We start from the raw sequence: 57671 nt of genomic DNA on the forward strand, positions 1-57671 counted from the left end.
TTCACCGTAATTAAATCTGATGATGAACTGGTTACCTTGCTCATAGGCGATCAACGACAACGGATAATCCACTTTTTCCACCACACGGCGGAATGTCAGCGACTGTTCGATGCCGATTGGGTTTTCGTCTGCTACCGGCGCAGGGTAGTTTTCAAACACCAGCAAGCTCTGGAATAACCGCTCTCCATCAGATTGCAAGCCAGAGAGAGAAACGGCACTGTAACTGTTGAGGTCTGCGATATCTTTTTGGATGTTTTGTAAAATGGTAGCTATGTTATCTGATTCTCCCCATTGCACAGCCAACGGCAACGTATTGATATACAGACCGACACTGGATTCGATCCCTGCAACGGGAATATCACGACCGGAGACAGTAGTGCCGACAATCGTCTGCTCATCCCCGGTGTAAGTGTGCAACAATTTATGCCAGGCAAATTGCAGGGCGACATTCAGCGTTGTCCCTTGTGCCCGGCAGGTGTTTTTCAACTGCTCATACGCGTTACCCTGCACAGTGAGTTGCTGTTCTGCCGGTTTTTCCACTGTTTTTATCTGGGTTAAGTCAACCCGATGGCTTAGCAACGCCGATAAATCATTCGCACCCTGCCATTGTGCTTTGCGTTCAGACCAATAAAGGTCAGTATCGGCCTGATGATCCCGGTAATATTGCTGGGTCGCCAGATAAGCGTTATCCACGACGATTTCAGGCGTGTATCCTTGTGCGAGTGCGTTGTAGTAGTTATGAACAGTTTGCAATAAAATCGGGTAGCTCCAGCCATCAATAATGCTGTGATGCAGTGTGATAAGCACCGTAACCAGCTGCTGATGTTGTTTAATCAGGGTAAAGCGCGCTAATCCAGACTGGCTTAAGTCAAACGGCAAAGTGCGATCAGATTGCTGAAGCGTATCAATCGCCTCGTTCCACATTTCCTCGGGTAACTGACTGATATCTTTCGTATCAAAGCTTGCCGCTCCAATACTGGCTCTCGCAGTCACGATTTGTAAGACGTCTTCAGACCAGTTAAAGGCGGTTCTGAGGATCGGGAAACGTAGAGAAGCCAGCGTCCAGGCTTTTTGATAGGCCGCAACATCAATGGCGGTGTGATAATCCAATAGTAGTTGCACACGATAGGCATCATCCTGTGGCTGAGCCAGATGATGGTAAACAAATCCTTGTTGTAAGCTGGTGGCGGGGTATAGTGCTTCAAGCTGATAGTGCTGCTGAAGCTGGCGCAGGTGTGTGACGGAAAGTCCCTTGATACCGTAGTCACTGGCGGTTTTGATCCCCCCCGCCTGCGCCTGTTTTTGTGCCACAGAGATAACGTCATGGAGTGCCTGTCCGAATGCCCGGATAAACAGGGCTGTCTTAGGCTGAGGCAGGCGGGAATCAACATAAAACCGTAGTCTTCCGGTTTGAACGGCACCATTAATGCCCAGCAACACATGACTGTCGTTTTCGCTGGCTATCATCGTTCCGCAATCATCGTCAGTGATTGACCAGTCCTGATGGCTGGCACAGCCTAACTGCCCCAGATAGTTGAAACTGATAGACGGTAAATCACCGTCCAGATAGCCCGCCTGCTGTAATGCGCCGTAACCCATGCCTTTGTTCGGCACCGTGCGAAGCATCTCTTTGGTATGGATTAGGGTATCGACTATATCTGTCTGGTTTTCGAGACGAACCGGATAAAGTGTTGTAAACCAACCGACGGTTTCCGAGACATCGATGGTGTTATCAATCGATTCCCGTCCATGGCTTTCCAGAATGATGTGATTGGCGGATTGGTCGAATGTTTCCTGTAAGGCTACGGTCAGCGCACTCAACAGCAAGTCATTAATTTCCGTGTGATAACCCTTATTCGCTTCATGCAGCAGAATATCGGTCATTTCCGCCGACAGACCTAGCTGATGGTGTGTGAGGCTGTCCAGCGCCAGTTGGTTATGATGGCCTGCCAGCACCTGTTGCCAGTAAGGCACTTCATGTTGATGCTGTTGGGCATACTCCTGAACAGCGGCTACCCATTGGCGATAACTGCTGGTTTTTGCCGGTAAGGTCATACCCTGCAAGAGCAAACGCATATCTTCGGCAATAATCCGCCAGGATACGGCATCAATAATCAGATGGTGGCAGGCAAAAAATAACCGGGCGCTATCATCGGCGTAGCCGGTCAGATAAGCGGCCTGCCAGAGTGGCCCGTTGTGGTAATCAAACCCACTTTGCCACTGAGTGAGTTGTTGACGCAGTGCCTCCGGCTCACACTGACGGACATCCGCGTGTTTTAACCGAGGCAGCGAAGCTGAAACCTCCGCAGAATAACACTGGCGATATCCCTGCTCGGTGGCAACAAAGCGGGTGCGTAACATGTCGTGCCGCTCCGTTAAGGCGATCAGAGCGTGTTCAAGCTGTGCCGCTTGGAGATGGCCGGGGATCTGAACCATAAAGGCCTGATTCCAGTGATGTGGCTGCGCTAACTGCCAGTCAAAGAAGGTTTGCTGAATCGGCAATAACGCAAACTCCCCATTTAATAATCCCTGCTCGGCAATGATTTCAGATTTGCTGGTGGAAGTGGTCTGCATAAGCAATTGAGCCAATTGTGCCACTGTCGGGGACTCAAAAAAGGTTTTCACCTGAATCGAAAAACCGGCCTGACGCAGTTTAGATACTAACTGGATGCTGACAATCGAATCTCCACCAATGCGGAAGAAATTATCGTGGATACTCACCTGTTCCAATCCTAAAACCGCCTGCCAAATCTCACAAAGCTGGGTTTCTAAGGCATTACGGGGCGCAGCATAATTCTCTATGTCACCGAAAACCGGTTCTGATAAGGCTCTGCGATCCACTTTGCCGTTCAGCGTCAGGGGAATAGCCTCGATAAAAGTGAAGCTGGCGGGCAACATATAGTCCGGCAGACGATCAGATAAGTGCATTAGTAACATCTCATCGGATACAGCATCTTCGGCAACCAGATAGGCGACCAAAACTTTATGACCCTGATGTTCACGATCAATCACCACGGCCTGTTTTATCTGGGGATACGCCGTCAGGGTACTTTCAATTTCCCCCAGTTCAATCCGGAAGCCGCGGATTTTGACCTGAAAATCATTGCGCCCCAGATATTCGATACTGCCGTCCGGTAAGTAGCGTCCCAGATCCCCCGTTTTATACATTTTTTCTTCCGGCACTGAGGAAAATGGATCGGTGAGGAAACGTTCGGCGGTCATTTCGGGCTGGTTCAGATAACCTCGCGCCACGCCATCGCCACCGATATAAATTTCCCCCAGAGCGCCCATTGGTACAGGCTGTTGATCGGCGTCAAGCAGGTAAATCCGGGTATTAGCGATAGGGCGGCCGATCGGGATAGACTGAGTGACATCAACCGGAGCCATGATTTCATAGGTCATTGCAAACGTAGTGGATTCCGTTGGGCCATAGCCGTTAAGCAGGTGCACAGGCGGATGGTCTGCCGACAGCACCTGTTTTATCTTCTGCGGATTAAGGACATCCCCCCCGACCAACAGGTAGCGGAGCTGCCCGAACACCGCTTGCAACGTATCAAGATATTCATTAAACAACCCGACGGTTAAGCATAACGCGGTCACTTTCCCCTTGCGCAGCGCCTCACGGAAACTGGTGGGTTCGAGTAATACCGCCTGAGGCACAATATGCAGACAACTGCCATTCAGTAGGGCCGACCAGATTTCCCAAGTGGCAGCATCGAATGTGGGATTGGCACAATGGGCAACGCAGTCATCCGGGCCGATATCCGCAAAACCATTGTTGATGATCAGGCGCAGGACATTGCGGTGTTCAACCATCACCCCTTTGGGTTGTCCGGTGGAGCCAGAAGTATAGATGACGTAGGCCAGATGACGAGAAGTCAGCCCCCGTGCCTGTGTCTCCGGATTGGTGTCCGGCTGCGTACCAAAATCCAGCGGCGGGTTATCCAGCCACACTGTAGGGACTGAAGTCGTCAGTTTATCTGCCAGTGTGGTTTGCGTCAGTAAGACTACCGGTGCCGCATCTTCCAGCATATAGGTCAATCGTTCCACCGGATAAGCCGGATCGAGTGACAGATAAGCCCCACCTGCCTTAAGAATGGCCAGTATCCCGACCACCATATCCGGGCTGCGCTCAAGGCAAATGGCAACCCGATCATCCGGCCTGACGCCTAGTGCAATCAGATGATGGGCTAGCTGGTTGGCTCGCCGATTGAGTTCACCATAACTGATGCTTTGGTCTTCAAAGATGATCGCAGTTGCATCCGGGCGTTGAACTGCCTGCGCTTCAAACAACTGTGGCAGGGTTTTATCCTGCGGATAAGGGGTATCGGTCTGATTCCAGATATTTAATAAGGTATCGCGTTCCTGCTCTAATAAGATAGGTAATTCACTGACTAAAACAGCAGGATTATCAATAATAACCGTTAGCAGGTTATTTAACCGCTCAAGGATATTATTGATATCTGAATCACTAAAATAAGCGTGTAAATATTGGACAGTGATTTTTAATTCCTGATCATAGCCATGATCTTTCAGTCGAAATACGATGGGATTAATATTTAAAATATCTACATGAAAATGCTGAATTTGGTTAGTTGCAGTAGCTGATGCTGAAAAACGGTCATATAAAATAAGGATATTGGGTAAAGAAAACCCATATTGCTTCGCAAGCCGGGTGAAATGTGAACTGGGGAACTTCCCATGGCGATGACTGCGTTTAAGCGCTGATTCGACCTTCTTAACTTGTTCAACAATAAGAGAATCTTGTGAAATAAGGCAATGTATCGGATACATATTTGCCTGCATCCCGACAATATATTTCTCAGATTTTGTTGTTCTTCCGTGTGTTGTTGTATTGAAAACCAGCTCTTGTTGCCCTGTTAATTTAGCCATGATAATAGAGATAAGGCTATAAAAAACGCCAGATATGCTTATGTTATTTTCATGACAAAAAGCGCGTAATTCATTTTTAACTGAGAGGGGAAATGTTAGTGTTTTATGATCAGTGCCTGTTTTCTGGTAATAAGGTTTTAATTGGTATATTTCATTTTTCTTTAAAAAATCCAGCCAATAATTTTTGTCAGATTCATAATTAAAATTACTCAAATACTCTCTTGTTTTTTTTACTGTCGTAAGATATTTCGGAATTTCAGATAACCACGTTGTAGATGTTCCATTCTTAAGGCATCTATACAACTTATAAACATATTCGTGAAATCGGTATAATCCGACACCATCAATAAAAATATGGTGGAATATTGTGAAAAAGTAATTTTTTTCATTGTTCAGGCGGATTAATGTGAATTGGTAGGGTATTTCATTTAAGTAATCTATAGGGGTATTGGTTTGTTGCTTCATCCACTGAAGCGCGCTATTTTCAGGATCAGGCAGCCTTGAAACATCGTATTCATTGATTAACACAGGCGTGCTTTGTTCCTGAATGTATTGAACCGCTTCATTGTCAATATTAATAAATATACGTAAACGTAAAGTATCGATATGCTGATATAGCAAATTCCATGTTTTTTGTAACAGGGTGATATCAACATTTTCCTCTATTAATGTATACCAATTTAGGGTATGTATCGCGCTATTTTCATAAAGAATTTGTTCGTAAAACACATTTTCCTGAGCAGGATGGAGGGGATAAAAATCTGGACTAACATGATCTGCCGCTTTTCTCATCATTAATTATATGAGTGTATTCCGATTACAAGTTAATCATAGTTGATAGTACAAAATGAATAAGGCTGGTGATTTTCCTAGCCTTAACCTCCACGTTAGAACGCAGCATAATTTCTCATGATGCCCTTACAAATAATCTTGCAACCTTTCAACACTCATCCTCATGAAAGATAGTTATTGTTTAATTGTTAGTTTTTGTCTTCAAAAAACTATACTCACTTAACTTGAAGATGCAGGTTTTAAAATATTAAATTTATCAGTTAGTTATTCTGGCGGTCAGTGCTTTCGCTTTTTCTGGCAAGGTAATATGCAAAAAACGGCGAGTGTTTCACGAATCGTTTTTGCATCCGGGAAATAGACATAGTTTCGTACCTGTTCATTGGCATACTTCCATAATCGTTCTATGGGATTGATATTCGGGCTGTAAGGCAGCAAATAATGCAATTCAATGTTGAAAACTCTAGCGATATCTTTTTCTTATAGCTGAAACTCTGACGATGAAGCCATTTTGTCATGCCAGCCACAGTGCCAACGTGACCAGACATAAGCCACAAAACCACCTTATTTGGCGATTTTGACTCATAGCAACTTAACGTCGTTATACCGGTTTTTCAATGGATATTGAAGCTTGGGCTGCAAATGACTTTCGACAAAATGTATACACGCAGTCCGCGAATTGTTCTGAAATATACTCATACTTGATTACTGAATATGTAACTCGTTGTTATAGGAGGTTTTAGCCTGTGGTGAGGAAAGCGACACAAAAGGTAATACGTTTGCTTCTGGCACAAAGCCGCCTGTCTGGTTAGATCTCACTCATCATCAATAGTGTCAGATTAAGTCTTATTTGGTAATCACATTGGTACAACTAACTCTCTTTTGTCGGTCATGCGGTTATTCCAAATCCGAAGAGATGCATGACAAAGTGGTCGGTACGTTCATTGAGTGTGAATACTCTATTTCATAAGAGATCTAACTATTGGGAGCATGACCCGGCTCTACCGCAAAGAAGATGTTTGCCAGTGTAGCCCCCTCTTCAACCATGACGGTGTGACGAAAAAAACAAATGGGATTTATATTCAATTAGATTAAAAAATCTTCCCGAATAGAACATTAGAGACACCGTAGTCCGATAAGTTTCCTATTGAAACCAAATCGCAACTACGTGTCTCTGAGTTAGCTATTCTTAAACAATTCGAAGGGTTTTCCTACTTCGTAATTGCCTTAACTTGCAATCGATATGTAATCAATGATGCAAGTTCAGTCAGCGGCTTATCACTTAACAACAATTCCAGCGGAATATCCAAACGTAATTGATTGTTGATTTTTTGTACCAACATTAAACCATTCAATGAATCAATACCGTTGTTAGTCAAAGGCAGATCGGGATGGAATACTTCTGTTGACGTTCCAACAATCTCACCACAAAAGGTTTGTAGCAAGCTAACGACATCGTCCAGATCACTCACTGCAAGCGCCGCTTCTATGGGTAAAGTCGGAACTACATTTTCTTGCTGAACATCACGCAATAGCGGTAGGTGACGCATCTGGCTGGACAGTAAATTTGACCAATTCGTCAAGAATGGCACCAGTTGCGGCTCAATCCGAGCAAACAAGCGCTCTAAAACAGCTAATCCCTCCTCTGAACCAAATGGCTGTAAGCCACTATTTTCCAATATTGGCAGCGTTCGACTATCCCGCAAAGCGATCCCCGCTTCCCATGGCCCCCAATTAAGGCTTAACGCAGGTAAACCTTGCTGACGCCGTAAACAGGCCAGACTATCCAACATAGCGTTAGCCGCTGCATAAGATGCCATACCCGGTAAAGCCAATAATGCCCCCAACGAGGAAAACATAACAAAATGCTCTAAAGGTGCATCAGCCAACGCCTGATGTAATGTCCAGGCAGCTAATGCTTTAGTGGCAAATACTCTATCAAACGCCTCTGGGCTGAGTTCACGATATCCCTGATCTTCAACATGCGCAGCACAATGAATCACCCCACGCAGCGGCCTGCTGGCTTGTTGTCGATACTCAGCCAAACAAATGCGGGTCCTTTCCACATCACCGAGATCAACCGACAGATAATTAGCCTCTATCCCTTGTTGATGTAGCATTTCCAATAACTTTTGTTCAGCCGTATCAAGGGCAAGGCGACGCCCAATCAATAACAAATGTTGAGCACCATGTTGTACCATCCAGGGAATCAATTGGCGCCCAATATCACCAAAAGCACCAGTCAGCAGATAGCAGCCATCTGGACGAAAACGCACTGGTGGTAACGCGGGTATTTCAGGTAATGGCACAAGGCGTAGCACATAACGCTGGTCATGGCGCAGAGCTAATTGATCCTCGCCATCACCTATCAATAGTGCGTCCCACCATTTGGCTGGGGCCGTGATACTGTCAATATCCAGTAATCCACCCCATAATGCGGTTGCTTCTTGTTGACCAATAACGCGCATCATTCCCCATAATGCAGCGGCAAATGGATCGGGCTGATCCTGCTCAGTAATTTGATGAGCACATTGAGTCACTATCCACAAACGTGGTTTTATCGACCGTTCGGCCAGCGCTGCACACAAATGTATCAACGAATGATAAGCCATCTGCGGGGTCTGCAACGGCCAGAGGATTAGGATCCTTTCGGTTTCAACAGGAAGAGTATCAACTAATTCTTGAATTTTCTGATAACTGTCAGGCAGACCAGAATATAACGAGGCACATCCACCACGGCGTTGCAACTCATCAACTAACTCTTCTGCCAGAGCGTTTTCACCCCCAAGGATAGCCCATTGCGTCACAGACTCTGTTGATGGCTGAGCTGGCAGTTTACGCCACTGTGGTTGGCCGACAACCAGATTGTGCAGTTTGGCAGACAAGCTGTTTTTTCTATTACCAACAAGCTGAACGCAAAACCCGCTAATCTGACAAAGCAACATACCGCTATCAGTATAGACGTCAATATCACCAATCCATTGTTGTTGCGTCTGCTTAGTATTTCGGGCATGGGCATGAACCCGACCTGACAATTTACCATTGATACGCAAATGCTGAATACTGACCGGGATACGGAACTCGTTGGCAGGAATTGGCGCGTGAACATCAGCAGACTGAATCGCCAACAATGATTGGAAGATGCCATCCAAAGCCGCTGGGTGAAAATTCATTCCCTCCGGTGCAGATGGTAATTCAATCTCACAGATTGTTTCTTCTTTACCAACAAACGCATGGCGCAGAGTACAAAAAACACCACTATAACTGAAATGTAGATGTTGAAATGCCTGATACAACATCTCTTGGTTCCACATGCAAGGATAGCGATCATTTACCGCTAATGGAGGAATAGCACAAGCAGTAGCACCCGGTACAACGATGTTCACCTGTGCACTGGCTGCAAGTTGGTAATGTACACTCTCATCCAGATTACGGGTAATGTGCACTTGCACTTCCATTCGCTGGCGATCTAGCTGTGTCTTTAACCTGAATTGTATGCCAGGCTCTAGCAGTAAAGCCGATTGCAACACAATATTATCAAGCGCTAATCCAACGTCAGGAAAACAGATACGAGCCGCCGCCAACATGATTTCAATATAGCCCGCAGCCGGAAACATTGCATTTCCCATGACAACATGATCGAGTAACCAAGGTACTTGTTCTACAGCTAACTCAGCTTGCCAACTCTCGCTGCCCGGCTGAGCTTCGCCCAATAATACACCGCTCAATATACGTAATCGGCGGCGACGGCTAATCTCTGGTTCATGCCAATAAGATTGCTGATGCCAGGAGTAAGTGGGTAGATCAATTGGGCAAGCGGTAGGCATCAGAGTCCGCCAGTCCGGTTCAACCCCAGCTTCAAACAGCTGTCCTAACAGTTGTGGCCAATTCTGCCCTGAGCGACAAGCAAACACCTGTCCTCGATAAGGCTGGCTCCAATCCTTTAATCCTGCACTCAGTAGGGATTTAGGTGAAACTTCCAGAAAATGGTGGAAACCCGCTTTGAGCATGTTTTCTACCGCATCGTCAAAACGGAGTGACGAGACGACATTGTCAGCCCAATGCTCGGGACTCAACTTTCCATTAATCAACTCCCCGGTGACTGATGAAAATACTGGCAACAAAGGTTCTGCCACGGGAACGGTTGCCGCATCCGCAGTCAACCCAGCCCTGATTGACTCTATATAATGGGAATGAGAAGCAATTCTATAATTAAGCCAACTACTGGCGATACGCTGCTGCTTTAAGCGCTCAGCAACAGCGGTTAATTCACTTATCGGCCCAGACAGTAAGCAACGATTGATACTATTACGCCCTGCTATCACCACGGCAGGCTCGGCACCGGGGGCAGACAAATGAGGCAATATCTGCTCAACTGTCGCCGCCACGATTAATAAGCCGCCTCCTTTATTCAACACACGTTCCAGATAATGATAACGCTGATGTAACAGTGTCAGTGCCTGCGTCAGATCATAAATTCCCGCCAGATAACAAGCCGACATTTCACCGGAACTATGACCAAGTAACGCCGCTGGTTTGAACCCCCACTTCTGCAACTGCGCAGCCATTGAGATTTGTACAGCAAACTGCATTGGCGGCTCTATCAGTTCATCGGCAGAGATCAATGCCGCATATAAAGAAGGTGCAGAAAATCCCGTCCAAATTGCCTCACAACGCTCGAATTGTGCTGTAAATTCGGGAAATTGCTGAAACCAAGCGATAGAGTCTTGCCAATCTTCACTGCCAATACCCGCAAATATCCAAGCCAGACGATCAACTTTTTTATTGTTATGCTCCGACGACACATTCAGATTAGTCAACCGCTGTCGCAACTGTTCTCGGTTACTGAATGCGATCCCCTTACGTAACGGAAAGCGGTGACGAGTCGTCGCCAAGCTATAGCACAAATCATCAAGGGCAATATCTGGCTGTTGTTGCAACAAATCAGCAATGCTCTGAGCTTGTTGCTTCAGAGAAAACTCAGACTGCGCAGACAATGGCAGCATGAAAGCTTTCCCTTGCGTCGTCCGAAGTTGTACGGAAGATTCTGCATTATTACTTAACACCACATGGACATTCGTTCCGCCAAAACCAAAGGAATTCACTCCTGCTATTACTTTTCCTTCAGACAATGGAGTTAACTGCTGTGGAACTTGCAATCCCAACTCAGTAAAACGAATGTGGCGGTTAGGCGGCTCGGCATGTAAATTGCCCGGTACCTGTCCTCGTTGTAAACACAATACCGCTTTAATTAATCCAGCAATGCCTGCCGCAGCTTCCGTATGACCAATTACGGATTTACACGCACCAATCAACAATGGGCGGTCTGTCGGTTCGGGCCGACAGACCAGCCCCAGTGCTTCTGCTTCTATCGGATCACCCACCCCAGTCCCAGTACCATGGGCCTCAATATAATCAATCTCTTCCGGGGAAATTCCCGCCTGAGCACAGGCCATCCGAATCACTCGTTGTTGTGCGGTGCTACTTGGCTGAGTAATCGTGGGAGTGCGACCATCTTGATTGGCAGCTGAACCGTGGATCACCGCCAAAACGGGATCGCCATCCTGTAAAGCTGCATTCAAAGGTTTCAGCAAAACAGCACCGACTCCTTCACTACGCACATAACCATCAGCGTTAGCTGAAAAGCTATGACAGCGGTTGGTTAATGATAGAAAACCAGTACGGCTTTCTACTATCGAAAAATCAGGCATCAACATTAACTGGCTGCCACCCGCTAGCGCCAGTTGTGATTCTCCGCGCCGCAAACTTTCACAAGCCAAATGGACCGCTAACAGGGACGATGAACAGGCGCTATCAATAGTCAAGGATGGTCCTTGAAAATCAAACGCATGGGATATCCGGTTTGATAACATGGTTCCCATTGCACCGGTTGAGGTATAACCGGTAGCCTGACGCAAATCAGTAAATTGCAGGTGCATATAATCATGAGTGAAAGCACCGATATAGACACCAACCGCCTGACCCGCCAACGATTTTGGCGCTATTCTCGCCCGTTCCAGCGTTTCCCATGTCACCTGTAACATCAAACGATGCTGTGGATCGATAAAAGGTGCTTCTGTATTACTGATATCAAACACCGCCGCATCGAAACCGGTAACATCAGTGATAAATCCGCCTTCTCGCGCCACCATTTTCCCCGGCAAATTGCGATTTCGGGAACTATAAGCCTGAGTTGACCAGCGTTCAGGAGGGACTGGGGTAATTGCGTCACTTGAACCACACAACAGCTGCCAGAATTCCTCTGGAGAGCTAACATCCCCCGGGAAGCGGCAACTCATACCGATAATGGCAATCGGCATATTATCGCTTCTCATCATATTAATATCCATAATGGTATTCTTTGCTCCGATTAGTTGTTTGCCAGATCATCGTGTTTACTTATCAACACCAAGTCGTCGGACTGGGAATACATTTTGGCGGATGAGGTGGTAACCCCGGTGTCATCAATGACTGATAGCTGATGCCCGTATTGAGTAACTGATAACGCAAACCACTTGGGCAGGTGGTGGCTCCATCCATTGCCTGAGTGATATCAATTGTCACCCCAAAAGCGACATTAACCGGTTGCAATGTATTGTCAGCCGCAGTACGAATGATACGTAATGGCGATCCACCACAAACTTGCAGATGGTTATTACCGACTTCACTCACCCGAATCACCATAAAGTTACAATATCCTCGATAATTCAGATCGGTGTCTGGCGGCTGGTTGGAGATAATCCAATATTGATTACTTTGCTTTTCAATGATTTTGGCATTAGATAACAGACTGTAGCCGTTATCAGTGAATACCTGACGCAACTCTTTTGAGACTGTGCCACTATTTAATGAACTCATCAGCTCAAGCGCCGCACTGAATAAAGGTACACCTGTCAACTTATTGCCTGTTTCCTCAAACGGTAAAGCCACCGCGCCATTGGTCAGATTAGCGCCGGTCAATTTAGCTTCCGTAAAGATAGTGCCTTGAATTGAAGCAAAGGCCAGAGATGCCGGCTTCAGACCTTCGGTGGGTTCTAACATTGCCTTGCTGAAATCAGTATTCACCAGACTAGCATAGGACAAATTCGCACCAAACAATCGAGCCTGAGTGAAATTCATTGTCGCTAAGTTAGCATTCGACAAATTGACCTGTTCCAAATTGGCGTTATCGGCTCTGGCGTTACTGCCGTACCAATGAGCGCCAGACATATCAACTGCGTACAGATTAGCGCCAGTCAGGATAGCATTAGGCATAAATGTGTTGGCAAGAATTGCCGCATTACCGCCATTATCTTGCGCAACGTTTAATTGCCCATCCTGATAGTGAATAAATAACGGTTTACCATCATGTTCCACCAGCCAGTTCTGGCCCGGCTGACGAACCAACACCTCTGCCTGACCATTAACCAATATCTTTCCCTGATACAACATTTGACGTAACCGTTCAGGCAGTTGCTGATTATCCAGTGTCTGAGCATCGGCTTTATCCAAATGTGTCACTGTGGATAAAGCACCAAATTGAGCACCAGTTAAATTAACATTCTCCAGACTCGCATTAGATAAATTCGCGCCAACTAAAGAGACATTCCCCAGAACAGTGGCACCGGCCAGATTAGCACCGACCAGAACTGCGCCATTCAGTGACGTAAAATCCAAATTTGCCTTTTTCATCGACGCCATCAGGAATATGACTTGATCCAGCTTCTGGCGGCTCAGATTAACGCCATCCATCTGCGCCTGAGTAAAATCCGTTTTAGCAGTAATCGTGGCATCAACCAAGTTCATCTTTGTCAGCACCGTCGCTAATAAGGTACTGTCGCTGAGGTTAAGCTGGCTATAACCGGTGGTTAACGATAATCGTGCGTTGGTCAGATTTGCGCCACTGAAATTAACATGATTGATATTCGCCCCGGTAAAATCCGTCCCCACTAACGTGGCTTGACTAAAATTCGAGGTTTGCAAAGTGGTATTCTGCAAATTCACCAACGTCATGATCGCCGCGGTAAAATTGCAGGAAGCCAGACTGGCGCCGCTGAGATCAACATTAACCAGATTCGCCTGAGATAAATCAGCATTCTCCATTATTACCGAAGGTAACAGCGCTCCAGAGAAATCTGCACCGGGCGCTTTTAGACGATTCAATATCGGCTGACCACCACTACTCTTACAACCACGGAAAATGGCGTTCGGTAGCTCAGCGTCAGGCATATTGGTATCACTACCGACGATACACTTTTCAAAAAGCGCATTTTTACCATGAATATGCGTTAGATCAGTCTTGCTTAAGTCACAACCATTAAAATTACAATCATCAACTTTGATATTAGTTAAATCAGCGTCAAGCAATGTCGAACCATGCAGGTCAGCATTGGATAAATCGACGGCCATCATCACCATTTCATTCAAATTCTCTTTAGCGAGATAAGCAAAACGCAGATCGGCTCCCATTGCCCCCCATTCTTTGAGGAATTCCAGATCCTTTGTCACAATAGTACGAGTAAATTGGGCTGACAGAGGCGGACTGCCAGTGACTGCCTGCCAAACCAGCCCAGATTGTTGTGCCACCAAATAGCTGTCACCACTGCTACTGATACGACGCAGGCGAAATCCAGATCCTCCAACCTCTTCCAACCGGATCTCAGCAACCGTACCAGTGCGCGGTTGATTAGCTTGAGGAGTATTGCCGCTCGCGGCCAGGTATTGACCATTGCCAGCCTGTAACCAAAAGCTAGTCATGCCATAAGCATTAATCATTTGATTCATCGCCCCTGATTGCTTGGCTGACAGGCGAAGCGTACCATCGTCCTGAACAGTAATCAGTTGGCCAGAAGCCGCAGCAAATTGCCATTTGCCAGCAAAAGATCTAGATTCGCTCATGTCATTATCCTTGCAGCAATTGATTTACAGAAACCTTCCCAGCTCTCCCAGCCTGACCACCGCTGGCGCTAATCCCTCCAATACCATATTTTCCATCGGCTGCATGTGAACCGTCACCATTTACCCCACCGCGCCCGGCAATCCCCCCAGCACCTCCGGGTTGCCCGAACCCTCCACTCCCACCATTAGAGGTGGCAGCTACCGGTTTTGGTAAGCTAGTCTGGATATATCTGACCCAAACATTACCTCCATTGCCGCCATTTCCCCCATTGCCGCCATTTCCCCCATTGCCACCGTTACCACCAACACCACCGAGTTTCCCTGACGATGATGAATTGCCACGGCCACCATTGCCGCCATCACCCCCATTACCACCGTAACCCGCTATGCCACCATCACCACCGTTACCGCCATTATTGCTAATACGCACTACACCCTGTACGTCAAAACGGGTGCAACGCAGGGCAAACCACCAGCCAGAACCTGATTGACCATCCTGGCCACTCTGACCATTTCCACCATTTCCACCATTGCTACCGGCAGTGGCTGGCTTACGACGAGCAGCATTCTGACCATCAACCCCCCGTAGACCATCAGCGCCATTGGCTCCATCGGCACCTTTCACGCCATTAGTACCCAAAATTTGAATATCTGCGACCATGACTCCTCCTTGCCGTTATTGTTTTTTGCCATTGACATAAACTGAGCCTACGGTACCTGCTTTTCCGGCAATTCCTGAGCTCCCAGATATACCATTTTTACCTGAGCTACCACTGGAATAACCAGTACCGCCGCCGCCGCCGACACCACCAGAACCACCATTGCCACCAGAACCACCATTGCCGGCAATTGCCCTGGCCTTAAAGGATGCGCTCCCCCCTTCGTTGTAAGTAAAATAGATGTTACCGCCGTTACCGGCGTTACCACCATTACCGCTGGCACCACCATCGCCTCCACTACCACCATTACCGCCGTTTCCAGCCCTACATTCGCTGGTAGAGCTACCGCCATTCCCTCCTCTCCCGCCACTACCACCATTACCACCATTACCGCCATTACCACCATTACCGCCTTGTGTCAGCATATTCACAAAGCCTGTGATGGTACCGGTTTTAAAATTGACATCCGCTGCATCTCCTCCTTTCTCGCCGTCACTTCCTTTGGCTCCATCAGTACCATTGCCACCCGCAGTACCTGACGTAGCCTGTATTGCACAGGAGTTTTTATTATCTTTACCGGAGTTACCATTACTGCCGTCTTTCCCATTGGAGCCACTGTTTCCGCTCCCGCCATTGCCTCCGTTCCCTCCAATATTTTCAATGCTCGGGCCATCATTATCTGTACCTCCTAAGGTACTAACTATGATCACTTCGTTCGCCTGAACCGTGCCATTGGTGAGATAAATAACTTTACCGCCAGGTTGAATCGTTATCTTATTAAAACTTAAGTTAACAGGTTCTCCGTGACTATCTTTACTTCCAACAATCAATGGATTACTGGCAGTAACAACGATATCTTCACCACTGTATAACGCGACTTTCATCGGGAAACGTTTAGCGTTCAGAATATCTTCATAATCTTTGACCAAAGGAGAATAACCATAGATATAAGCGCGGAAAGCTTTACATATATCAGCATGATTACCGGTGACATTTGCCAACCGTTCAGCAGAATAGGGTTCAGGTAGCGGATGATGGGGTTCCATTCCGCCTGGTCCATACTCACTGTCAGGCACCCCCCCAAGTTCCTTCAATTCTTGTATGGTTTGTACGGTAAAGAACGCGGGTGGCACAGTGGCTATTTTCGGATCGTTAGAAAATATCACCGGCCCGTCAAAGTCCGAAGTGTTCAATTGCTTTGGCTGTCGCTCGGTACTGGTCAAATGATAATGCTCACGCAATTCAGCCAAAGTTTCGTTAACCGTTTTCATTTTATTCATGGGAGTTCTCCTGAGTTTGGGTATAAGTTTGTACGTTTAGAATCACAGAGGCGTCACATATCAGTTGCCCACCTTGCTTAAGCGCCAAAGTGTCAACCACCACCACTATCGGTCTTGAAGTCGGATTGCTAATGTTCAGAACCCCGTCATCAGCAATCTCCAGTTCAGCAATCGCAAAAACATCAACGGTTGCCGGAAAGGATATCGGCGCTTCAACAGGGGGGATACCAGAAAGGGTCAATAGCTCCGATGCTGACGACACTTCTGCCGTATAAGAAGGAGCCAGTGACAGTGGGTCGTCAGGCCGTAAAGATCCTTGCGACGAAGATGCAACAACGACTTTCTCCGTTACATCGATCTCTGGGATACCTAATAGTTGCAAAACCTCTTTAAATCCTGAGTTATAAATTTTTAATGGCATAGTTCTCTCCGAGAAACTGTAAACAGAAATAATCTGCTGATTATCGCCATCCACGGTGCAAATAACTGGGTAACGGGTACTAACATCAGTAATGATGAAATAACCATTTTTATTGATAGTTTCGATCGTTGCCTTGTTACTAAGAGGGTGTTTGTTGTCAGCAAAAACTGCGCGGATTTTATCCATATCGTGTTGCTGGAATATCGGTAATTGATCGATACCCAGATCGAATATTGGTGTAGTTGGCTTCCACTGGCTGATCTGTGGTTGGGTACGTTGATTTTCACCCAGGAATTTGCCGTAATTCATCGCCACCAGAGTACGGAACGAATCTATCGCCAGATGTCCGGCAACAATATGCTGGCGTCTAGCTGGATCAGGCACTAAGGTCGAATCAGGGACAGTTACCAGGAAAGTACCGTCAGGATTATAGATATCAAGGATATAATCCGTTGGATCCCGCCCTTCGTTACGGTATGACAAGACATAAATATATCCCTTCGCCTCAACCGCAACATCCAGATACGTAATCCCGGCTGGCTTATTCAGTGGCATATAGGACAGATAATCCGCTACCGTAATCTGAGCAGGATTCGTTGCATTAAGGGTTAACAGCCAGGATCGAGCACTGCTAAGATCATCAATTTGCCATTTGACACCTTGACCGATAGCGGTAACCCGTACATTACTCAAATCGTTATATACAGATACCGTTTGTCCCTGAGCGGTCAGCGTGTAAGTCGCGGGTTTCTGCGGATCATATACCAACCAGCTCTGCCCTTGCTGTATCACATCAACTGTTGTGCTGCCAACTGGGTCAATATTACCGTCTGCGGTCTGGTTATAACTTAGATAGATCCCATCATGCGCAAAGGTGTTAATAATCTGCTCGTCCAGTACTCCAGCATTCAGCAAACGTATAAAGTTTGGATCACTGTTACTGAACAGGAATGTCAGCCCCTGCTCACGAAATGCTTGTTGTAATGCCGGAGAAAACTCCTGAGCATCCAGTGTTGCCTGATAATCAGCGGTGGCAAGTTGAAACAGTGTTACACCCGCAAAACTCGCGAATGGGTTCCCTTTAGTATCAAACGCCTGAATACGGGTATTGATTGTCTCCAATAATAGTATGCGGCCATCTGGGGTTACGGTCAGGGCAATTGGCCCATGAGTTAGCCCTTGCCGAACCCCTTCTCCAGAGACAATCTGTGCCGCTGGAGCCTGATCATCCGGATAGCCCTGATCACCCAACGTCAGGATCTGCATCTTGCTATATTGCCAACTGACAGCAATGACATAGCCGCTCGGATGAACCACCATCGCATCAAGATGTGGAATGGTGAAAGTCCCCCACGAAAGCGGATTATCCGTCAAACCAAAATTATGGCTGCCATCACGCAGGTCCACCCGACGTAAGTGATATTCACCAAACCGTGAATCAATAATAAAGTTATAAGGCGTGATGGTTTTTTCGTCTGGACCTTCGCCAAAACTGTTATAACTGATCAGTGGTTGTACTTTGAAACCTACCGCAGATAATTTCAGACGTTCATTCAACGAGTCGTTGTCCAAAGTGGAAATGTTTTGCAACACGTACATCTGGCCGCTATTGGGTGGACTTGATGGATCTTCCAGTGGAATATCCTGCCCAGAAGCCTGATAGCAGTAACCAACCTGATAATCTGAATTCAGGATTGTCATATTGACCAGCTTGCAGATGTTATTGCCTACATTGCTACAATTGGTTGAAGACTGGGTTTCCAACGGCACGCTGCCTTCAATCCACTGGTACTCTTTTTTACCGCTATCGTAAGACAGCTGTTCCCAATATTCGTATTGAGTCACCTGAGTCAGCGGCACCAACATCTCTTTTATATTACCCCTGACGCGCATGATGCCTTCATTAGGGTCATCTGGCTGCGCATTCAGCAGATCACTGGTGTAGCTCCCCGCTAACCAGCCAGTGGCTGAATAGACATTAGCCTTGATTTTGAGTGTTCCACCCCAGCCAACCGAATTGAAATTAAAAGATAGTAGTGTATTGGAACCTGTCGCGGGTAATGGAATAGTCTGGGTATAGTAGGTGCCGTTGGTATATTCAACGGTTACCTGGCACTGTACTGCCACCGGCGGCCAGATTGCGGTTTCCGGGCGGCCCGTTTCACCATGAGCAGGATCGGGATGCAGGGTAAAAGCCAAAGTCATCTGGCGCTTGATATCCACTTCCAGGGTAGCTGGTGTGGAAAGCAACTCCCCCGTCGTCACTGCAATCTGCGCAAAATCTAGTGCAATTGAAGCGAGCCGAAACGCCCAACCCACCACCGGAACCGCCTGAGCGGCTGCACTGGCTGCTATCTGGGCGGTAACATAAGTGGCTAATGCTTCCATCCCTTTTTTGGCCAAAATACCAATGGCAATACTGGCTAAACTGGTGAGCACTTTCTTGGTATTGAATAACGCTGCTCCGACAGCTGCCCCACCACCAATCAACGGGAAGGCAACAGCGGCTAATGCAGCAACACTATCCTTATCGGAAATAAAATTTTTATACCACTGAGTGTTAGTTACTGCGGCACCAGCCAACATCATCAGGGCCGGAATACCATACTGGAACATACCGGTCAAAATTACACCCGGCCAGATAATCGGGTCTTCCCAGCGGGAAGTTCCCAAACCACCAAACAAAAATTTAGCCGCCTGAGCTTCAGCTGGCCAGGGCAAGCCAAAGTTAGTGGGATCAGTGGGCATCGGAATCCCCATGATCGTATTGACATTAGCCAACACACCAAGGGCTTTTTGTGATGGCGTTTCAAATAATGCCGCCAGCTCTTTAGGAAAATAAAACGGCCAATCACCGTCAACCTTTGGATTATCGATCGGCTGTTCCATCTTAGTGTCTTTAAAGAACTGAATATAGACACCTAGCTGACGTAAGTATTTGTTCTTAAAATCAATGGAAAAATGACTTTGGCTGCTATCGTAACGGATGCTGTCGGCATACACATCCATACCGTGATTAGGAGTACGGTTGGTGGCAGTCCAAATTTGGTTGGTGCCCCGCTTAATTGTCAATGCTGCAGCCTGATCTTTGAATTCAGCAACGTCCAGAGACGCACTTTGGCTGACACTCCAATTATGATTTTGCAGACGACCATCATTATGCGAAGTTTTCAGTGCATTAGATGTTGGCGAGCCAGAATAATTCTCCGTTTCATCCGATAGGTTATATTGCATCACCGGATCACCTTCGGCGAAAATCACCTGTCCGTCTTGACCTACCCAGTCAAATTCGTAAAACATTGCACTGCCATCAGGGGCAACCAATTGGCCATAAGTGGCAAAACCGCCTGTCTCTGTCGCAGGTCCCTGACTCGATATTGATATAGCCAGTTCATAAACTCGGTTATATTGCAGTGGGTCTATTGCCTGTGGTGGGGCAATATGTGCATGAGTGACAATTGATGCTGCATAAGCCTGACTGTTAGACAATTCCGGATGGGAAAACACAATAGAGCAAGCAATATCCCACGGTGTTTTAATTTCATTAGTCGCAACCCACAAATCGGCGTAATGAATAGAATTTCGCGCTACATGTTGGCTATTAACACCGAGAGCACTAAGTTTACCCGGTAAAGCCATTTCTATATTATTTACTGCCAGTTTTTCTCTGTTACGTTTGGCATAACGATGTAAATGAGCATTGGGAATATGATAAGAAAGATGATAAAGAACCGGTAATGAAGAACGATAAGGCCCGGATTTATCACCAACCACTTTAATTAGCGTAACGTGATGAGGTAAAAAATAGTGTTCAGGTATCTCCGCGAAATGGCTGATATTGTGTGAACCGTAACGCAGAACCATATCTATTGCAGGATTTTCTCCAGCTGCTCTGGCTAAACTTGACTCATCATGTTCTTGCAACGGTATATTATATTCACCAACCCAAAGATTTAATTGACTGGATTGGGTACGTAAATGGTTTTGAGCTAGGTCAAAATGTAGAATATGCGTTTTCATTTGTATTTCATCTCTCTAAATGACTATTTTCGTTATCACAATAAATACTCAATAACCGTATAAATAATTCGGCAGAAAATCCCGAAAAAACAATCCCCTTGAGAATGAACATATCCTCCTATAGACATACTTTTTAAAATGATAAGCACCTGAAACTAAGTAGAAAAAGATTTATCTACTTTACAAAAATAAATTGAATGTGACATTTAAGCTACGCAATTAATAACATTAATGCGATTTCACCCTTTTTTCATCAGTTAAAGACGACATTTATGTGACGTATAGCTAACTTTCAATTCTAGCTAATTAATGGTTTCAATTTTAAACCTTTATTATTCGACGTTATTAGTATGAATTAAATTAAGAATAAAAATAATCCTCTAAAATTATAAAACCTATCTTCAATAATAAAACAAACCTTTAAATAAACCCCTCAAATAAATTAAAAGGGTATTTAAATAAATCAATCTCATAAATTAAGAGGGCGTTCAGAATTCTGTGTCACGTTAATTTATCCGTTACAACGTTATCACATTATCCAAACGCCCTTTAACGGTCGTATATTCAATCTGTTGAGTGTAATCATTCTACATAAGCAGTTTTCACATTTACTGGAACGGGCAGTGTTTTGGCAAGCAGTGCAGCCTTCTCACTTCAGACATAAAGTATATATCTGATAAATGTGAACGAGGATAAAGCTTACCAAGTGCTCGATATCTGGTATTTTGGTTATTCGTTGCAGATAACAGTTTTTCTGATACTGTAAATAAGAAAGAAACAGCGGGATGAGGCATATGTTATCAAATCATTGCACTCCTCGACATGGTGTTTTTAACAGAATAGGTTTACTTTATACGCTCCTTTCAGCCAGCGCCATAACAGGTATTTTACTTAGTACATCTGTAAATCCATCATGGATTTGGCTCCATTACCTAACTAAACCTACAGCTACAGCATTGTTAGTGTTTTGGATTCTGCTAATCCGCACACCTGCCTCAATACGTTACCGAAACGCTATTGCTTTCGGGCTTACATTTGCCGCAGCTGGTGACTTTTTTTTAATGTTACCGCAAGACTATTTTTTGGCTGGCCTATTTTGTTTTCTACTCACTCATTGCGCTTACATTTATGCTCTATGTGGCGACAGTATTTCTATTTCTGATATTAAAAATCACTCTTCTCATTCAAAATTTATAATTATTCGTACGGTTTTCATTATATTGGCGATCTTTATCATATTTATAATAATCGCATTATTAATATTTATCGGGCTGTTGAATAATCTGCCTAACGGTATGAGAGTTCCTGTTGCTATTTATGCTACGATTTTGGCTTTCATGGCTGGAGTGGCGGTTAATAGAGCTATTGTCTATCCCTTTAAAAATCCGATGCCCTTAGCACAAAATGCAGCGAATACAGCGGCGATTGGCGGCATCTTTTTTGCTATCAGTGATAGCCTGCTCGCTTATGGTCGTTTTTACTTTGAAACGCCATTAAGCCCCTTTTTGGTACTCAGCACTTATTATATCGCTCAATGGTGTTTTAGCCGCTCAGTGATAAGGCGAGATCAATGACAAAACTAATCAACACTCAATTTAATGCTCTGCGTCAGGCATGGGAACAAAATCGACCTGATGAGAAACAACGTCGGGATGATTTGATATGCCTCCGCAAAAATTTTAAAGCCAGCCTAAATGAAATGACGGAAGCAATTTCTTGTGATTTCGGCCATCGTTCTAGGCATGAGAGCATAATGGCAGAAGCAGTAATTGTGTTGAATGAAATTGATCTTTGTCTGCGCTCTCTTAAAAAGTGGGCTAAACCTCAAAGATACAAGGTCGGATGGCAATTATGGCCAGCAAAGGCTGAAATACGCTATGTACCACTTGGCGTTGTTGGTATCATGGCACCGTGGAACTATCCGGTGAATTTGACTCTCATACCATTAATAGCCGCGATTGCCGCAGGTAATCATGTTTTTATCAAGCCTTCAGAGCATACACCGCACACCAATGCCTATTTAGAAAAACTGCTCAGCAAAATTTTTCCTGAAAATCGCGTCAGTATTGCACAAGGCGGAGCAAATATTGCAGCCGATTTTTCTGCCCTTCCCTTTGATCACCTGTTGTTCACGGGTTCTAAGGCGAATGGTAAAAAAGTCATGGCAGCTGCCGCACAAAACCTTACGCCTGTTACGCTGGAGCTTGGCGGAAAATCTCCAGCACTGATTGCTCCCGATGCTGATCTGAAAAAAGCGGCGGCCCGCATTATAACGGGCAAACTTTTCAATTCAGGACAAACCTGTATAGCACCAGATTATATTTTATTACCGGAAAACGTCATTGAGCCGTTTATCGCAGAGATTAAGGAACAAGTATCGAAACGCTATCCCCAACCAAATAACTTTCCAGACTATACTAGCATTATCAATGACAACCAGTATCAACGTCTTATCAAATTACTTGAAGATGCGATCACTCGCGGTCATCAGGCCATTCCACTTATACCTCTCACTGATCAAGAACAAGCACTGAAGCAGCGTGTTTTCACACCTACGCTAGTTCTAAACCCAGACGATAGCAGCGCCATTATGCAAGAAGAAATTTTTGGTCCCCTGATACCAGTCAAAACCTACCGTTCTTATGATGAAGCAATCCACTATGTTGCAAGTCATGAACGCCCATTAGCCTTTTATTGTTTTAGTCGAAATAACAAGTGCATTGAAGCGGCTTTATCGCACATCGTCGCAGGTAGTATCTGCATCAATGACACGCTATATCAATTTGCATGTACAGGTTTACCCTTTGGTGGTGTAGGCCCGAGCGGTATGGGGCAATATCATGGTTATGAAGGATTTAAAACCTTTTCCAAGGCCATGCCTATTTTGCGCAAATACAATCCGTCACTGACAGATATGCTACATCCACCCTATGGCAAGTTTGTGAATATGGTTATCCGCATTCTCACTCGATAAAAAACTCATTTAGAAACCGCTGTCTTGTCACAGGTTCGGTGCTAAACCCTCTTTTTCATAAAATTCAAATACTGTTCTGCGTTGACGAATGCAGATCAGAGAATATAGTTAATAAATAGAATAGGTTTGTGGTGGAAGATGATGTGCTCTCCACCAATATTATTCAGACATTTTTTTCGTAATGACACAGGGCGCGTATTGAGTATTCTTCGCTGTAGTTTTTCCTTCCGTGATTTTCCTTCCGTGGTTTGGCGAGGTACGAACAAAGGATCAAGCGTTTTGTTGGCGAGTTCAGCAACGACTTGATTTTCTTTGTGTGGACTGAAGTCAGCGCTCTCTTTCAGATCAATGACTGGGGTTTTAGTGTGTTGCTTAACGCCCTTTTTCAAGGGCAGTCGAGGTAAATATGCAAATCTCTCGAAGAAAGTTGCTGTTAGGCGTTGGTGCTGCTGGTGTCTTGGCTAGCGGAGCCTCAGCTTTAGTTCCAATGGTTCGTCGGGACGGTAAATTTATCGTCACTAAATCCAGGGCATTACCCGTAGATGGCACTCGCGGGGAATTACCGAAAGAAGCTGATGCTGTGATTATTGGGGGCGGAATTCAAGGCGTTCTGACAGCGATCAATCTGGCGGAAAGAGGAATGAGCGTTACTCTGTTTGAAAAAGGGGCCATCGCGGGCGAACAATCAGGCCGTGCTTACAGCCAGGTTATCAGCTACAAAACCTCTCCCGAAATTTTCCCATTGCACCACTACAGCAAAAAGCTATGGCGGGGAATGAATGAAAAGATTGGCGCAGATACCAGTTATAGAACACAGGGCCGTGTTGAGGTTCCTTCAAGTGAAGAGGACTTAGCTCGTTCTATTGACTGGATTATATCAGCACGAGAAGCAGCTGGTTTCGGCACGCCGTTGAACACACGAATTATTGGAGGAAATGAATTAACTAAACGACTGGCGAATGCAAAAACACCATGGAAAATCGCTGGATTTGAAGAGGATTCAGGGAGTGTCGATCCAGAAACCGGAGTACCGATTTTGGCTCAGTATGCCAAAAAAATCGGGGTGAAAATATTCACTCACTGTGCGGTACGTGGTATTGAAACCGCTGGAGGGAAAGTATCCGGTGTCGTAACTGAAAGAGGTTCCGTTAAGGCACCATCTGTTGTTCTGGCTGGTGGTATTTGGTCACGTCTCTTCATGGGAAATCTCGGTGTTGATATCCCAACACTGAATGTTTATTTGTCACAACAACGCGTTTCTGGTGCCCCGGGAGCTCCTCGCGGTAATGTTCACCTGCCAAATGGTATTCACTTCCGCGAGCAGGCTGATGGAACCTACGCCGTTGCGCCACGTATTTTCACCAGTTCTATTGTGAAAGACAGTTTCCTATTGGGATCTCAATTTTCGCACCTTTTGAGTGGAGGTGATTTGCCACTGAAATTTAAGCTAGGGGAAGATTTGTTTAACTCATTCAATATAACTACTCAATGGGGTATGGATGAAGTTACACCATTTGAAACACATCGCGTTGCAACGGCAACACAAAACAATGAGCATCTGGATGGCGTATTTGAGCGTATGAAAGCTGAATTTCCGGTGTTTAAAAACTCTGAAGTCGTAGAACGGTGGGGAGCTGTTGTCAGTCCAACGGCTGATGAACTTCCTATTATTTCGGAAGTGGAAAAATACCCTGGACTTGTCATTAATACAGCAACAATTTGGGGAATGTCTGAAGGGCCTGCGTCCTCTGAAGTTACAGCCGATATCCTAACGGGTAAGACGCCGATTATTGATCCGACTCCGTTCAGTCTTTCACGATTCAATTCATAAGGAAAAAGTATTATGCGTTATAAAAACATGCTGTTATGTCTTCCTTTTATCTGGGGGATCGCACATGCTGAAAGTGTTCGTTACCACAAACTGGAAGGTATGCCGATCTCGGAGTCTGTGGAAGTCAGTAACAGCAAAAACATCATTTTCCTTAGTGGAAAAGTGCCGACTAAAATAAAGAAAGATGCACCAGATGATGTACTTTCCTCGTATGGTGACACGGAGGCGCAGACCGTCAGTGTCCTGAAACAAATCCAGACTCACCTTGGGGAACTTGGTCTGGGAATGAAAGATGTTGTCAAGATGCAGGTATTTTTGGTCGGCGGTAAAGAGACTAACGGAGATATGGATTTTAAGGGATTTATGGCAGGGTACTCTCAATTTTTCAATGAGAAAAACTCCATTAATCTACCGGCTCGCACTACTGTTCAGGTGGCAAAATTAGGTAATCCGGCGTGGCGTGTTGAGATTGAGGTCACAGCGGTTAGGCCTTGAGTGCTAACTACAACCTTCCATAATAGGAAATTATCCAGACCCGTGCAGATCGCTCAGGGTCTGATTCTTCCACAGTATTTTATTATGAAGCGTTGATTGAGTAGAGCTATTCAGTCACCCGGATAAACTTCTTCTCAGAGCAGGATTATCGGAGCTTATCATTGTTTGTAAGGAGAAAGCGTGAATCTATTTTTAATTCCGGGACTTATGACTGATAAAACATTATGGCAAGAGATGGAGCCTGCATTATCTGCGTTGGGTAATATCGTCTATGGTGATATTTCTCTGGGGAAAAATCTTCGAGAAATTGCCCTTCATAATATTGCCATGTCACCAGACCGATTTGTTTTAGTGGGGTTTTCTTTAGGAGGATACGTTGCTCGCTGGATTGCCAGTCTAGTACCAGAAAGGATTGAAGCCTTAGTGCTCATTGCTACTTCAAATTTTCCAGACAGCGATAATCAGAAAGCAATAAAATCCCGTACGGCAGAAATAGTGAAAAATGGGTTCTTTGACGGACTCAGCCTAACTACCATTCGGACATCGCTTCATAGTAATAATAAAAATAATCAGTATCTTATTGAACTCATCCGCGCGATGAGTCTACGGCTAGGGCCAGATGTATTTATCCGCCAGTTGATGTTGCAACGGGATAATCCAACCTATTTATCTAGCCCTCATAATTACCCTGTATTAATTATTGCTTCAGCCTGTGATGAACTGAGAACACTGGCAGAAGCGAAATCGTTGCAAAGTGAATTCCCAGGATCCACATTACGTATTATCGAGAATGCCGGCCACATGCTGCCACTTGAACAGCCTATTAATTTGGTAAAAATTATCAGCACATGGCTGGAAGAGTCTATCAATACATCGTAATTGAGGCGTATGAAATATCTTATGAAAATATTTTTAATTTATGGCTTTAGGTTTCTGTCATATTAATACGACAGAAACCTATCTGAGAAGTAAACCTGAGTGATGATTTTTTCTAACTTCTTTGGTTAACGAATTAATATAACATTTTTATTATTCATCTTTTTACAACTTCTTTAGTCAATGCATCAATAAAAATTTTTGATTCGTCACATTGGAGAAAAACAAAACATGATTTCCTAACTATTGTATGCTTAGGTGCTAATAATTTTTGAGCTTGGACGTACCAAAACGATGAGGTATAGCCATGTTCCAATTTCAATTGAAATGCTTCCTCTAAAGTTACACGAAAAGGCCAATCAAGATTTTTATATACCCCATCTACTATCCAAGAAGTTTGTGGTTCTGCAAATTTTCCCGGTGAAATCTCATGAATCGACGCACCACCCGGGTCATGTGGACCGGAATTATTAAGTCTAAATACCAGACTCATTGATTTTAATTCGCTAATATCATTTATCAGTTTATTGTACACGCCAGGGTCATTGGTTCCGCTCATTTTTATTTGCACAAAAGAAGGATCATAACGAGCTAATTTATCTTTAATTATATTGATCCCTATATTAACGCGTTCATTAAAAGTTAACATATCAATCCTCTTTTTTGTGTTGATTGGAATGTTTTTTGGAAAATTATCATTATTTATTACCACCTGATAACGCTCAGACATTTATAGCATAAATCTACTATGTCAATTATTATCTTTTTTAACATTCAATATCAGTCGCCGTACCTCATATAATTCCAGGATGATTAAATAAAAGATGCCCGGTCATTGTAAATATTATTGACCGAGCATTATTGTTATTAATGATTGCTTGCTATTTCTGCAACATCACTAGTATTACACCATTTCTGCTTCACAATTCATTTCCAGTGCCCTGCTTAGGGTTTTAGCCAAAATAACTTTATTCGTACTGTCCTCCATCAGGCTAAAATGGTCGCCCGGTACAGGTGTCAGCTGGAGTAAAGTGTCAGGTACGACCTGCTCCCAGCCTAACGATGGCTCCATACTTAAAGAAGGTAATAGCGTTTCGGTAACGAAAGGAATTTGCGGGTAAGGCTCCGTTGCGTAGAATTGATGAAGCATTATCTCCAATACTTCTGGTTCATAGGCTTTAATCATTTGCACATAATTTCCCATCTGTTCCCAACGCCTTGCGATCAAGTCAGGGCGGAGGTTCGCCGAATACAGTTCTAACTTCTGTGCTGCGGCAATAAATTGAACCAAACCTAATTGATCAATTTTCTGATGCAATATCGCTATCTTCTCTTCATGCTCCCCACCCGACTGTTTTGCCAGTTCAGCAAGGAACTGGAGTTTTGGCTGAATGATTTGTTGCTTAAAGCAGTGAGGAGCTGGTGTATCAATCAACCCCAGAAAATCGACAGTCTCACCGGCATTCAAAAGTTGCTGAGCAATGGCATAAGCTAATACACCACCAGAAGAGTAGCCATAGATCCGGTATCGTCCTTCCGGTTGAACCGATTTCATGAAGGTAATCATTTTGTCGGCTAACGCTTCAATAGTTGATACCTGCTCTTCATTGACGGAAGGCCAGGGTAATACATAAACCGGATAGTCGGGATGAATATATTGAGATAACCCAAAAACATAAGAGTAGTCATTCATGCCGCTGGGAACAAAAAATAGTGGTGGCTCCATTCCGGATGAGCGCACGGGTATCGCACTGCTTTGCGGTTGAGACAGCGGATCTAATGTCATTTTTGATACCAGTTCAGTCAGCACAGGGAATTGAAAGAGGTTATTCAATGTACACATCAAACCACGATCTGCGGCAAGGTTTATCATCCGCATAGCGAGCAACGAGTGCCCTCCAAGTGCAAAGAAATTGTCATGCCGGCCTATTTTCTCAACCCCCAGCAATTCACGCCAGATAGCAGCCAAAGTTATCTCCACCTCTCCTTGTGGTGCTTCATAGGTTTGATGCGCAAAGGCATTCTGATCAGGTTCCGGCAGAGACCGGCGATCCAGCTTACCGTTAGGGGTCAGCGGGAAAGCATCCAAACATACAAAGGCGGCGGGTACCATATAATCAGGCAACGAAGCGCTCAAATATTCACGTAGAGAATTAACCAGCCCGCTATCCTTATCTGCCACAACATAGGCCACCAGTCGTTTATTCTGTCCCTCACCCAGCGCCAATAAAATAGCTTCACGCACTGTCGGGTATTCTGTTAGCCGGGCTTCTATTTCCCCCGGTTCAATCCGGAACCCACGGATTTTAACTTGTTGATCGTTGCGGCCAACAAAGACCAGATTACCATCCGGTAAATAACGGGCTAAATCGCCGCTTCGGTACATTCGTGCATCCGGTGCCTGATTAAATGGGTCAACCAGAAAACGCTCAGCCGTCAAATCAGGTCGATTGAGGTAACCACGCGTTACACCGTCACCACCAATGTATATCTCCCCTACTACCCCCAATGGAACTGGCCGTCCATCATTATCCAGCAGATAAATCTGAGTATTCGCTGTCGGACGCCCGATAGGAATAAATCCATTCTGATAGTCTGATGGGCAACGCCAGACAGTAGCGCATACTGTGATTTCTGTTGGGCCATAGGCATTGAATACAGTTGCCCGGTCGCGCAATGTCTGAATTAGCACAGGATTTGGCGCTTCACCGCCCAATATTAAGGTTGGCCTGATGTTTATCTCCGGTAAATCAGCACCATCCTGCAATAGCGCTGGTGTCAGACAGGCGTGAGTTATTGATTGTTCTTCCAGATAACGCCAAAAGAGATGCGGATCCTGACGAACTGCATCAGCAGGAATATCCAGAGTGGCACCACCACATAAAGCCATCATAATTTCCCAGACACTGGCATCGAATCCAAATGAAGCAAATTGCAACATCCGGCTATGAGAGTGAATGCCAAACTGGCTGATTTTATCCTGAATAAGGTTAACGAATCCTCGATGCTCAACCATCACGCCTTTCGGCATGCCCGTAGAACCGGAAGTGTAAATCACATAAGCCAGATGCCGTGATGTTAACGCCGAAACCCGTGGATTATGATCCGGTTGGTCAGGCAGGATATCATCCGGGTTAACTATCGTTAATTTCGCGATAGTTTCCTCACTCAATACGGCACGGCCGGTATTATCTGCCAATACCACCAGCGGAGCGGCATCATTCAGCATATAAACCAGACGATCACCGGGATAATCAGGATCCAGTGGTACATATGTTCCCCCCGCTTTCAGTACTGCCAATAGCCCCGTTATCCCTGATGGTGAACGCTTCACGCAAACTGCTACCCATTGATCAGGTTGTACACCCAACTCAATTAATTGGTGGGCCAGTCGGTTAGCGAGACTATTTAATTCCGTATAGCTAAGTGTCTGTCCTTCATGTACCACGGCAGTGGCGTTCGGTGTATTCTCAACTTGTTGCTCAAACAGTTGATGGATACACAACTGGTCAGGATATGCGGCTTCCGTCGCGTTCCATGTTTGCAGCAACAAGTTCCGTTCTGACTCTGGCAAAATTTCCAGCATCCGCACAGGTGTTTCCGGTGCCTGTTCCAGCGCGTCGACCAAACTCTCCAGCGCCCGTTGCATGTAACTACACACCCGTTCTGGATCAAATGGCCGAACAATTTGTGCAGTTAATCCCAACGCTTCGCCAAAATCTTCCACTGACAGGGTAAACGGATAGTTAGTTCGCTCCTGTGCCCCAAGGAATTCAACACCGTCCATGATTTCATTCGAAGTCACCGGCAATGCGTTATGGCGGTAGTTCAGCAAGGTACTGAATAATGGGGTTCCGCCCTGCACTCCACTGCAACGCTGCGCCAGTGCCAGCGACGCATGTTCATGTGTCAACAACCCTGCCAGCCAGCGATGTGCCACCTGTACGCTATCCTGTACCGGAGTATTATCCATATCCAGTCGCAGCGGTAATGTATTGATAAACAGCCCCATACCATTGTCGGCACCTTCACCGGCACCCATTCGCCCGAATAACACCGTACCGAATACGACTTTCTCCTGCCCACTGGTACGCGCCAGCACCTGCGCCCAGGCTAAATGACACAAAGCTGCCAGACTGACACCCCGGCGTCGGGCCTGATTGCGTAAACGGTTATTCAATTCTGCGGTCAACATCCGGTGAGATTCTGTGATTTGCGAACCATCATGATGAACTTCTGTCAATCCGAATGGCAACGTTGGTTCATTCACCTCAGCCAGCATATCGGTAAAGAAACGAACATGCTGCTCCTGACTGACTCCCAATCGAGCCTGAGCAACCAGATTGCGGAAAGGAGGCGGTACGGGCAGATTGTTTTCTTGTCCGTCAAGATAGGCCTGCACTTCATGACTCATCACATCCAATGCGGTATGGTCGCCAATCAGATGATGCATCAGTTGCAGTACAATCCAGCGACCATCCGTTTCTTGCGCCACAACAAAACGTAGTAATGGCGCTTGCCCCAAATCAAGGCGATAGTGACGGGGATCAAAACGTTGAGATAACTGTTCACTGACTGGCCCATTCACGGAGTCGAGTGTCAGTTCAGTCACTGATAATCGTGCCTGACGGCAAACCACCTGAGCAGGAACGGATAACCCTTCCCAGATAAAAGCAGTACGTAAGATATCATGCCGATTAATAACTTGTTGAACGGCGCTCAGATAACGATCCAGCAGAGTCCGGTTCGCAAAAGCCATCTGGCCAGCCAGTAAATACGGGTCACCTTCGTTTGCTAATAAATGGTGGAACAAAATGCCATCCTGTAGCGGCGACAGCGCATAAATATCCTGAATATTGGCAATCCCGCCCGGTATTTGTTCGATGATGTGATCAATCTCAGGCTGAGTGAGACCAATTAACGGTAACATCTCGGGAGTTAGTTCTGCCGTTTCCGGTGTAATAACATTGGCTGGTACACCTTCACCCTGATTTTGCGTCAGGGTTTGTGCAAGTTCAGACAGCACAGGAGACTGAAACAAGTCACGCACCGCCAGAGTTAAGCCCAGACTCCGCAACCGTTCGACCATGCGCACCGCGAGCAATGAATGACCACCCAACGCGAAGAAACTGTCATATCGGCTGATTTGTTCAACGCCCAGTAAGTCATGCCAGATAGCGGCGAGTGCGATTTCTGTTTCCCCCTGTGGCTCTGCGTAAACCTGACGCGCAAATGAGTCCTCTCCCGGCACCGGTAACGCCCGGCGATCCAGTTTACCGTTAGGGGTCAACGGGAAAGCATCCAGACGTACAAAGGCCGACGGCACCATATAATCAGGCAATAACGTGCTCAAATGTTCACGCAGAAGACTCACCAGTCCATCATTCGCTTCTGCCACCACATAAGCTACCAGCCGTTTATCCTGTTCATGACCTAATGCCAAAACTAATGCTTCCCGTACTGCGGAATGTTCGGTCAACCGGGCTTCTATTTCCCCCGGTTCAATCCGGAACCCACGGATTTTAATCTGTTGATCGTTGCGGCCAACAAAGACCAGATTACCGTCCGGCAGGTAACGAACCAAATCCCCGGTTCGGTACATCCGTGCATTCGGTTTATTACTAAATGGATCTGTCATGAAGTGTTCAGCCGTCAATTCAGGACGATTGAGGTAGCCGCGCGTTACACCGTCACCGCCAATATACAACTCACCCACCGCACCTAAAGGAACTGGCTGGTGGCAGGTATCCAACAGATAAATCCGGGTATTCGCGGTTGGACGTCCAATAGGCGTCTGCTCACCCTGATAGTCTGGCGGACAGTGCCAGGCAGTAGCGCAAATGGTTATTTCTGTCGGGCCATAAGCATTAAATACGGCTGCCTGACGGCTCAGTGTCCGGATAAGTAACGGGTTGGGTGCTTCACCGCCTAAAATAATAGTCGGTTTTATCTTCAATGCCGGTAAATCAGCACCGTCCTGCAACAGTGCCGGGGTCAGGCAAGCGTGAGTGACTGCCTGTTCTTCCAGATAATGCCAGAGACGACACGGATCCTGACGAACAGTGTTATCCGGAATAACCAGACTGGCACCGCTTCCCAGTACCATCATAATTTCCCAGACACTGGCATCGAAACCAAATGAAGCGAATTGCAACATCCGGCTACAGGAGTGAATACCGAACTGGCTGATTTTATCGCGGATAAGGTTGACGAGCCCACGATGCTCGACCATTACGCCTTTCGGCTTACCCGTAGAGCCAGAGGTATAAATCACATAGGCCAGATGACTGGAAGTTAATGCAGCGATTTGCGGATTATTTTGCGGATTATTATCCGGCTGTTCGGGTAATGTATTCGGGTCGAGTACAATTAACTGCGCAATCATTTGTGCTGATTGCTCATCTTGTGCCTGGCCTGATAACGCTGAACGTCCGGTATTATCGGCCAATAAGATAGCCGGTTCAGCATCGCACAAAATATGTTTCAGGCGTTCACCCGGGTAAGCCGGATCCAGTGGTACGTAGGCTCCACCCGCTTTTAATACTGCCAATAACCCGACTATCCGCGCCGGTGAACTTGCCATGCAAATCGCTACCCGCTGATCTGGTACAACACCCAGTTCGATAAGCTGGTGGGCCAGCCGGTTAGCCCGAACATTCAATTCTTCATAGCTAACAGATTGATCTTCATACACTAAGGCGGTAGCGTCCGGAGTACTTTTAACTTGTTGCTCAAACAGTTGATGGATACACAGCTGGTCAGGGTATGCGGCTTCCGTCGCGTTCCATGTTTGCAGCAATAAATTCCGTTCTGAATCAGGCAGGACTTCCAACATCTGTACTGGCATTTCCGGTGCTTTCTCAAGAGCTTCAGTCAGGCTCTCCAACGCCTGTTGCATATAATCACACAACCTTTCCGGATCGAATGGCTGTACTACCTGCGCAGTCAGCCCCAAATCAGAACCACCATCTTCTACTGACAACACAAACGGGTAGTTAGTCCGTTCCTGTGCATCAAGAAGTTCAATTCCGTTGGTGGTTTCATCCAGCACGACCGGTTGTGTATTATGCCGATAATTCAGCAGCGCATTAAACAGCGGTGTGCCACTGGCGACTCCGCTACAACGCTGAGCCAGCGCCAGTGAAGCATGTTCATGCGCTAATAATCCCGCTAATCGGGTATGGGCGACTTGTACACTCTCCAGCACAGGAGTTTCATCCATATCCAGTCGTAGCGGTAAGGTATTGATAAACAAACCCATGCCATTGTCGGCACCTTCACCGGCAGCCATGCGCCCGAATAATACCGTGCCAAACACCACTTGCTTCTGACCGCTGGTGCGCGACAACACCTGCGCCCAGGCCAGATGGCACAGTGCAGCCACACTGACGCCCAAACGACGGGCCTGATGACGCAAACGAAGATTCAGTGCAGACGTTAACATTCTATGTGATTCTGCCACTTTCGAGCCGTCATGGTGTACTTCTGCCCATCCAAACGGCAACGTTGGCTCATCCACTGCCATCAGCATATCGGTAAAGAAACGGGTATGTTCCGGCTGGCTGGTTCCTAACCGGGCTTGTGCTACTAAATGTCGGAATGGTGTTGAAGGCGGCAGGCTATCTCCCCGACCAGCCAGATACGCCTGTACTTCACTGTTCATCACCTCCAGCGTGGTATGGTCGCCAATCAGGTGATGCAGCAGCTGTAACAGGATCCAGCGGCCATCGGTATTCTGGGTAATGACAAAGCGCAATAACGGTGCTTTATTCAGGTCAATACGGTGCTGGCGCGGATCAAAGCGTTGAGCCAACTGGTCACTGATCGACCCGTCAGCCGGATCGAGTGTCAGCTCTGTGATGAATAAAGGAACCTGACGGCAAACGACCTGAGCCGGAACGGATAATCCTTCCCAAATAAAAGCGGTACGCAGAATATCATGGCGGTCAACGACCTGTTGCACGGCACTCAGATATCGGTCCAGCAAAGACCGATCCGCAAAAGCCTGTTGGGTTATCAGGAGGTAAGGATCGCCTTCTTTTGCCAACAAATGGTGGAATAAAATGCCATCCTGTAACGGTGACAAAGCATAGGTATCCTGAATATTGCTAATTCCGCCCGGAACTTGTTCAGCTATACGGTCAATCTCTGACTGAGTCAGATCAATCAGCGGCAACATTTCCGGCGTCAGCGTCATAGTATCCGGTGTAATACTGTTTTCAGGTATTGTGATTTCACAATGTTGCGCCAGAGACTGAGCCAGAATGCAGAGTGTCGGGGATTCGAATAGTGTTTGAATCGATAAACCCAGCCCCCTATTTCGCAAGCGTTCAATCATCCGTACAGCAAGCAAGGAGTGGCCACCCAACGCAAAGAAACTGTCATGGCGGCTTATCTGTTCAACCTCCAGCAATTCGCTCCAGATAGTGGCAAGCGCGCATTCAGCTTCACCTTGCGGGGCTTCATAAACCTGACGAGCAAAAGCATGCTGATCAGGGGCTGGTAACGCCTGTCGATCCAGTTTACCGTTAGGGGTCAGCGGGAAGGCATCCAGACGCACAAAAGCGGCCGGCACCATATAATCAGGTAAAATAGCACTCAGATATTCACGTAGGCTGGTGGCCAGTTCGTTATCCGTTCTGTTTGCCACTATATAGGCAACCAGACGCTTATCCTGACCATCCCCCAGAGCCAGTACCAGCGCTTCACTGACTGCCGGATGTTCGGTTAAATGCGCCTCGATTTCTCCCGGCTCAATCCGGAATCCGCGAATTTTCACCTGTTGGTCATTGCGGCCAACAAAGACCAGATTGCCATCTGGTAGATAACGGACTAAATCCCCTGAGCGATACATACGAGCATCAGCATCATCGCTAAACGGATCCGGTAAGAAACGTTCGGCGGTCAAATCAGGGCGATTGAGATAACCACGGGCCACACCTACGCCGCTGATATATAACTCACCTACCGCACCCTGCGGTACTGGCTGACCATATTTGTCCAACAAATAAATGCGTTTGTTAACGGTTGGTTTGCCGATAGGAATTAATCTTCCCACAAAATCTGACGGGCAGTTCCAGATGGTGGCACCGACGGTGATTTCTGTCGGGCCATACGCATTGAACAAATTAGCCCGACCGCATAATGCCTTAAATAAGGCCGAAGCCGGTGTTTCTCCTGCGAAGATTAATGTGGGTTTTATGGCTATTTCCGGCAAACCTGCACCATCATGAAACATAGCCGGAGTCAGACACGCGTGTGTTACCGATTGCTCTTCCAGATAATGCCAGAGGCGATGTGCATCCTGCCGGATAGTTTCTGTCGGAATAACCAGCATAGCCCCACTACTCAGCGCCATCATGATTTCCCAGACACTGGCATCAAAACCAAATGAAGCAAACTGCAATACCCGACTGGTTGCACTGATATTAAGCCGGGCACTTTGCTCCAGCGTCAGGTTAACCACCCCCTGATGCTCAATCATCACCCCTTTCGGCTTACCCGTGGAGCCAGAAGTGTAGATCACATACGCCAGATGCTTAGAGGTCAGTTCAGGGACACTCGGATTACTGTCAGGCTGATTTGGCTGAGCATTTGGATCGAGTACAGTCAGTGTTTTCAGAGTTTCTTCACCCAGAGCCGACCGACCGATATCATCCGCCAGCAAAATAGTGGGGGCAGCATCAGTGAGCAGATAAGCCAAACGCTCACCCGGGTAAGCGGGATCTAGTGGCACATAAGCCCCACCCGCTTTCAACACCGCCAACAAGCTCACTATTCTCTCTGGTGAGCGTGTTACACAAATCGCGACAGACTGATCTGGAATTACACCTAATGAAATTAATTGATGCGCTAATCGGTTAGATCGGGCATTCAGTTCAGCATAACTCACTGTCTGGTTTTCATACCTTACCGCGATGGCATCCGGAGTTTTTTCGACTTGCTGTTCAAACAGTTGATGAATGCACAACTGTTCAGGATATGGCGCTACAGGCGCATTCCAGGTTTCCAGCAATAGTGTCCGCTCAGCAGGTGATAAAATATCTACGGTAGTGATGGATTGTTGAGGACAGCTTACCATCGCCCGTAATAAGGTCTGTAAATAGCCGACCTGCCTTTCAATTGTTTCAGGGTCAAACAAAGCAGAAGAATAATTCAGTTCTCCAACAACCTCTCTCGCCTTTTCCGTCAGCTCCAGCTGTAAATCGAATTTAGCGATATCGTATCCCTGTACAACGGGAGTCACCGCTAAGCCCGGTAGTTGCCACTCTTGCGTGTCATTCTCCTGCCAGGCAAACATGACCTGAAATAGCGGAGTATGTTCTGGTCTGCGTGGCGGTTGTACGATCTCAACCACTTGCTCAAAAGGCAGATCCTGATGCTCCTGTGCGCTCAGTGTCGTCTGCCGCACACGCTGAAGCAGCGTCTCCATGTCTAATGTGCCGAATGAATCCGTACCGGATAAATCAATACGCAATGCCAGCGTATTAACAAAAAAACCGATCAGTGGCTCGATGTCCCACCGGTTGCGGTTGGCACTCGGTATACCAATCACCAGATCATCCTGCCCGGAGAGACGCGACAATAATGCAGCCCAGGCAGTCAGCAATATCATGAATAGAGTGCTGTCATGTTGCTGTCCCAGCTGTTTCAGTTCCTGTACCAGCGTAGCATCAATCTGTACCGGTATCCGACCACCACTAAATGACTGTCGGGAAGGACGGGGACGATCTGTTGGTAATTCCAGTAATACTGGCGCATCAGCCAGCGTACGGCGCCAATAATCACTGTGCGTCCGCATTTTTTCATCGGAGAATACCTTACGCTGCCAGGCGGCATAATCAGGATATTGAATAACCAAAGGAGGTAATGGATTAGGCTGTTCATTCAGACAAGCCGAATAAAGGGCACTCAACTCTGATTTCAATATCTCTAACGACCAGCCATCAGACACAATGTGATGCTGAGTCAGTAAGAAGACATAATCCTCATCGGCCCGCTGTATTAGTGCACAACGGATTAAAGGGCCACGGGCAAGATCAAACGGTGTTTCTGCTTCCTGTACACACAAAATATTAAGTTGCTTATCGACATCAGGCAGATTACGCAGGTCGTATTGTTTCACCGGCAGAGTCAACTCTGCTGGCAACAGCTCAACCTGAGGCTGACCGTTAACCATAATGAAGACGGAACGTAGTGCTTCATGACGGGCAAACAGATGATCCAGCGCCTGTTGCCATGCGGTTATATTAAGCTGCCCTCGTAAGTACAGTGCCAGCGGAATATGATAGGTATCACTGACGCCATCAAACTGCGCCAAAAACCATAAACGCTGCTGAGCAAATGACAACGGTAAAGGGCTACTATTATTACGGTCACGGAATACGGGGATAATGTCAGATAAGTTATCCTTTTGCTCATTACGCTGCGCACTGATTTTCTCCGCAAAAGCTATCAGTAACGGTGATGTAAATAAGGCAGCCAGCGGCAGTTCAACCCCGAAAGCAGCGAGGCGATTCATCACCCGCACTGCCAAAAGTGAATGACCACCCAACGCAAAAAAGTTGTCATATCGACTGATTTGCTCAATACCTAATAATTCACTCCAGATAGCCGCCAGTGTAGTTTCTGTTTCCCCTTGTGGTGCTGCGTAAATCTGACGGGCAAATGCGCTCTGCTCCGGTACTGGCAACGCCCGGCGGTCCAGTTTACCGTTAGGAGTCAATGGGAAGGCATCCAGATGTACAAACGCTGCCGGCACCATATAATCAGGCAGAATAGCACTCAGATATTCACGCAGGCGGGTAGCTAATCCGTTATCTTTTTCTGCCTCAATGTCTTCTATTACAACATAAGCGATCAGGCGTTTTTCCTGCCCGTCACCCTGCGCCAGTACCCACGCTTCGCGCACAGCCGGATATTCAGTTAGCCGGGCTTCAATCTCACCCGGCTCAATCCGAAAACCACGGATTTTAACCTGTTGATCATTGCGGCCAACGAACACCAGATTACCATCTTGTAAATAACGGGCTAAATCGCCAGTACGGTACATTCGCGCATCAACAACGTGAGTAAACGGATCTGCCAGAAAACGTTGGTCAGTCAGATCAGGACGATTGAGATAACCACGCGTTACACCGTAACCGCCAATATAAAGCTCTCCCACTGCGCCTAAAGGCACCGGTTGACCACCATCATCCAGCAGATAAAAACGGGTATTCGCGGTCGGGCGCCCAATAGGGGCTAGTGTATCGGTGTAATTTAACGGACAACGCCAGTGGCTGGCACATACGGTAATTTCTGTCGGGCCATAGGCATTAAATACAGTTGCCTGACGGCTCAATGTCTGGAGGAGTGTTGGACTGGGTGCTTCACCACCTAATATTATGGTCGGCTTTATCGTTAGCGTAGGTAAATCAGCGCCATCCCGTAATAGCGCCGGGGTCAGAAAAGCGTGCGTTACCGATTGTTCTTCCAGAAAATGCCAGAGGCGCTGAGGATCCTGACGAACCCTATCCGCCGGAATAACCAGATTAGCGCCACTATTCAACGCCATCATGGTTTCCCAGACACTGGCATCAAACCCAAACGAAGCGAACTGCAACACCCGGCTACCGGAATGAATACCGAACTGGCTGATTTTATCCTGAATAAGATTGACCAACCCACGATGTTCAACCATCACCCCTTTGGGCACACCTGTTGAACCGGAAGTGTAAATCACACAGGCCAGATGGTGTGAGGTTAGCGCTAATACCTGCGGGTTGTTATCCGGTTGATCGGGTAAAGCACTGGATAAGATACTTGGTTCAAGCAAAGTCAGCCCGATAAGCGCTTCCTCACCTAACGCAATGCGTCCGGTGGCATCGGCTAATATGATTGAGGGAGCCGCATCATTCAGGATATGTGTCAAACGTTCACCCGGATAGGCGGGATCGAGTGGGACATAAGCGCCACCTGCTTTCAGTACCGCCAGCAAGCTCACCACTCGCGTCAGAGAACTAGCCATGCAGATTGCCACCCGTTGTTCCGGTGTCATCCCCAATGCAATCAGTTGATGCGCTAATCGATTGGCGTGAGCGTTCAATTCAGCATAGCTAAGGGTCTGCCCTTCATAGACCAACGCTGTGGCATCTGGTGTTTTTTCTACCTGTTGTTCAAATAACTGGTGAATACATAACTGCGCAGGATAGGCTGTTTCAGTCGTGTTCCAGTCTTCCAGCAATAACGTACGTTCCGTTTCAGGTAAAATATTCAGTGCCCGTACCGGTGTTTCCGGTGCCCGTTCCAGCGCTTCTGCCAGACTTTCCAGCGCCTGTTGCATATAGCCACATATCCGATCCGGCTCAAACGGCTGTACTACCTGCGCAGTCAGTCCCAGAGTAGAGCCGCCATCTTCCACTGACAGTACAAGTGGATAGTTAGTCCGCTCCTGTTCCCCTAAAAATTCAATCCCCGGTAAGACCTCATGCGGAATAAGTGGTTGATCATTATGCCGATAGTTCAACAATGCACTAAATAGCGGCGTACCGCCTGCAACACCACTACAACGCTGAGCGTGCGCCAGTGAGGCATGTTCATAATCCAGTAAATTAGCCAGCCGGGACTGTGCCAGCCGTATGCTGTTGTGTACCGATGTATCATCAATATCTAGCCGCAACGGCAAGGTGTTGATAAACAGCCCCATGCCATTGTCAGCCCCTTCCCCCGCCGCCATGCGTCCGAACAGTACGGTACCAAACACGACTTTGCTCTGCCCGCTGGTACGCGCCAGTACCTGTGCCCAAGCCAGATGACACAAAGTTGCCACACTAACACCCAGACGTTTCGCCTGCTGACGGAGACGATTATTTAATTCCGGCGCTAACATCCGGTGCGATTGTGTTACCTGCGAACCATCACGATGTATTTCAGTTAAGCCAAACGGCAGCGTTGGCTCATCGACATCAGCCAGCATGTCGGTAAAGAAACGGGTATGTTCTGCTTGATTACTGTTCAGTCTGGCTTGTGCTACCAGATTGCGGAATGGTACCGGTACCGGCAGATGATCATCCTGCCCGGCCAGACAAGCCTGCACTTCGCGGTGCATCACTTCCATTGTTGTGTGGTCGCCAATCAGGTGATGCTGTAATTGCAATACATGCCAGCGACCATCGTTCTCTTGTGATACGACAAAGCGCAACAATGGAGCCTGATTCAGTTCAAAACGATATCGACGTGGATCAAAACGATGAGCCAATTGTTCATTGACTGGTCCGTCAGCCGGGGACAAGGTCAGTTCAGTGACCGATAAAGACGCCTGATGCCAGACTACCTGTGCTGGTGTAGATAATCCCTGCCAGACAAAAGCGGTTCGCAGGATATCGTGGCGGTCAACCACCTTTTGCACTGCCACCAGATAGCGGTCAAGCAACGCACGGTCAGCAAAAACCATCGGATAAGCCAGCAAATAAGGGTCACCTTCCTTTGCCAGCAAATGATGGAACAGAATACCGTCCTGTAATGGTGACAGAGCATAAATATCCTGAATATTAGCGCTCCCGCCCGGCACCTGCTCAACAATAAGGTCAATCTCAGACTGGTTCAGATCAATCAGTGGCAACATTGCCGGAGTCAGCATCGTGGTCGTCGGAGTAATCGCATTCGGTGGTATCACTAACGCCTGATGTTTTTCCAAAGCTTGAGCCAATTCTGACAGCACCGGACACTGGAATAGATTACTGGCAGCCAGAGTTAATCCCAGACTGTGCAGGTGTTCAATCATCCGTACGCCAAGCAATGAATGACCGCCAAGGGCAAAGAAACTGTCATGCCGGCTAATTCGCTGTATACCCAGTAATTCACGCCAAAGGGTTGCCAGCACAATTTCCATTTCTCCCAGAGGTGCTTCATAGATCTGACGGGCGAAATCATCTTCTCCCGGAGCCGGTAATGCCCGGCGATCCAATTTCCCATTCGGCGTCAGCGGGAATTCATCCAGACGCACAAAGGCCACCGGTACCATATAATCCGGCAACCGCATACTCAGATGTTCACGCAGGCGAGTAGCTAATCCGTGATCCTCGTGAGTCAACACATAAGCAATAAGTTGTTTGTCCTGCCCCTCTCCTGAAGCCAGCACGACGGCTTCACGTATCGCCGGATATTCCACCAGCCGGGTTTCAATTTCCCCCGGTTCAATGCGGAAACCGCGGATTTTAACCTGTTGGTCATTACGCCCCAGAAACTCCAGATTGCCATCCGGTAGATAACGAGCCAGATCTCCGGTTCGGTACATGCGAGCATTAGCTTTCTCACTAAACGGATCGATGAGAAAGCGCTCAGCGTTCAATTCCGGGCGATTGTGATAACCACAGGCTACGCCATCACCTCCGATATAAATTTCACCCGTCATTCCCGGTGCTGTCGGCTGCCCATCAGAGTCCAGCAAATAAACACGGGTATTGGCAATGGGCCGACCAATAGGAATAGAGGTTATTCCCGCAGCTAACTCGTGAATATGGTAGGTCGTCGTAAACGTGGTTCCCTCACTCGGGCCGTAAGCATTCAATAATTTTTGTGGCGGGTTTTTACGCAGCACCTGAGCAATAATATGCGGATCGAGGACATCTCCCCCAACCAGCAGTAGCTTAAGCTGAGGCAGCACCGGAGATAACTCGTCAGCCAGACGGTTAAACAACCCGACGCTCATCCATAGAATGGTAATACTGTGAATCTGTAAAGCCTGAACAAAATCTGGTGGAGTCAGTAACGTAGTATGATCGATAACTACCAGCGCAGCTCCGTTGAGCAGTGGTGCCCAGACTTCAAAAGTACTGGCATCGAAAGCCGGGTTAGCGGCAAAAGCAATGCGATCATCAGATTTAATATCAACATAACCATTATTAATAATCAGCCGGACAACAGCCCGGTGTGGCACAATGACGCCTTTCGGTAGCCCTGTCGAACCAGAGGTATACATGATATACGCTGGCCCGGTACTGGTATCCCGTAAATCAGGATTGCGATATTCTTCTTTTCCAATAGGTTCTGTTGCGAGGGTAAGACTGAGCCGGGGAACAACTAATTCAGGTGGGGTCGCCATCTGCATATCAGTCAGCAGTAATTTGGCGGAACAATCGTTTATCAGCCAGTTTTTCCGTTCATCCGGCACATTCGGGTCAATAGGAACATAAACGGCACCAGACTTGAGAATAGCTAACTGAGCCACCACCAATTCAATTGAACGCTCCAACAGAATCGCGACATGATCACCCGGACAAATACCCTGCTCAATCAGTTGATTCGCTAACCTGTTAGCCTGTGTATTCAGCTCCGCATAATTCAGTATTTGATTGCCGGCAATTAATGCTATGGCAGTTGGCGTTCTCTCAGCCTGCTGTTCAAATAACTGATGAATACATAGATGATCAGGATACGGGGTTTCCGTGGAGTTGCAGATTTCCGGCAACAGAGAATATTCAGTCTCAGATAAGCCATTAAACTTTTCTGTAAATATGTCATCACTCATTTTTTCTGACGACATATCCACTACCCCAGCGTCAAGAATATTATTCTTGCTGGTAATACTGTCTTTCATTTTTTTACTACCTCAACGAATCTATTGGATATTTGAAAACTGTTATATCTGCTGTTTTTAAATTGCTTATTTACGTTCAGTAACTATCACAATTGTTTTCTTTTATTTTTTGAGAAAATAAAAACGGACACGCCGAGCATCGAAAGATACTCAGGGAACATTTTCTCTCAGGTATTAGTTTTTCCATTCCGGTTAATAATCTGCCAACCAAAAATCAGGCAGAAGTCATTACCGTCACAACGGAATAAACAGCTCACTTAATAAATTGGGAGAAGTTATTTCATTTTTTCCCTGTTCTTAGATAAACGTCTTTGATCTACCGCAATTTTTATTAATAGACGCTTAATTCCACAACTAAATAAAAATGGATGAATTGAATATATCGACAGGATCCTTCGACAAGTCATTACTGTATTTTTCACACTTATGATTAATATCAAAAATAAATTATTTCACTTGAAATCATGCAGTTAAGAAATCACCGCATTCTATTTTGTCATTACCAAATTTAGCTGATTATTTAAATCATGAGTGAATTTAGTGCCAAAATGAAACGATCACAATTATAAAATAATTCCCGGTATATTATTTTATATTAATAAAAAACATTTTGGACATGGTTCCTCTTTGATATTAATACCTAAAATATACAGTCATGATAATAAAAAATGATATGGGTAATTACTTGACAAAATATAACTCAGATTAATCAGGCTGAAAAAACGAACAATATAAAGCTCTACTCTGTCAACAATATCCAGAAATCCTCAGTGCTTTGACATCATAAAACTCAATATAAAAACAAAATAACGTTAACATTGGAGATATAATGCTGCCTGAAAGCCCTATTTATTCACGTAAAGAAAATATTTCTGTTTTCTCTATGCTGAAATATATGTTGGAAATAACGCTTATTTTATTTTTCACTATTAGAAGGAGCTTGATTTTGCCAGTTACTAATCGACGCAAGTTTATTAAAATCTGTGCGCAAACCGCAGGAGGCGTCTTTGCAATGGCGGCGCTGCCCGGCAGTATTCGTTTTGCAATAGCCGCAGACAACGGGGTTGTCACCAGCGATGAATTTCTGTGGCTGGAAGATCTACAGGGTGAAACCGCGCAACGGTGGGTAAAACAGGAAAACCAGCGCACCATCGCGCGTTATACTCAGGGGGGAAGCTTTCGTAAGTTAGAGCAACAGGTACTGAATATCCTTAATAAAGACACTCGGATCCCGTGGGTCAATAAGCATGGCGATTACTACTATAACTTCTGGCAGGATCAGGCTAACCCTCGCGGCCTGCTCCGGCGCACCACGCTACAAGAGTACCGTAAGGCCAAACCGGCATGGGAAACTGTGCTGGATATTGACGCACTGGGTAAGGCAGAAGGTAAGGATTGGCTCTACCACGGTTTACAGCCTCTGGCCCCAGAATATCGCTACTGCCTGATGAAACTATCACCGGACGGAGGAGACGCTGTCGAAATCCGTGAATTTGATCTGGAGACTAAGCGGTTCGTTGAGGGGGGATTCAATGTCCCCGTCGCCAAAAGCAGAGTGTCATGGATTGATAAAGACACCGTGTTTATCGCTACTGATTTTGGTCCCGGGTCAATGACTCAGTCCGGCTATGCGCGAATCGCTAAACGCTGGCAGCGCGGTACACCATTGAGTGCAGCCGAAACACTGTATGAAGCCAAACCGGAAGATATGGCGGTATTCGCCTATCGCGATCGCACTTTCGGCTTTGAGCGTGATTATGTAGGCCGTAGTCTGGATTTTTATCGTCGTGAATATTTCTTACTGACAAAACAGAATCAGAAAGTCAGGATTGATATCCCCGAAGACGCAGAGATTAATAGCCACCGTGAATGGCTTTTGATAAGGCCGAGTAAAGACTGGGATGTGGGAGGGAAACGCTATCCGTCCGGTGCTTTGCTGGCAGCGAACTTCGACGATTATTTGGCAGGTAAGCGTGAGTTACAGGTGCTTTTCACGCCCAATGAGCAGACAGCGCTGAGTGGCTACAGTAGTACGCGTGATCACCTTATCCTCAGCATTATGGATAATGTCGTAAACCGGCTTGAAGTATTAACGCCGCAGGGTAATAGCTGGCAACGGCAACCTCTGGGCAATCCGGGTAGTATGAGCAATATTTCTGCCACCGGTATTGATGAGGAAACCAATGATTACTTCCTGACCATCAATAATTTCCTGCATCCGGCTTCGCTGTATATTGGCAACCTTGACAGCAGTGAAACGGAGCTACTGAAACAGGGACCGAAGGATTTTGATGCTGGTAACTATCAGGTCAGCCAACATTTTGCCCGTTCCAAAGACGGAACCCGTGTGCCGTATTTCCAGATCGCAGCTAAAGGCCTTAAACTGAACGGCAGTAATCCGACGCTGCTGAATGGTTACGGAGGCTTCGAAATATCGCTACTGCCAAACTATATAGGCACTGAAGGACTAACCTGGCTGGGGCGTGGTGGTGTTTATGTCGTTGCCAATATCCGTGGCGGTGGTGAATATGGCCCGGCCTGGCATCAGGCCGCTCTCATGCAAAATCGCCACCGCGCCTATGAAGATTTCGCTGCGGTAGCGCAAGATCTGATTACACGAAAAGTAACATCATCAAAACATCTTGGAGCTCGTGGCCGCAGCAACGGTGGTTTGCTGGTCGGCAATATGCTGACTTTGTATCCACAACTGTTCGGTTGCATAGTCTGTGGTGTACCTCTGTTGGACATGCAGCGTTATAGCCAGCTTTCCGCTGGGGCCTCATGGATTGCCGAATACGGCGATCCGAGCCAGCCGGATCAGTGGGCATATATCAAAACCTTCTCGCCGTATCACAATATTAAGGAACACGTGGCCTATCCGCCCGTATTGTTCTACACCGCAACCAGTGATGACCGGGTCCATCCGTCGCATGCACGTAAAATGGCAGCACGTATGCAGAAAATGGGTTACCAGCAAGTCTATTTTTATGAAAATACCGTGGGAGGACACAGCGCTGCGGCCGATAAAAAACAGACAGCATTCCAGAATACAATGTTCAGTGAATTTATGTGGTCTCATCTGAATAACAGAACACCGAAGACGTGAACGTAAGGTAAACAATTCTGAGTTATTAATTTTGACAATATATTTTTGAGATAGGGAGTTAGCTACTGGTAGCTAACTCTTTTTTGTGAGGTATTTTAGTAGGATAAAGAAGAGAAAAGAGAAATTACCACCCTGCTGGCAGATAACCGAACAATGAAGCGATGGCATACACTGCACTGGCCAAATACAGCAGCACAATGCTTATTTGCAGCAATGGATGCGTGATCCAGCTGCATTGCCAGCATGGAGTATGATCGCCGTATTTCCGTGCACCACGTAAAATCAATATCGGCATGATTGATAAAATCATACCACTGAATACACCAGCGAAATACAGAGCATTAACAAATGATACGAGTCCACTGTAAGCCAGCACGAACGGCGGTACAGCCACCAACAACAGTACGCCGAAACGACGCAGTGGTTGTTCGTCATTACCCAGCCGGAATTTATCGAAGATATTAGTCAGGAAACTGCCGCCCAGTCCCCAGTAAGAGGTTAAGATTGCACATAATGCAAACAAATTAGTAGAGAAGAATGCCCACTCTCCCAACGCTTGTCCCCAGGAAATCGTCACTACCTCAGAGATATTGTCCAGACCATTAAGCGCGATCACAGACATCGGCACCATCGCTAGCAGCACAAAGATCACTGCCATACCAATAATAATCGCCTTCGGTAGTTGTTCTGGCTTATCGGCAAAGCCACGCGCCATTTCCGGCACGATATACTGTGCCGAAAAACTAAACACCACAACATTGAATAATGGCACCATAAAAAGCCAGTCACCATCCAGCAGATAGCGCATCTGGGTAGTATCTTTCAGCAACGTTGCCACTACTAACGTTAATAGCATGACCAACATGCCAATACTGATCAATTTTTCACCACGACCAATTGCTTTCAGTCCGAGGTACAATACTCCTGCTGCTGGTACGAAGAACAACAGGCTACCTAATGTCGGTGAAATACCCAGCAGCGACTGCAACAGTTTGCCACTGCCGCTCATATAGGCGGTCAGTGCACCAACACTGTTGATACATACTGAAAAAAACATCACCCAAGCACCCACCCCACTGACATATCGCCTTGCCAGTCCACTAAGTTGTAAGTGAGCGCGGGTGCGCAGCGTAGATTCGGCAACATACAGCATAGTAATGGTGGTCAGCACCCCCACCAGCACCAGCCAGAACATCAGTGGCAAAAAGCCGGCCTTTCGTGAAGCATAAGCAATAGACAGCAAACCTGCACCGATATTGGTGCCGACTATCATTGCGACACCTTCGAGAAAACTCAGTGACTTACCGGGAACTGGCGCTGACTCTCCAGAGGCAAGCGCCGAAGAAATACTGGTGTTATCAGAAGACATTCATCCTCCTTTATCCCGGTGCGTTAGCCACCGGGGATAGGTTAATTTCACGGTGGTCAATGGCTCACATCGATACACAGGTATTTCAGCTCCAGATATTCCTCAATTCCGTAGCACAACCCTCCACACCAGAACCCTTACTGCTTCTCACCGTCGAGCAGATCACATTCACGAAACGGAAACAAATACGATTTAGTTCTTATAATCCGAGTCTAATTAATACGCTTTTTCTTTTAGATAATTATCCGTATTAAAGTTTAGTGGAAAAAAACAGAGAAAATCCCAAATAGTTATAAAAATGTTAACCTAGTGATAACCGTGTGATTTTATCAAATAAAATCAACAAATAAGAAATTGAAAAGAAGATAGGTATTCAGTAAATATAGAAGGAATATGAATACCTTTTAGTTATTATCACAGGCATATATGAAAACGCTTAATGACTATTATTTTTCTGCTCATGAAATTAAAGAAGAATACAAAACACTATTTAAAAATCATGAGTTATTCTAAATCCTATTTTTATTAGCCTGTTGCAAAAAAGGAATATCCGTTGAAAATCTTGCGCTCTGTGCATCACGTTCATAACCTTGATGCTCACACAAAATATGATAAAGCTCAGGCCTACGCCCATGTATCCAGCGCCGCCCTGTGGACATAGTCAACAATTCTAAATCAAGGCTGACACTTATCATGATATTTTCAAAAGAAGTAGTTTCTTCAATAATACGACCATAGGGATCGATAACCATAGCATTGCCTGTACGGATTTCTCCGTTATCCAACCCAACGCCATTGCTAAACAAGATAAATAAACCATTATCATGTGCCCGTGCAGGTAACCAGCGCATTAACCAGCCGCGACCATTATCGCCACGAAATGCAGCCTCCAGAGCATCTGGATTTTTGTACCTGTTTTCCCAGAGAGTAACCGGAATTGGTTTCATGCCGTAAGGGCTACGAGAATGAGTGCCTCCCGTCTGGTGAGGAGCCATCAGGATATCAGCACCAAGAAGTGCTGTTGCCCGTACATTTTCAACCAAATTGTTATCCCAACAGATAAGAACTCCAACTTTTACTCCCCAAGGGGTATCAAACACAGTAAAACTATTCCCACTAGCGAAATCAGGGCGCTCAAATGCATGAAGTTTGCGATGCACATGTATCTGACCATCAGGCATACATACCGCGTAAGCATTATAAAACTGCTCATCTTCGCCCAGTTCGATAAGTCCTGCACCTATTGCCATTTCATATTTTTTTGCCAGTAAAATGATACGTGACAAAGATGGGCTACCATCGATTCGTTCAGCCAGAAGCATCACTTCTTCGCCTGTCAGATCTGGCACATGCCAGTAACCGGTAATGCACATTTCAGGGAAAGCCAGTATTTTTATACACTGTTCTCCAGCCTGATGAATGAATTCTTCCATAACCGATAAGTTATATTGCTTGTCATTAGCTCGATGGCAGAACTGAACGGTGCTCGATGGCAGAACTGAACGGTAGCTACCTGAATACTCTGTTTCATAACACGTCTCCTCAACCAGAAAGTGATGAGTATTTCACCAAATAGACAACGCACTGTATAATCACAATTTTTCTGAATTTGATAACTAACTGGAATGGATATAAAACTACTACGTGCATTCGCCATTCTGGCTCAGAAAGGGCAATATCGCGCAGCGGCGGAAATTCTTTGTCTGACACAACCGGCTCTGACAAAACAAATTCAGACACTGGAGAATCTTGTCGGATTTAAATTGTTTAAACGTGGGCGTCACGGTGCCAGACTAACAACTGCCGGGCAGCAACTTTTGTCTAGGGCTTGCGAATTACTCAAGCAGCATGATGATTTCCGCGAATTTGTGAGCCAGATGCAGAAAGGAAATGTTGGTAAATTACTTCTGGGATTCGGTGTATCGGCATTTCAGCTTGCTCCTGTCAAGGTAACAGCTTTTCGCAACTTGTTTCCTGATGTGGAAATTTTCTTGAACGACATTCCCTCCGAAGTGCAATACCAGATGCTACTGGAAGGCGAACTTCAAGCCGGGTTCGTACGTCTTCCTGTACCGGAGAAACTGAAAGCAGAATCACTAATGGAAGAAAAACTGGTTCTTGCTGTAAATACAACGCTTCACATAGACCCAACCAATATTCAGAATGTACTGGATGCACATCAACTTCTGCAAATTTCGCCACATCGCGGACATGGGCTAGTAGCTCAGATAGCCATTTTTCTCAGAGAGAATAAGCTTAATGCCAGAATTGTATCTGCTGCTGATGATATTCAGACTTTACTGGCACTGGTTGCTGCCGGAAATGGGGTTGCTTTACTGCCAGCCGGAGTCAATCATATTTTACCTGTGGGCGTAAAGCTCGTGCCCCTCGATGGGATATACACTAAATGGCAAATAGGGATCGCCTGGAATCCAGAAATTAAGGATTGCTTGCGGGATAACTTCATTAATATGGTATTGACGCCCTCTCCACTTTAAAAATTCAGTCATGCAAAGCCTTATCTCCAAAATCTGGAGATTCTAAGAGTTGGTTATGAATAAAATTATTAACCAACTCTTACTCTATTTTTCAGCAATATTTTTTAGTATTGCGGGTTACTTCACCAAAGCTTCCGCAGTATCATTTTTACCTTTCGGCTGCTTTGCCATTTGATATGTCACTAATGCCCCGGTTGAACAAATGAACATAGTGAGAGCAATCCCTGACAAGGTTCCATTATTTAATAAACCCACTAATAAACCTGCCAATCCACCAAACAGATACTGAATCATCCCTAAAACAGCAGATGCAGTTCCTGTTTCAACCCTTGAGACGCTATTCATCGTAACGGATATTCCATTCCCGAATAATAAGCTAAGTGTTGCTACTGACATAAATAGCAATGGAATGACGAAGTATATTGATGTTAATCCTGTAGTTACCGAAATCAGCAATAGCATGACAAAAAACAGGTTCGCCAATAAAGACCATTTCAGTACAACAGCAGCTTTATAGAATTTCAGTAATTTCATATTAATGAAACCGAAGAAGACCATACCAACCGCATTGGCTGCAAAGAAATAACTGTATACTTTAGGCGTGAATCCAAAGTGATTCAGAAAAATAAATGCTGATGAATTTATATAGGCAAACAGTGTTCCCATAACGAAACTTGAAGACAATACATTCATAAGGAAATATGAGTTTTTAGTAACTTTAATATATGAATATAATTGCTTTGACAGGCTACCCGTTTCTCTGTTCTCTTTCGGCAGAGATTCCGGAATAAAACGATATGCAGCAATAAGTGTGAAAAACGATAAAGCAAATAACATCAGGAATATCGCTCTCCAGCCAAAAGCAGAAAGAAGGACACTACCTAATGGTGGGGCAATTATTGGACCAATAACAACGATTTGCATCAAAATTGTAAAGAGACGTGCCGAAGTATGTGCATCGCATGTATCAGAGATGATTGCTCGAGGGACGACTAAAGTAACAGCTCCTGATAACCCTTGAACAATCCTGCCTATATTGAAAAGCACAATGTCATCGGTGGTTGAAGTGAGTAAAGATGCCAGTGAAAAAATAAGAATACCTAATAATAAAGGTGTTCTTCGGCCATAATGATCAATCACGGGTCCTAACATTCCCTGCCCGATAGCTAACCCCACTAAAAACAGGGATAATGAAGTTTCTACCTTAACAAGATCTGTATTTAAACTTTCTTTTATCGCATTAAATGCTGGCAAATACATATCGATTGCCATCACATCAAAAGCAGTCATTAACGCTAACAAAAACAGGGCAAATACCGGTATTTTATTTTGCTCAAATCTACTCATAACCTTATCTAATCTTCTCTATGCTGCACGAAAACGATAATTGTACATAAGTACAATTATTCACACAACCGAGCTGAACAATGTGGAAGATAAAAACTCACGTACAGTAGAGTTATAAACAAAAGGTTGTTTTTGGTGGAGTAAATTCCTTTCCGACGAATTTATTGCTTCCCTGCCCGTCGCTGCGTATCCTGAAATTCATTGAGCAGATACATACTCAATCTGACAAAATTTTGCTGATAAATGGCCTGATGTACTCTTTTTTGCTGAAATTAATATCTCCGGTTAATAGAGACTGAAGGAAAAAAGCATCTAAAACAGCGGTGAGCGCTTTGGCTTTTGATTCATCGTTAGTGATGTATTGAGAAATGATATCTTTTGTTGCCTGCATCCAGTTAACGGCAAGTGGCCTTAAAGATGGCCGGGAGATAGCCGCAACGTAAAGCTCATATTCTGACTTTAAGCGTGAATAATCTGCGAATGTCCATGAGATGAACTCAGTCAGATTTTCGGCCGGATCTTCAAACAGCGACTGTTGAAACCAGTTGTGTGACAACTCAATGAAGTTATTGAAGTATTTTCCTAGCGCCGCACTTAACATATCATCCAGTGTTTTAAAATAATATGTTGTTGTTCCAAGCGGAACTCCTGCTTCTGATGCCACCGCCCGATGATTACACTCATAAATACCATCCCGGCAAATAACAGCCTGAACGGCATCAAGAATTTGATTATATTTTGCTTTCCCCTTTGGGCTAAGTTCCTCATACATATCTGCACACCAATTTAATATCTTACTTTTTAAAAGGTCGTAGAAAATAACATTATTTCAATTAAAGGCAACACACCAAACAGAATTCAGATTTCATCGCGATGATAGGCTCCATCCCTGAAGCCACTCTTCTCTCGTCGTTCACGATAAGATTTTATCCATAAAACTGGCTGATACTCTCTTTTTCCTGACCAGACACGATGACATTGAGCAATCGTTCATAATGTTTTGCTAAACTCTCAATGACTTCTTCTGTATACAACTCTGGATTGTAATTCAGCTCACACCCGATACTTTCCGGCATATATAATAAATTCATCCCGAGTGATTCAAAAGGAATTACATCAGTTTCTATCAGTTCAACATCAAGATTTGGTAATGATAATTTTTCATCTTTAGATATATCGATGAAATCATACATGCTTTGTGCATCCATATAATTGAACAGGACATTAAAAATATTTTCTCTTGCCTTTTCTCCCACTGCTTCAATCACCACAGACATATGAATATTTGAATTTTCTATGGCTCGATAAATTGACTGACTAACCTGCTTAATGATTTCTTGCAGGCTCATACCCTTATTGATATTCGATTTTACTATTAGATCACCTAAGAATAACCCTATTGTCTGATGATTTTCTATGCGAGTACGATCAGCTTTTGGTGAGGTAACGATATGTTGTGATTCACCGGAATGCATAAACAGACATGTATGGAACAAAGCCATGAATAACATGTAAGGTGTAATCTTATGAGTTTCACAATATTGTAAGGCGGCTCTATCAAGGGAATTAGGTATTTTTATATGACGGGAGCAATATCGATATTTTGAAGCCAAGTGTTTTCTGAAGGGAGCCGGAAAATCGCGGTCAGAATTGACATCAGAAAATTGTTGTTGCCAGAATTTAATCTGTTTTTTAGCTTCCTCAGTCGCATGGAGGTCTTGTAAGTCATAAACATAGCCAGAATATTGCATAGGAACAGGCGGCAATGTATTTTCTTTCCCTTGTGAATAAGTCGTATATAATTTCTTAAACTCATTCATAATGATATTAACAGACCATCCATCAGAAATAATATGATGGACATCAATAAGCAATATGGTGACTTTTTCCGAAACAGGTAGTAAGAATGTCCTGATTAATGGGCCATTATAAACATCAAAAGGTGTTCTTAATTTCTCTTCCCAGAGTCTATTAATTTCAATAGAAATTTCTTCTCTTTTTATTTCTCTTGGTAATGCTTCAATAACTTGTAAGTTAACTTTCATATTCTCATCAGGCTGCATGAAAATATTATTATTTTCTTTATAAAACCTAAAGCGTAAACTTTCATGCCGTTCAAAAATAGTGCTTAAACTTTTTTCTAATGCACCTTTATCCAGTTCTCCCTCCATGAGCAAAGCAATTGGCACATGAAAACAATCTTCCAACAATTCTTCTTGAACAAAATACCAATACATTTTCTGACAATAAGAAATCGGTATTTTTTTATCAGATTTATTGTGTGTTGTCTTAGGTGAAGACATTTCATGCCTATTACTATGACGAATCAGACTTGCAATCTGTGCAATGGTTGGATTGGCAAATAACTGATGCATGGTGAAATTTTTGTCTAACGTATTTTTTATTGAAGCAACTATTTTAACAGCCAGAAGTGAATGGCCTCCGAGCGAGAAGAAATGATCATAAATACCCACTTGATTGATTTTTAAATGCTCTTGCCACAACTGACTAAGTTTTTCTTCAATCTCATCTCTCGGTGCGATATAAACCTGACGATGTAAATCACTTTCATCTGGGATAGGTAACGCTTTTTTATCCACTTTATTATTAAAATTCAGTGGAATACGCTCTAACGGGATATAGAGGCTCGGGATCATATAATCAGGTAATTGCTTTTTCAGAGCCGACTCCAATAACTCCGTAAGTTCTCCACCAATAGCGGGAAGCTGTGGATAATTGGCCAAATGAGTTTGATTGTAATCTGAACGTGCTTGTATTTGAGGTAAGTCACCACGGCTGAAAATCACATCGAGTAAATCAGGTTGTTGTTGTGACCATGTAAGTTCACACTGGTAACCACACTGTTCTGCATATTGCAGTAAAGATTCAAGAGCAGAAACCTGCTCTGCTATTTCAGGAGAAAAACTGCCGGCATTTTTGGGTGGAAAAATAATCTGATCAGATGACCAATGGCGTAGCCCTTCCGCTAAATCAAAATCATCTTTGATACGGGCATTAGGAATACCTGAGACGCCAAATGTATCGAATTCGCCTATCTCTAACGTATTCCGAAGATCTTCAAGAGAATTAAAATCTTTCCAAATCCTCGTTGGATCGCAACATAATTCTGTATTTTTATCACATTTATATAATATGACATCATAATGATAACGCAGCATTTGGTTGTCACCCACACCACGTTTAACCAGAATATCCACTCTTCCAATTTCCGGGTAACGTGTCGGCAATTGTGCAAAATAGGTCGGACTAATTAAAAACTCATTTTCTTGCTGTAAACGCCGTTGAATGTAATTTGCCAACGTACCTACCGAAATATGTTGGTCATTCAGACGATCTCTCTCAATAGCTGTGATATGTGCAGTTAATAAATCTAAGTTACGAATATCCCCCAGAAGAATTTTCCCGCCATTTTCAACCGCAGGTAATAACTGCGTAATGACTTTTTCCAGATATTGAACATTGGGGAAATATTGGACAACAGAGTTAATTACGACCGAATCAAACTGATCAGGAGTGATTACACCTAAATTCAGAGCATCACCTCTTCTTAATTCTACGTGCGACCAACCACGTTTTTGCAAAATATTTTGGTGACGTGCCAATACTTCGGCTGAAATGTCAGTTGCTAATACTGATTCACATTGCCCGGCATAGCGATACAGCAATAAGCCGGACCCACAGCCAATCTCCAATAATCGTCGGGATTGCAGAGAGTTTATCCGCTGCATGGTCCCCGTTCGCCACTCTTCCATTTGTTCCAAGGCAATCGGCTGTTCAGTATAGCTGTTCACCCAGCCGCTAAAATCACTGTCATCATCGCACTTATCAATAGTGTCAGTAGTCGTATTTTCTGCTAGTTCCTGACGATACTGGTTATCAAAAATTTCTGTCCAACTTTCAAGGTAATCGACATTAAACTCAGTAGCTTTCTCCGCCAGCCAGTTGGTACTTGGACAGACATAAGCAATGAGTTTTTTGTCTTCACTGTCATGACCATTAACGATTACAGCTGCATTACTTAAAATCTCCTGCCCCGCCAGAACCGCCTCTATTTCTCCCAGTTCAATACGGTGGCTGCGAATTTTAATCTGCGAATCAAGTCGGCCAATAAATTCCAATTCACCTTCTGGTGTCCAGCGTACTAAATCGCCAGTGCGGTACAGTCGGTCTGTCGGGTTGGTACTGAAAGGATCACGGATAAATTGTTTTTCCGTGAGATCTGGTGCATTACGGTAACCCCGTGCTAATTGAATCCCACCAATATGTAGTTCTCCAACCGCCCCGAACGGTACCAGATTGCCATCAGAATTCAGGATGCGCATGACAGTATTTGGTAACGGTTTTCCAATCGTTATTCGCTTATCTACTGTCAGTAAGGCGCTGGTTACAATTGAAGTGCATTCAGTTGGACCATAAACATTAAATAGTTTTCTGCCCCACGACCACTCTTCTACAATATGTGGAGCCACAGCCTCCCCTGCCAATAATAAGGTTGAAACCGTGCGCCATTTGTTAAAATCCAGATGTGGTAACAGTGCCGGCGGGAGCACTGCATGAGTGATACGGTGTCTTTCAACTATCTCATCCAGCCATTCAGGGGAACGACGATGTGTTTCTGAAATCAGATATAGCGTGGCACCATAAGCCAGCGTCATTGCCATTTCCAGTACGGCGGCGTCGAAACTCCAGGAGGCAAACTGCAATGCGCGAATATCCACATTTGCGTCAAATAACTCAGCTTGCGCCTGTGCCAGATTCACCCAGCCTTTATGCTCCAGCATCGCTCCTTTTGGACGGCCGGTAGAGCCGGAGGTATAAATGACATAGGCCAGATGATTTTCAGTCAGAGGAAACGGACGATGAGTAATATTAGCTGTGGGTAAATTTCCCACATATGAACGTACCGTTTCCGTATCCAAACAAATAACACGTTGCTGACTGATGGGTAATTTATCAACCAGTGATGTATCGGTGAGAATAAATTCGGCTTCGCTGTGTTCCAGCATATATTGCAAACGGGCCTGCGGGTAACTGGTATCCAACGGCACATAAGCCCCACCAGCTTTAAGAATACCCAGTAGTGTGATCACCGTTTGTAATGACCGGGGAAGACAAATAGCAACCAGAACATCTGGCTGAATACCCTGCTCAATCAAATAATGTGCCAATTGATTAGCCTGCGCGTTAACGGCTTGATAACTTAAAGTATCATCGCCAAAAACCAGCGCCGTTTTTTCAGGAGTTTTCGCCACCTGTTCTTCAAATAGCTCATGGAAGCAACATCCTTGTTGGACATGCTTTTGTCGACCATTTAATTGATGCAGTAAGGTTTGTTTTTCCGTATCACTCAAGATTGGTAATTCATGAACAGAGGGTTCTTTATTGGCTGAAACATCTGCCATCACTTCAACAATACCAGCAAGCAGATATTCATAATTGGCAATGAATCTGTCAATAGTGTTACTGTGGAACAGATTTGCATCATAGAGCCATATTATAGATAATTCGTCTCCTTGCTTTTCTTCATAAACATAAATCTCCAGATCAAACCGCGTCGTTTTAAGTAAATTATCATCCAAATGGGTCAGACTATCCTGCTCCAGCGTTATATTTTGTTGGTTGTTCTGTACCGCAAA

21 protein-coding genes and 1 pseudogene (1 of these 22 cut by a window edge) are annotated in these 57671 nt (G+C 45.4%); 7 read left to right on the forward strand and 15 right to left on the reverse strand.

Going from position 1 to position 57671, the window contains the following annotated elements:
* The 7 genes and pseudogenes from AACS90_RS06245 to AACS90_RS06275 form a co-directional block, all read right to left on the reverse strand.
* A partial coding sequence (locus tag AACS90_RS06245; protein WP_099122149.1) for a non-ribosomal peptide synthetase occupies positions 1-5688 on the reverse strand: 5688 nt, incomplete at its 3' end.
* A 216-nt stretch (positions 5689-5904) separates the two neighbouring features.
* Positions 5905-6159: pseudogene (locus AACS90_RS06250) on the reverse strand (transposase); the annotation flags it as partial.
* 734 nt (positions 6160-6893) lie between these two features.
* The gene (locus AACS90_RS06255; RefSeq protein ID WP_193757210.1) at positions 6894-12020 is read right to left on the reverse strand and encodes a type I polyketide synthase; all 5127 of its coding nucleotides are present in this window, start codon (positions 12018-12020) and stop codon (positions 6894-6896) included.
* A gap of 64 nt (positions 12021-12084) precedes the next feature.
* Complete coding sequence (locus AACS90_RS06260; RefSeq protein WP_099122151.1) at positions 12085-14559, reverse strand: pentapeptide repeat-containing protein; 2475 nt, start codon at positions 14557-14559, stop codon at positions 12085-12087.
* A 4-nt stretch (positions 14560-14563) separates the two neighbouring features.
* On the reverse strand, positions 14564-15220 hold the full coding sequence (locus tag AACS90_RS06265) for a hypothetical protein (protein WP_193757211.1): 657 nt from the start codon (positions 15218-15220) through the stop codon (positions 14564-14566).
* 15 nt (positions 15221-15235) lie between these two features.
* Positions 15236-16498, reverse strand: a complete 1263-nt coding sequence (locus tag AACS90_RS06270; RefSeq protein ID WP_099122153.1) for a hypothetical protein — start codon at positions 16496-16498, stop codon at positions 15236-15238.
* A complete protein-coding gene (locus AACS90_RS06275) occupies positions 16491-20939 on the reverse strand; it encodes a hypothetical protein (RefSeq protein ID WP_099122154.1) in 4449 nt (1482 codons plus the stop codon). The genes AACS90_RS06270 and AACS90_RS06275 overlap by 8 nt, the downstream gene beginning before the upstream one ends.
* Positions 20940-21733: 794 nt before the next feature.
* Here AACS90_RS06275 and AACS90_RS06280 point away from each other — a divergent pair.
* Both AACS90_RS06280 and AACS90_RS06285 read left to right on the forward strand, forming a co-directional pair.
* Positions 21734-22513 carry a lysoplasmalogenase gene (locus AACS90_RS06280; protein ID WP_099122155.1) on the forward strand — a complete coding sequence of 260 codons (780 nt, stop codon included), beginning with the start codon at positions 21734-21736 and terminating at the stop codon, positions 22511-22513.
* A complete protein-coding gene (locus AACS90_RS06285) occupies positions 22510-23913 on the forward strand; it encodes a coniferyl aldehyde dehydrogenase (protein ID WP_099122156.1) in 1404 nt (467 codons plus the stop codon). Before AACS90_RS06280 ends, AACS90_RS06285 begins: the two co-directional genes overlap by 4 nt.
* A 95-nt stretch (positions 23914-24008) precedes the next feature.
* On the opposite strand, the gene AACS90_RS06290 is transcribed toward AACS90_RS06285, so the two are convergent.
* Complete coding sequence (locus tag AACS90_RS06290; protein ID WP_099122157.1) at positions 24009-24302, reverse strand: hypothetical protein; 294 nt, start codon at positions 24300-24302, stop codon at positions 24009-24011.
* Positions 24303-24319: 17 nt separating this feature from the next.
* Between AACS90_RS06290 and AACS90_RS06295 the strand changes: the two genes are divergently transcribed.
* From AACS90_RS06295 to AACS90_RS06305, 3 genes are all read left to right on the forward strand, one after another.
* Complete coding sequence (locus AACS90_RS06295; RefSeq protein WP_099122158.1) at positions 24320-25744, forward strand: NAD(P)/FAD-dependent oxidoreductase; 1425 nt, start codon at positions 24320-24322, stop codon at positions 25742-25744.
* Between the two features lie 12 nt (positions 25745-25756).
* A complete protein-coding gene (locus AACS90_RS06300; protein WP_099122159.1) occupies positions 25757-26239 on the forward strand; it encodes a RidA family protein in 483 nt (160 codons plus the stop codon).
* 180 nt (positions 26240-26419) lie between these two features.
* Complete coding sequence (locus AACS90_RS06305; RefSeq protein ID WP_099122160.1) at positions 26420-27118, forward strand: alpha/beta fold hydrolase; 699 nt, start codon at positions 26420-26422, stop codon at positions 27116-27118.
* Positions 27119-27272: 154 nt separating this feature from the next.
* Here AACS90_RS06305 and AACS90_RS06310 read toward each other — a convergent pair whose 3' ends face one another.
* Together AACS90_RS06310 and AACS90_RS06315 are read right to left on the reverse strand one after the other, a co-directional pair.
* Positions 27273-27845, reverse strand: coding sequence for a hypothetical protein (locus AACS90_RS06310; RefSeq protein WP_099122161.1), 573 nt, complete (start codon positions 27843-27845; stop codon positions 27273-27275).
* A 174-nt stretch (positions 27846-28019) separates the two neighbouring features.
* On the reverse strand, positions 28020-43694 hold the full coding sequence (locus AACS90_RS06315) for a non-ribosomal peptide synthetase (protein WP_099122162.1): 15675 nt from the start codon (positions 43692-43694) through the stop codon (positions 28020-28022).
* A 1012-nt stretch (positions 43695-44706) separates the two neighbouring features.
* On the opposite strand from AACS90_RS06315, the gene AACS90_RS06320 reads away from it, so the two are divergent.
* Positions 44707-46800, forward strand: a complete 2094-nt coding sequence (locus AACS90_RS06320) for a prolyl oligopeptidase family serine peptidase (RefSeq protein WP_099122191.1) — start codon at positions 44707-44709, stop codon at positions 46798-46800.
* A gap of 124 nt (positions 46801-46924) precedes the next feature.
* Here the strand turns inward: AACS90_RS06320 and AACS90_RS06325 are convergent, their stop codons facing one another.
* Both AACS90_RS06325 and AACS90_RS06330 read right to left on the reverse strand, forming a co-directional pair.
* Positions 46925-48169, reverse strand: a complete 1245-nt coding sequence (locus tag AACS90_RS06325; RefSeq protein ID WP_099122163.1) for an aromatic amino acid transport family protein — start codon at positions 48167-48169, stop codon at positions 46925-46927.
* A 509-nt stretch (positions 48170-48678) separates the two neighbouring features.
* Positions 48679-49665 (reverse strand): nitrilase-related carbon-nitrogen hydrolase, encoded by a 987-nt coding sequence (locus AACS90_RS06330; RefSeq protein ID WP_099122164.1) that lies wholly within the window; start codon positions 49663-49665, stop codon positions 48679-48681.
* Between the two features lie 129 nt (positions 49666-49794).
* Between AACS90_RS06330 and AACS90_RS06335 the strand changes: the two genes are divergently transcribed.
* A complete protein-coding gene (locus tag AACS90_RS06335) occupies positions 49795-50667 on the forward strand; it encodes a LysR family transcriptional regulator (RefSeq protein WP_099122165.1) in 873 nt (290 codons plus the stop codon).
* A 117-nt stretch (positions 50668-50784) separates the two neighbouring features.
* Here the strand turns inward: AACS90_RS06335 and AACS90_RS06340 are convergent, their stop codons facing one another.
* From AACS90_RS06340 to AACS90_RS06350, 3 genes are all read right to left on the reverse strand, one after another.
* A complete protein-coding gene (locus tag AACS90_RS06340; RefSeq protein ID WP_099122166.1) occupies positions 50785-52014 on the reverse strand; it encodes a multidrug effflux MFS transporter in 1230 nt (409 codons plus the stop codon).
* Positions 52015-52231: 217 nt separating this feature from the next.
* Positions 52232-52786 carry a TetR/AcrR family transcriptional regulator gene (locus tag AACS90_RS06345; protein ID WP_099122167.1) on the reverse strand — a complete coding sequence of 185 codons (555 nt, stop codon included), beginning with the start codon at positions 52784-52786 and terminating at the stop codon, positions 52232-52234.
* Positions 52787-52940: 154 nt separating this feature from the next.
* Positions 52941-57671: the 3' portion of a non-ribosomal peptide synthetase gene (locus AACS90_RS06350; protein WP_099122168.1), read on the reverse strand. Its footprint extends 1284 nt past the window's final position; the window shows 4731 of its 6015 coding nt (coding positions 1285-6015); its start codon lies beyond the right edge, outside the window; it ends in the stop codon at positions 52941-52943.

The organism is Xenorhabdus sp. KK7.4 (assembly GCF_963876465.1).
GTDB lineage: Bacteria > Pseudomonadota > Gammaproteobacteria > Enterobacterales > Enterobacteriaceae > Xenorhabdus > Xenorhabdus stockiae.

What these genes read in the sequence shown, in the direction of transcription:
- AACS90_RS06320 (WP_099122191.1), top strand. Translation starts at nt 44,707, where the DNA reads ATGGCGGCGCTGCCCGGCAGTATTCGTTTTGCAATAGCCGCAGACAAC.
- AACS90_RS06260 (WP_099122151.1), bottom strand. Translation starts at nt 14,559, where the DNA reads ATGAGCGAATCTAGATCTTTTGCTGGCAAATGGCAATTTGCTGCGGCT.
- AACS90_RS06340 (WP_099122166.1), bottom strand. Translation starts at nt 52,014, where the DNA reads ATGAGTAGATTTGAGCAAAATAAAATACCGGTATTTGCCCTGTTTTTG.
- AACS90_RS06255 (WP_193757210.1), bottom strand. Translation starts at nt 12,020, where the DNA reads ATGATGAGAAGCGATAATATGCCGATTGCCATTATCGGTATGAGTTGC.
- AACS90_RS06325 (WP_099122163.1), bottom strand. Translation starts at nt 48,169, where the DNA reads ATGTCTTCTGATAACACCAGTATTTCTTCGGCGCTTGCCTCTGGAGAG.
- AACS90_RS06300 (WP_099122159.1), top strand. Translation starts at nt 25,757, where the DNA reads ATGCGTTATAAAAACATGCTGTTATGTCTTCCTTTTATCTGGGGGATC.
- AACS90_RS06335 (WP_099122165.1), top strand. Translation starts at nt 49,795, where the DNA reads ATGGATATAAAACTACTACGTGCATTCGCCATTCTGGCTCAGAAAGGG.
- AACS90_RS06270 (WP_099122153.1), bottom strand. Translation starts at nt 16,498, where the DNA reads ATGAATAAAATGAAAACGGTTAACGAAACTTTGGCTGAATTGCGTGAG.
- AACS90_RS06295 (WP_099122158.1), top strand. Translation starts at nt 24,320, where the DNA reads ATGCAAATCTCTCGAAGAAAGTTGCTGTTAGGCGTTGGTGCTGCTGGT.
- AACS90_RS06345 (WP_099122167.1), bottom strand. Translation starts at nt 52,786, where the DNA reads ATGTATGAGGAACTTAGCCCAAAGGGGAAAGCAAAATATAATCAAATT.
- AACS90_RS06265 (WP_193757211.1), bottom strand. Translation starts at nt 15,220, where the DNA reads ATGGTCGCAGATATTCAAATTTTGGGTACTAATGGCGTGAAAGGTGCC.
- AACS90_RS06275 (WP_099122154.1), bottom strand. Translation starts at nt 20,939, where the DNA reads ATGAAAACGCATATTCTACATTTTGACCTAGCTCAAAACCATTTACGT.
- AACS90_RS06315 (WP_099122162.1), bottom strand. Translation starts at nt 43,694, where the DNA reads ATGAAAGACAGTATTACCAGCAAGAATAATATTCTTGACGCTGGGGTA.
- AACS90_RS06280 (WP_099122155.1), top strand. Translation starts at nt 21,734, where the DNA reads ATGTTATCAAATCATTGCACTCCTCGACATGGTGTTTTTAACAGAATA.
- AACS90_RS06310 (WP_099122161.1), bottom strand. Translation starts at nt 27,845, where the DNA reads ATGTCTGAGCGTTATCAGGTGGTAATAAATAATGATAATTTTCCAAAA.
- AACS90_RS06285 (WP_099122156.1), top strand. Translation starts at nt 22,510, where the DNA reads ATGACAAAACTAATCAACACTCAATTTAATGCTCTGCGTCAGGCATGG.